The organism is Cupriavidus sp. FW305-46 (assembly GCF_058787075.1).
Window position 1 is genome coordinate 1 of sequence record NZ_JBYSZI010000010.1, and the last position, 56958, is coordinate 56958.

Annotated in this window: 47 protein-coding genes and 2 pseudogenes (1 of these 49 only partly in view); 19 read left to right on the forward strand and 30 right to left on the reverse strand. The window is 65.0% G+C overall.

All coding sequences use genetic code 11. From position 1 onward, the window contains the following. A partial coding sequence (locus AC3WON_RS06895; RefSeq protein ID WP_492351472.1) for a PQQ-dependent sugar dehydrogenase occupies window positions 1-1382 on the forward strand: 1382 nt, incomplete at its 5' end. Window positions 1383-1493: 111 nt separating this feature from the next. On the opposite strand, the gene AC3WON_RS06900 is transcribed toward AC3WON_RS06895, so the two are convergent. Then, on the reverse strand, window positions 1494-2405 hold the full coding sequence (locus tag AC3WON_RS06900; protein WP_492318075.1) for a LysR family transcriptional regulator: 912 nt from the start codon (window positions 2403-2405) through the stop codon (window positions 1494-1496). Between the two features lie 377 nt (window positions 2406-2782). Here AC3WON_RS06900 and AC3WON_RS06905 point away from each other — a divergent pair, with 377 nt between their 5' ends. The 3 genes from AC3WON_RS06905 (at window position 2783) to yddG (ending at window position 5901) form a co-directional block, all read left to right on the forward strand. Further along, the gene (locus tag AC3WON_RS06905; protein ID WP_492318074.1) at window positions 2783-3679 is read left to right on the forward strand and encodes a pyridoxal-phosphate dependent enzyme; all 897 of its coding nucleotides are present in this window, start codon (window positions 2783-2785) and stop codon (window positions 3677-3679) included. A 26-nt stretch (window positions 3680-3705) separates the two neighbouring features. After that, window positions 3706-4674, forward strand: a complete 969-nt coding sequence (locus AC3WON_RS06910; RefSeq protein WP_492351473.1) for a tripartite tricarboxylate transporter substrate binding protein — start codon at window positions 3706-3708, stop codon at window positions 4672-4674. A gap of 282 nt (window positions 4675-4956) precedes the next feature. After that, window positions 4957-5901, forward strand: a complete 945-nt coding sequence (yddG, locus tag AC3WON_RS06915) for an aromatic amino acid DMT transporter YddG (RefSeq protein ID WP_492351474.1) — start codon at window positions 4957-4959, stop codon at window positions 5899-5901. Between the two features lie 70 nt (window positions 5902-5971). Here the strand turns inward: yddG and AC3WON_RS06920 are convergent, their stop codons facing one another. The 4 genes from AC3WON_RS06920 to AC3WON_RS06935 are packed head-to-tail and all read right to left on the reverse strand — an operon-like array spanning window position 5972 to window position 8861. Then, window positions 5972-6979, reverse strand: a complete 1008-nt coding sequence (locus AC3WON_RS06920; RefSeq protein WP_492318071.1) for an NADP-dependent oxidoreductase — start codon at window positions 6977-6979, stop codon at window positions 5972-5974. 16 nt (window positions 6980-6995) lie between these two features. Further along, window positions 6996-7871, reverse strand: a complete 876-nt coding sequence (locus AC3WON_RS06925; protein ID WP_492351475.1) for an SDR family NAD(P)-dependent oxidoreductase — start codon at window positions 7869-7871, stop codon at window positions 6996-6998. Next, entirely contained in the window at window positions 7868-8527 is a 660-nt protein-coding gene (locus AC3WON_RS06930; protein WP_492351476.1) for a Dabb family protein, read from the reverse strand. The genes AC3WON_RS06925 and AC3WON_RS06930 overlap by 4 nt, the downstream gene beginning before the upstream one ends. Further along, window positions 8517-8861, reverse strand: a complete 345-nt coding sequence (locus AC3WON_RS06935) for a hypothetical protein (RefSeq protein ID WP_492318068.1) — start codon at window positions 8859-8861, stop codon at window positions 8517-8519. The genes AC3WON_RS06930 and AC3WON_RS06935 overlap by 11 nt, the downstream gene beginning before the upstream one ends. Before the next feature lie 296 nt (window positions 8862-9157). Here AC3WON_RS06935 and AC3WON_RS06940 point away from each other — a divergent pair, with 296 nt between their 5' ends. Continuing rightward, window positions 9158-10141, forward strand: coding sequence for an AraC family transcriptional regulator ligand-binding domain-containing protein (locus tag AC3WON_RS06940; protein WP_492351532.1), 984 nt, complete (start codon window positions 9158-9160; stop codon window positions 10139-10141). A gap of 48 nt (window positions 10142-10189) precedes the next feature. Here the strand turns inward: AC3WON_RS06940 and AC3WON_RS06945 are convergent, their stop codons facing one another. The 4 genes from AC3WON_RS06945 to AC3WON_RS06960 form a co-directional block, all read right to left on the reverse strand. Beyond that, window positions 10190-11305 (reverse strand): sensor histidine kinase, encoded by a 1116-nt coding sequence (locus AC3WON_RS06945; protein ID WP_492351477.1) that lies wholly within the window; start codon window positions 11303-11305, stop codon window positions 10190-10192. Between the two features lie 179 nt (window positions 11306-11484). Beyond that, complete coding sequence (locus AC3WON_RS06950) at window positions 11485-12177, reverse strand: TVP38/TMEM64 family protein (RefSeq protein ID WP_492351478.1); 693 nt, start codon at window positions 12175-12177, stop codon at window positions 11485-11487. A 92-nt stretch (window positions 12178-12269) separates the two neighbouring features. Next, complete coding sequence (locus AC3WON_RS06955) at window positions 12270-13271, reverse strand: tripartite tricarboxylate transporter substrate binding protein (protein WP_492351479.1); 1002 nt, start codon at window positions 13269-13271, stop codon at window positions 12270-12272. Between the two features lie 65 nt (window positions 13272-13336). Then, on the reverse strand, window positions 13337-15031 hold the full coding sequence (locus AC3WON_RS06960) for a thiamine pyrophosphate-binding protein (protein ID WP_492318064.1): 1695 nt from the start codon (window positions 15029-15031) through the stop codon (window positions 13337-13339). Between the two features lie 145 nt (window positions 15032-15176). Here AC3WON_RS06960 and AC3WON_RS06965 point away from each other — a divergent pair, with 145 nt between their 5' ends. Continuing rightward, window positions 15177-15881 carry a GntR family transcriptional regulator gene (locus AC3WON_RS06965; RefSeq protein WP_010812617.1) on the forward strand — a complete coding sequence of 235 codons (705 nt, stop codon included), beginning with the start codon at window positions 15177-15179 and terminating at the stop codon, window positions 15879-15881. A gap of 53 nt (window positions 15882-15934) precedes the next feature. Here the strand turns inward: AC3WON_RS06965 and AC3WON_RS06970 are convergent, their stop codons facing one another. The 4 genes from AC3WON_RS06970 to AC3WON_RS06985 form a co-directional block, all read right to left on the reverse strand. Beyond that, window positions 15935-17737 (reverse strand): sulfatase family protein, encoded by a 1803-nt coding sequence (locus AC3WON_RS06970; RefSeq protein ID WP_492351480.1) that lies wholly within the window; start codon window positions 17735-17737, stop codon window positions 15935-15937. A gap of 256 nt (window positions 17738-17993) precedes the next feature. Beyond that, window positions 17994-21056: an autotransporter family protein gene (locus tag AC3WON_RS06975; RefSeq protein WP_492351481.1), complete on the reverse strand. Its 3063-nt coding sequence runs from the start codon at window positions 21054-21056 to the stop codon at window positions 17994-17996. Window positions 21057-21275: 219 nt separating this feature from the next. Then, a complete protein-coding gene (locus AC3WON_RS06980; RefSeq protein ID WP_492318061.1) occupies window positions 21276-21860 on the reverse strand; it encodes a hypothetical protein in 585 nt (194 codons plus the stop codon). 283 nt (window positions 21861-22143) lie between these two features. Next, window positions 22144-23538 (reverse strand): hypothetical protein, encoded by a 1395-nt coding sequence (locus tag AC3WON_RS06985; protein ID WP_492351482.1) that lies wholly within the window; start codon window positions 23536-23538, stop codon window positions 22144-22146. Between the two features lie 367 nt (window positions 23539-23905). Between AC3WON_RS06985 and AC3WON_RS06990 the strand changes: the two are divergent. After that, window positions 23906-24087, forward strand: a pseudogene (locus tag AC3WON_RS06990) (2,4-dienoyl-CoA reductase); the annotation flags it as partial. A gap of 28 nt (window positions 24088-24115) precedes the next feature. On the opposite strand, the pseudogene AC3WON_RS06995 reads toward AC3WON_RS06990, so the two are convergent. Beyond that, a pseudogene (locus AC3WON_RS06995) lies at window positions 24116-24253 on the reverse strand (GNAT family N-acetyltransferase); the annotation flags it as partial. 271 nt (window positions 24254-24524) lie between these two features. Between AC3WON_RS06995 and AC3WON_RS07000 the strand changes: the two are divergent. From AC3WON_RS07000 to AC3WON_RS07015, 4 genes are all read left to right on the forward strand, one after another. Continuing rightward, window positions 24525-25508 (forward strand): 2-keto-3-deoxygluconate permease, encoded by a 984-nt coding sequence (locus tag AC3WON_RS07000; protein ID WP_010812613.1) that lies wholly within the window; start codon window positions 24525-24527, stop codon window positions 25506-25508. Next, the gene (gene dtnK, locus AC3WON_RS07005) at window positions 25505-26752 is read left to right on the forward strand and encodes a D-threonate kinase (RefSeq protein WP_492351483.1); all 1248 of its coding nucleotides are present in this window, start codon (window positions 25505-25507) and stop codon (window positions 26750-26752) included. Before AC3WON_RS07000 ends, dtnK begins: the two co-directional genes overlap by 4 nt. A gap of 36 nt (window positions 26753-26788) precedes the next feature. Next, window positions 26789-27790 carry a 4-hydroxythreonine-4-phosphate dehydrogenase PdxA gene (pdxA, locus tag AC3WON_RS07010; RefSeq protein WP_492351484.1) on the forward strand — a complete coding sequence of 334 codons (1002 nt, stop codon included), beginning with the start codon at window positions 26789-26791 and terminating at the stop codon, window positions 27788-27790. A gap of 79 nt (window positions 27791-27869) precedes the next feature. Further along, complete coding sequence (locus AC3WON_RS07015; protein ID WP_492351485.1) at window positions 27870-28649, forward strand: DeoR/GlpR family DNA-binding transcription regulator; 780 nt, start codon at window positions 27870-27872, stop codon at window positions 28647-28649. 53 nt (window positions 28650-28702) lie between these two features. On the opposite strand, the gene AC3WON_RS07020 is transcribed toward AC3WON_RS07015, so the two are convergent. From AC3WON_RS07020 to AC3WON_RS07035, 4 genes are all read right to left on the reverse strand, one after another. Next, window positions 28703-30259: a UxaA family hydrolase gene (locus tag AC3WON_RS07020; RefSeq protein ID WP_492351486.1), complete on the reverse strand. Its 1557-nt coding sequence runs from the start codon at window positions 30257-30259 to the stop codon at window positions 28703-28705. Further along, a complete protein-coding gene (locus AC3WON_RS07025) occupies window positions 30256-31860 on the reverse strand; it encodes an aldehyde dehydrogenase (NADP(+)) (protein WP_492351487.1) in 1605 nt (534 codons plus the stop codon). The genes AC3WON_RS07020 and AC3WON_RS07025 overlap by 4 nt, the downstream gene beginning before the upstream one ends. Window positions 31861-31895: 35 nt before the next feature. Beyond that, entirely contained in the window at window positions 31896-33086 is a 1191-nt protein-coding gene (locus tag AC3WON_RS07030; RefSeq protein WP_492351488.1) for an MFS transporter, read from the reverse strand. A gap of 131 nt (window positions 33087-33217) precedes the next feature. Then, window positions 33218-34417 carry a fumarylacetoacetate hydrolase family protein gene (locus AC3WON_RS07035; protein ID WP_492351489.1) on the reverse strand — a complete coding sequence of 400 codons (1200 nt, stop codon included), beginning with the start codon at window positions 34415-34417 and terminating at the stop codon, window positions 33218-33220. Between the two features lie 150 nt (window positions 34418-34567). On the opposite strand from AC3WON_RS07035, the gene AC3WON_RS07040 reads away from it, so the two are divergent. Further along, window positions 34568-35506 carry a LysR substrate-binding domain-containing protein gene (locus AC3WON_RS07040; RefSeq protein ID WP_010812605.1) on the forward strand — a complete coding sequence of 313 codons (939 nt, stop codon included), beginning with the start codon at window positions 34568-34570 and terminating at the stop codon, window positions 35504-35506. 220 nt (window positions 35507-35726) lie between these two features. On the opposite strand, the gene AC3WON_RS07045 is transcribed toward AC3WON_RS07040, so the two are convergent. The 4 genes from AC3WON_RS07045 to AC3WON_RS07060 form a co-directional block, all read right to left on the reverse strand. Further along, on the reverse strand, window positions 35727-36857 hold the full coding sequence (locus AC3WON_RS07045; RefSeq protein ID WP_492351490.1) for a helix-turn-helix transcriptional regulator: 1131 nt from the start codon (window positions 36855-36857) through the stop codon (window positions 35727-35729). A 192-nt stretch (window positions 36858-37049) separates the two neighbouring features. Continuing rightward, a complete protein-coding gene (locus AC3WON_RS07050) occupies window positions 37050-37826 on the reverse strand; it encodes a helix-turn-helix transcriptional regulator (protein ID WP_492351491.1) in 777 nt (258 codons plus the stop codon). A gap of 451 nt (window positions 37827-38277) precedes the next feature. After that, window positions 38278-39591, reverse strand: a complete 1314-nt coding sequence (locus AC3WON_RS07055; RefSeq protein WP_492351492.1) for a hypothetical protein — start codon at window positions 39589-39591, stop codon at window positions 38278-38280. Then, window positions 39591-40556, reverse strand: a complete 966-nt coding sequence (locus AC3WON_RS07060; RefSeq protein ID WP_492351493.1) for a LysR family transcriptional regulator — start codon at window positions 40554-40556, stop codon at window positions 39591-39593. The genes AC3WON_RS07055 and AC3WON_RS07060 overlap by 1 nt, the downstream gene beginning before the upstream one ends. A 106-nt stretch (window positions 40557-40662) precedes the next feature. Here AC3WON_RS07060 and AC3WON_RS07065 point away from each other — a divergent pair, with 106 nt between their 5' ends. The 3 genes from AC3WON_RS07065 (at window position 40663) to AC3WON_RS07075 (ending at window position 44094) form a co-directional block, all read left to right on the forward strand. Beyond that, complete coding sequence (locus AC3WON_RS07065; RefSeq protein ID WP_492351494.1) at window positions 40663-41643, forward strand: amidohydrolase family protein; 981 nt, start codon at window positions 40663-40665, stop codon at window positions 41641-41643. Window positions 41644-41674: 31 nt separating this feature from the next. Then, window positions 41675-42643, forward strand: coding sequence for a Bug family tripartite tricarboxylate transporter substrate binding protein (locus AC3WON_RS07070; RefSeq protein ID WP_492351495.1), 969 nt, complete (start codon window positions 41675-41677; stop codon window positions 42641-42643). A 314-nt stretch (window positions 42644-42957) separates the two neighbouring features. Continuing rightward, the gene (locus AC3WON_RS07075; protein ID WP_492351496.1) at window positions 42958-44094 is read left to right on the forward strand and encodes a zinc-binding dehydrogenase; all 1137 of its coding nucleotides are present in this window, start codon (window positions 42958-42960) and stop codon (window positions 44092-44094) included. A gap of 1 nt (window position 44095) precedes the next feature. Here AC3WON_RS07075 and AC3WON_RS07080 read toward each other — a convergent pair whose 3' ends face one another. Genes AC3WON_RS07080 through AC3WON_RS07095 form a run of 4 tightly spaced genes read right to left on the reverse strand, consistent with a single transcriptional unit; the run spans window position 44096 to window position 47209 of the window. Beyond that, entirely contained in the window at window positions 44096-44359 is a 264-nt protein-coding gene (locus AC3WON_RS07080; protein ID WP_492318213.1) for a DUF302 domain-containing protein, read from the reverse strand. An 18-nt stretch (window positions 44360-44377) separates the two neighbouring features. Further along, complete coding sequence (locus AC3WON_RS07085; protein ID WP_492318021.1) at window positions 44378-45115, reverse strand: ABC transporter substrate-binding protein; 738 nt, start codon at window positions 45113-45115, stop codon at window positions 44378-44380. A 22-nt stretch (window positions 45116-45137) separates the two neighbouring features. Beyond that, window positions 45138-46181 carry an Ldh family oxidoreductase gene (locus tag AC3WON_RS07090; RefSeq protein WP_492318020.1) on the reverse strand — a complete coding sequence of 348 codons (1044 nt, stop codon included), beginning with the start codon at window positions 46179-46181 and terminating at the stop codon, window positions 45138-45140. 20 nt (window positions 46182-46201) lie between these two features. Next, window positions 46202-47209 carry a Bug family tripartite tricarboxylate transporter substrate binding protein gene (locus AC3WON_RS07095; protein ID WP_492351497.1) on the reverse strand — a complete coding sequence of 336 codons (1008 nt, stop codon included), beginning with the start codon at window positions 47207-47209 and terminating at the stop codon, window positions 46202-46204. Window positions 47210-47322: 113 nt separating this feature from the next. On the opposite strand from AC3WON_RS07095, the gene AC3WON_RS07100 reads away from it, so the two are divergent. Next, entirely contained in the window at window positions 47323-48219 is an 897-nt protein-coding gene (locus tag AC3WON_RS07100) for a LysR family transcriptional regulator (RefSeq protein ID WP_492351498.1), read from the forward strand. A gap of 239 nt (window positions 48220-48458) precedes the next feature. Here the strand turns inward: AC3WON_RS07100 and argC are convergent, their stop codons facing one another. Next, entirely contained in the window at window positions 48459-49412 is a 954-nt protein-coding gene (gene argC / locus AC3WON_RS07105) for an N-acetyl-gamma-glutamyl-phosphate reductase (protein ID WP_492318017.1), read from the reverse strand. A 201-nt stretch (window positions 49413-49613) separates the two neighbouring features. Here argC and AC3WON_RS07110 point away from each other — a divergent pair, with 201 nt between their 5' ends. Together AC3WON_RS07110 and AC3WON_RS07115 are read left to right on the forward strand one after the other, a co-directional pair. Then, window positions 49614-50498 (forward strand): LysR family transcriptional regulator, encoded by an 885-nt coding sequence (locus AC3WON_RS07110; protein ID WP_492318016.1) that lies wholly within the window; start codon window positions 49614-49616, stop codon window positions 50496-50498. Window positions 50499-50721: 223 nt separating this feature from the next. After that, complete coding sequence (locus tag AC3WON_RS07115) at window positions 50722-50898, forward strand: hypothetical protein (RefSeq protein ID WP_492351499.1); 177 nt, start codon at window positions 50722-50724, stop codon at window positions 50896-50898. 760 nt (window positions 50899-51658) lie between these two features. On the opposite strand, the gene phaZ is transcribed toward AC3WON_RS07115, so the two are convergent. Together phaZ and AC3WON_RS07125 are read right to left on the reverse strand one after the other, a co-directional pair. Next, window positions 51659-52897, reverse strand: coding sequence for a polyhydroxyalkanoate depolymerase (phaZ, locus tag AC3WON_RS07120; protein WP_492351500.1), 1239 nt, complete (start codon window positions 52895-52897; stop codon window positions 51659-51661). Between the two features lie 333 nt (window positions 52898-53230). Beyond that, complete coding sequence (locus AC3WON_RS07125) at window positions 53231-54118, reverse strand: LysR substrate-binding domain-containing protein (RefSeq protein ID WP_492318013.1); 888 nt, start codon at window positions 54116-54118, stop codon at window positions 53231-53233. A 108-nt stretch (window positions 54119-54226) separates the two neighbouring features. On the opposite strand from AC3WON_RS07125, the gene AC3WON_RS07130 reads away from it, so the two are divergent. Next, window positions 54227-55495 carry an MFS transporter gene (locus tag AC3WON_RS07130; protein ID WP_492351501.1) on the forward strand — a complete coding sequence of 423 codons (1269 nt, stop codon included), beginning with the start codon at window positions 54227-54229 and terminating at the stop codon, window positions 55493-55495. Window positions 55496-55689: 194 nt separating this feature from the next. Here the strand turns inward: AC3WON_RS07130 and AC3WON_RS07135 are convergent, their stop codons facing one another. Further along, on the reverse strand, window positions 55690-56958 hold the 3' portion of the coding sequence (locus AC3WON_RS07135) for an ABC-F family ATP-binding cassette domain-containing protein (protein WP_492318011.1). Its footprint extends 396 nt past the window's final position; only the last 1269 of its 1665 coding nucleotides appear in the window; its start codon lies beyond the right edge, outside the window — the gene reads right to left on this strand; the stop codon is at window positions 55690-55692.

Sequence of the window (56958 nt, forward strand, 5' to 3'; positions counted from 1 at the left end):
GGGGAGACGGGGGCGGTGACGGCAGCACCGGCGCGGGCACCGGCACCCTGACGCTCTCCATCTCCGGCCTGCCATCCGGGACGTCGGCGGCCATCACGGTATTGGGGCCCGGCCAGTTCCGCCAGACCGTGACCCAGTCGACCACGCTGTCCAACCTGGCTGCTGGCAGCTATACCGTCAGTGCCGCCAGCGTGCTGACTGGCACCACGCTCCTCAAGCCGCAGCCGCCTTCGCAGACCGTGGCGGTGACCGCGGGCGGCCGTGCTTTGGCAAGCGTGGAATACGGCTCACCGGAAACAGTGCAGTTGTCGCTGACGCAGGTTGCCGGCGGGTTATCCGAGCCCATCTTCCTGACCGCGCCCCCCGGCGATCCGCGCCTGTTCGTGGTCGAGCGGGCCGGCCGCATCCGGATCGTGCGCAACGGCGCATTGGTCGCTACGCCGTTCCTCAATATCGCCGCGCTGACGACGACCGATGGCGAGCGCGGGCTGCTGTCGATGGCGTTCGATCCCAACTATGGGACCAACGGCCGCTTCTACGTCTATTACACCGACACCAATGGGGCCATCACCATCGCCCGCTACAAGGTATCGGCCGCGAATCCGGATATCGCCGAGGCATCCGGCACCGTGCTGCTGTCGATCCCGCACGGCACCTTCTCCAACCATAATGGCGGCCAGCTCGCGTTCGGCCCGGACGGCATGCTCTATATCGGCACGGGCGACGGCGGTGGCGGTGGCGATCCGTCGGGCAACGCCCAGAACCCGGGAACGCTGCTCGGCAAGATGCTGCGCATCGACGTCAGCGGCGCATCCGGCTACGGCTTGCCTGCCGGCAATCCCTTCGTCGGCCAGTCCGGCAGCCGCGGCGAAATCTGGGCTCTCGGCCTGCGCAATCCGTGGCGGTTCACGTTCGACGCCGGCTTGCTGTATATCGCCGATGTCGGCGAGGACCAGCGCGAGGAAGTCGACGTGGCGCCGGCCACCAGCGCTGGCCTGAACTACGGCTGGAACCGGACCGAGGGCACCGCCTGCGTGGGTGCGGCCACTTGCGACAAGACCGGGCTGACCATGCCGGTGTTCGAATACGGCCACGAAGCGGGCGCTTGTGCCATCGTCGGCGGCTATGTGTACCGGGGCAGTGCCAACCCGGTGCTGCATGGGCGGTACTTCTATTCCGACCTTTGCACGGGCAAGCTGCTGAGCTTCATGTATCGCGACGGGGTTGTCGCAGAACAGGTCGACTGGAACGTCACGATCCCGGGCAGTGTGTTCTCCTTTGGCGTGGATGACGCGCAGGCGCTGTACGTGCTGGCCGATCCGGGCACGTCGGCGACGAGCGGGCGGGTGTATCGGATCGATGTGTCGGGCGGCACGCCTTAACGGCGGGGCGCAGGAGCACTGCGCTTCGGGCAGGGACTCCTGGCCGTTGAACCGCCGCGGACGTGCTGCTATGGCACTTTCCTGCACGCGCCCCTCATTGCTGCACGTGCATCACAGCAAATCGGCCAACCGCTGCCGGCATAGGCTCACGAACTGCTGTGCCGCCGTCGACTGGCCTTGTGCCGGATGGAATGCCAGGATTGCGCGGAATCGAACGGGAGCGGTGAGCGGTACGCTGCGCAGCCCGAGCGCTACGTAGCTACGGGCCACCAATGGATTGGTGATCGCAAGGCCAGCACCGGCCAGGGTCAGTGAGCACTGCGTGTGGCTGTACGGTGTTGTCGCCACGAAACGCGGCTCGATGCCGGACTCGGAAAAGCACGCTTCCAGCCGGCGTTGCGCAGGATCCGAAGCGTCCAGGCCGATCAACGGAACCTCGATCAGATCCTCGATGCCGACTTTCGCGCGCGCCGCGAAAGGATGCGTCGCGGGAGCGACGCAAACCGCCTGCACTGCGTAGAACTCGGACGCGGTCAGGCCGCTGGTGTCCGCCTCGTCGCCCATGAACGCGATGTCGAGTTCGCGCTGAAGCAGGCGCTCGCGCAAGCCCCTGGAGCTGTCGACCTCCAGCTGGCAACGAACGCGGGGGTGGTTGTGGATGAAGTCCGCCACCGATGACGGCATCACGCTGGAGGCCATGGCGTGCAAGGCGCCGACGCGCAGGACCGTATCTTCATAGGAACGCAGCTGATCAATTTTGCGCTGCACGGCGTCGAGGCCGACATAGACGCGCTCGACCTCGTCGATCAAGGACGCCGCCTCGGGCGTGGGCACCATACGCCCTTTGCTCCGGTCGAACAGCCTTAACCGCGCTGCCTGTTCAAGCTGCAGCACGATCTGCGTCACGGCGGGCTGGCTGATGTGCAGGGCTTCGGCGGCCCGGCGTGCCGATCCCAGGCGCATGACCATGCGAAACACCTCGATTTGCCGGGCGCTGATCACGATGTCGGTGGCTGTCCCCATACCCAATCCTATAAGTTTTGCTTAATTCGATAATCGGAATACCGGCGCTGCCCGGGCGTGACATCACATAGACTCGGGTCATGACCACTTGGGCTTTTATCATGCGCGCCAGCCGCTATCCGCATCCGACCGAAGCGCTTGTCAATCCGGCGATGCATGCCCTGCAATGCATTACCTGCCACGCTCAATATCCAGTCAGCGACATGCCGGAAGGGTGCCCGAACTGCGCAAGCGCCGGCCGGCCCAGCAGTCTCGAAGTTGCCTACCAGCCCCACGCACTGGATTTTGCACCAAGAAGCGGAAGTTATACATGGGGGCATTGGCAGCCGTACCTGGAAGGTGTGTCTTTGGGGGAGGGCACCACGCCATGCGTACCGGTGCCAACCCTGGCGTCGCTGGCGGACGTGGCGTCCGTCTGGATCAAGAATGAAGGCGCAAATCCGACCGGCTCGCACAAGGATCGCATGTCGGCGCAGGCCGTAAGCCGGGCGCTGGATATCGGCGCGAGCGAAGTGGTGCTGGCGTCAAGCGGCAACGCCGCAGTCTCGGCCGCGGCCTATTGCGCCGCCGCGGGACTGGACTGCGAAGTCGCGACCTACCAGGCGCTTCCGTCCGTTTTCGATGCCGCGTTGCGTTACTACGGTGCGCGGCGTGTCATCTGCGACAACGGTCACGCGCGATGGGCGCATGTCCGCCGCCGCGTCAGGGAAGAGGGAGCCTTTGCGCTGACCAACTACAGCGTGCCCGCGGTGGGTAGCCCGGTATTTGGTGTGGAAGGCTACCGTGCTGTCGCACTGGAGTGGGTGGCGCAAGGATGCCGCCCCGACCATGTCATGGTGCCGACGGCGCGGGGGGATCTGTTGTGGGGCATCTATAGCGCGCTACGGGACCTGGTCGCGCTGGGGCACCTTTCGAAGCTGCCCCGCCTCTGGGCGATCGAGCCGTTCCCGCGGCTGTCGCGCGTGCTGGCGGGCGCGCCGCAGCAGTCGGACTTCCCGGGCACGACCCAGCAATTCTCCACGGCCGGCTCGACCGTGACCGCGCAGCAGGTCCACGCCGTCAGGCAATCGGGCGGCGGCGCGGTTGTCATCGACGACGCGGCAGCACGCGATGGCACCCGCGGTCTCGCTGCGGCCGGATTCTGGGTCGAGCTGTGCGCGGGCGCGGGGTTTGCCGCGACGCAAGCACTGCGCGCCGACGGGCGCATCGCCAGAACGGAAGCAGTCATGCTGATGCTGACTGCACGCGGCGATCGCGATCCGGGACAAGCTTGATTTACAGACAATTTTCGGAGCCACCCATGAACTTGCGTTCTCTGTTGACTGCCGTCACATTCGGCCTCGCGGCTCAGGTACCGTCGGCCCTGGCCGCCTACCCTGAAAAGCCGATCCGATTGATCGTGCCCTGGGCTGCCGGCGGCAGTACCGATGCGCTGGCCCGTGCGGTCGCGCAGCGAATGAGCGAATCGATGGGCCAGCCCGTGGTCGTCGACAATCGTGCCGGCGCCTCCGGCCGCATCGGCGCCGACATCCTGGCAAAGTCGGCTCCCGACGGCTACACGCTGGGCGTCATCGAGCTGGCTCATACCGTGGCGCCGTCAGTGTTCCGCCAGATGCCATACGACGTGTTGCGCGATTTCACGCCGGTTTCACTGCTCGGCGAGGCGCCGCTCATCCTGTTCGCGGACAGCACGCACTATCGCGCTGGCGACGTCCAGCGCTTCCTTGCGGACTCACGCAAGGCAGGAACGCCGCTGCAGCTTGCCACCAGCGGGAACGGCACGATCAGCCATCTGGCCGCCAAGATGCTTGAAGCACAGGCGGGCATCCCGGTCGATGCCGTACCGTACCGGGGCTCGGCGCCCGCGCTGACCGATGTGTCCGCGCAACTGGTCAAAGGCCATTTCGCCACGCTGGCAAGCGGCAGCAGCCTGCTTGGCGGTGGCAAGATCGCGGCCTTGATGGTGACGGGCCCGGTGCGCGTGCCTTCGCTTCCCGGCGTGCCGACCGCAGCCGAAGCCAGGCTGCCGGGAATGCAGGTCAGCCAATGGTGGGCCCTGGTGGCTCCCGCGCGGGCACCGTCTGCCGTTGTGAGCAGGCTTGCGGACGAAGTCCGCGCGGCATTGGCGAATCCGCAGACCAAGGCACGGCTCGACAGCCAGGGTATCGACCTCAAGGCGTCTTCGCCTGCTCAACTCGGAGACCGGCTGCGCGCAGAGACGGATCGCTGGGCGAATCTGGCTAAGCAGGCTGGCATTCAACCCGAATGACTAGACCTGGACAAGCGCCTGGATCCTGGCATGGGGAGTCTATATCGGCCCGCGTCGTGACCGCCACAACATGACGGCTGGCCCAGTTGCTGAAAATGCCTGCTCTGGGAGCGGTGAAAACCCCGGCATCTTCTCGACTTCGTTCCCAACTGGATCGACGTATCCGACCGGTAATACGCCAGGCAGGTGAAATGACGGGCCATACCCGCGTTGGCTGCGGCTGAGCATGGTGCCCTTACAATGCCGATGGTTCAGATCGACTGGTAAGTGCAAACAGGTGTCATGCAAAGCAAGAGCAAAGCAACTCTCATCGGGCTCATCGCGATTCTGTTATGGAGCTCGATTGTCGGCCTGATTCGCGGTGTCAGCGAAAACCTTGGGGCAACCGGTGGGGCGGCAATGATCTATACCGTCGCCTCGGCCCTGCTCTTGCTGACAGTCGGTTTCGTCAGAATGCAGGATTTTCCCCGGCGCTATCTGGTTTGGGGAAGCATTCTGTTCGTTTCCTACGAGCTGTGTCTTTCCTTGTCCATTGGCTACGCGAACAGCAGCAGGCAAGCCATTGAGGTGGGGATGGTCAACTACTTGTGGCCGAGCTTCACCATGCTGTGTGCCATCGCATTCAACAAGCAGAAGACCAACTTGCTGATCATTCCCGGCTTCCTGATCGCCATTCTCGGGATCTGCTGGGTGCTTGGCGGGGATCAGGGCTTGGACTTGGCAGGGATGGCGGGGAACATCCAGGACAATCCGCTCAGCTATGGGCTGGCCTTCCTTGGTGCCCTGATCTGGGCGGCATATTGCACTGTGACCAACCGGATTGCCGAAGGCAGGAATGGCATCACGCTGTTCTTCATGCTGACAGCGCTGGCGCTGTGGATCAAGTATTCCGCCACAGAGAGCGGGTCGATGGAATTCAGCTATCAGGCAGTGATTTATCTTGCGTTGGCCGCCTCCGCGATGGGGTTCGGCTATGCGGCCTGGAATGTTGGCATCCTGCATGGCAATGTCACGGTCCTTGCTGGCGCTTCCTACTTCATTCCGGTGCTTTCCGCCGCCCTGGCGGCCATGCTCTTGCGTACAAGCCTGTCAATCGCCTTCTGGAAGGGCGCATCCATGGTATGTGCCGGGTCGATCCTCTGTTGGCTGGCAACACGTGGGCAACGTTCCAAGGCACCTCCGTCGCCAGAATTACCGCGGTCGCGCCAACGTGTCCAGGAACCGTGAGTGCGCGCGACCGCGCTGTTTGATCAAGCAAGCAGCATCCAACTTATGATTCAGTCGGCCTGATGCCTGACTAGAAGCCAGCGACCAGGTCGTGAGCATTGGCTGGCTCGTCGATACGCAGCACCAGCTTGCTTGCCGCCTTGCCCGACTGCACCAGATCGAGCGCGCGCCCGGCCTGCTCCAGCGGCAGGCATTCGATGCGGGGCGGGCGCAGGCGCCCGCTGCCGAGCAGCGCCGCGATCTCGCGCAGCTGCGCGCCGCTGGGCATCTTGCTGAACGCCACCGCGGTGCGGACGCCGCGCTGCGTGGCTGCGGCAGGATCCGGGCCGTTGTCGCCGCTGACCAGTGTCAGGATGGCGACAAGGATGCCGCCGGGCCTGAGCAGGTCCATGCCGTTCGGCAGGGTGCCGCAGCCAACGGCGTCCAGTACCAGGTCGACGCCAGCCGGCGCCCATGCCTGCATCGCGGCAGCGATGTCGCCGCCACGGTAGTCGATTGCCAGGTCGCACCCGAGCGCCATCAGTTCGTCGCGTCGTGCCGTGCTGCAGGTGGCAGCGACGGTTGCGCCGGCCGCCTTTGCCAGTTGCACCGCAAACGTGCCGACCGCGCCGCCACCGCCATGAACCAGCACCGTCTGGCCTGGCTTGAGTCCGCCTTCGTCGAAGAGTCCGGTCCAGGCGGCCAGCGCCGGGGTCGGGACTGCCGCGGCCTCGGCAAATCCCAGGTTGTCGGGAATCGGCACCACGCAATCCTGGCTGACCGCGACGTACTCGGCATAGGAACCCCATTTGCCTGCGCCGACCGCGGTTTGCGCGAACACGCGCTGTCCCGGGACGAAGTCCTTGACGCCGCTTCCCACCGCTGCCACGACGCCGCTGGCATCGAATCCGATCACGAACGGAAAGCTATATTGCATGAAGTGGCTCAGATAGCCTTCACGGCATTTCCAGTCAGCGGGATTCACGCCGGCACAGGCCACGCGGATCAGGACTTCGCCGGCAGCGGGTTCCGGCGTCGGGAGGTCTCCAAGCCTGAGTACGTCGGGTCCGCCGGTACGGTCAATGACGACAGCGCGCATGCTCTTCTCCATGGGCCTACTTTGCGGACAGTTCGTGGTTCAAACCGGGATGTGCCCAGGACGGGATCACGGGCGGCGGCAGCATGCCCTGACCATCAAGCGTACGGACGCTCAGTCCGTGCGCCAGCGGGAAGTGCAGGCTATGGGCGATGTGGCCGGTGCGCAGCCGGGCCGGCACGCTGCAGAGTGCAAGCGCCGTTTCCACCAGGTACTCCACTGGCTCGGTCGGATAGCCGTCCGGGATATAGCGCTCGCTGCCTGGCGTGCGGATCGCCGTGCTCGGCGCTACCGAATTGACCGCGATATTGTCGGCCTCCAGTTCTGCCGCCAGGCCCTCGGTGAACCGGTTGATGGCGGCCTTGACCGCGGCGTAGGCCGTGACCCCGCCAGCCCGGTCAAAATCCTGATACGGGCGAGCAGGCGACAGGGCGGTGACGGAGCCCAGGTTCAGGATCCATCCCGCGCCGCGCGTGCGCAGCAGCGGGATCGCTGCGCGGCTGAGCACGAAGGGGATGCGCAGGTAGTGCTCGACCGTCCGGTCGAAGATTTCCAGCGGCATCGATTCGATGCCGCTGTATTCCGCCATGCCGGCATTGTTGACCAGGATGTCGAGACCGCCCGCGGCGCTTGCCGCCTGCGCCACCAGGTCGTCGCGCTGCGCCGGGTCTTCGAGATCCGCCGCCAGCGCGATGGCACTGCCCCCTTGCCGCCGGATCTGGCTCACTGTCTCGGCCAGCGTGCCAGGCTCGTCGTCGGACTCGCCTGCGCGCCGTGCCGTGGCAACCACCAGCGCGCCCTCCGCCGCGAAGCGCTGCGCGATGGCGCGGCCGATGCCGCGGCTGGCGCCGGTCACGAGCGCAATCTTCCCTGTCAGTTTTCCGTGTGCGGTCATGGCGCGTATTCCTCTGTGCGGTTGTGGTTGGCAATCAGGCTTGTCGCGAGCGGGCAGAAGGCATGGGAGATCGCCTGGACTGTCCATTCGGGAAACTCGGGGTCGAACCATCGGTCGACATGGCCCCAATGAAAGGGGTGCATCAGGTATTCGCCCAGCAGGTCGTCCGCGCTGGCGAACTCCTGCTGCCAGACATGGGTCCAGGCGCCGGGCGACAGGGCGCGGGCAAGGCGCCAGTTGCGGATGCCGGGCATGTACTCGGGCATCCGCAGCAGGTCCTGCTCAAGTGCGCGGACCTGCCGGTCCGGCGCTTCAGGCCGGACCCGGAACATCAGCGTGCGCCAGATCCCGTGGCGCAGCTGAGGGGCGCGCAGACCGCCCGAGATCGGGTGATAGGCGACGCTATCCACCTCCGCCATGCCGGCCAGCGCGGTGGCCAGGCCGGTGTCGTGACCGGGCGAGCCGGATGAAGTCGCGTCGAATTGCAGGTCGAGCGTGTAGTCGCCCGCGCCCCAGCTTCCCGCCAGGTTCCGGCCAATCGCCACATGGCGCAGGCCCGGCAGCGTTTCAATCCGCGCAAGCAGGGCTTGCTCCTGTGTGCACGTCCCGGCGCTGAAGCCGGCGTGCAATCGCACCTGTGCTGTCTCAAGCCGCATCGCTATGCTCCTTGCGCCGGGTCAGCGCAGCTGTCGCATCGGCCATCACATGGCGGCGGCGGGCTTCACACAGCGTGCCGACTGTCGACCAGAAGGCTAGGGCCGGAGCATCGATGCTTGCGCGCATGGCGTAGTAAGCCGGCGCATCCGCCACTTGCCACAGCAGCCACAGCGTATTGGGTGCATCTTCCAGCGCCACGGGCGGCGATACCCAGCGCTGCAGCAGTGCCAGGCCCCTGGCGGCGCTGCCGGGCAGGTACTGGCTTTCCAGCAGGCTCAGCACAGTGGGCAGGTGCCCGGGCGCGAGCACGATTTCATCGAGTATGTGGATCACGGTGTGTCTCGCGCGACGCAGGCGTGGCAGCAAAGCTGCGATGCCGGAGCCGGGGGTTTGCGGGAGGGAAGCGCGGTCATGGGTTGTCCCGTATAGCCATGGTGTTTGTGGCATGGCAACCTCCATCGCCCAGGCCGTGCGCAAGCTGCCGCGCGGGTGGAAGTGCCGGGATGATTATGGGAGGCCAGGCCGCACCGGATCCCCACCCGAACGATCAACCATCGCTACCGAAGCAATCACGACCAGCGACCATGAATGCCCACATACCGGGGAATCCCGTACCTGTTCCGCACGGCATGGTGCAGCGCCTGCTGGACGAACTGAAGCGGCAGGGCGTCGAGGTACCACCTGCCGCCGGCGCATCCGGGCATGCGCCGCCCGCCAGGTTCACCGCGCTCTATCGCGCCGCGATCGAGCGGCTGGAAGCCCTGGTCGCCAAAGGCAACGGCCACCCCCCGATGCGCAAGCAGGAAGTGGACTTGCTGTGCCGTTGCGTCTTGAGCAGCCAGACACTGAGGGAGGCGATCCGCTGCGCGGCCGACTTCTGCGCGATGCTGTATCCGCGCGCCGGTGCACTCAGCCTCGGGCAAAGCGCAGGCCAGGCGGTGTTCCGCATGGATTCGCTGCGGCGTGCGAACTCCTCCGCGGCTTGCCTGGTGGATCTGACCGGGCTCTTCTTCTATATGCTGCTGTTCGGCTGGCTGGTCGGCCAGCCGCTACGCCCGACCCACGTCTACCTGGCGCATCCCCGGCGCGAGGACGCCATGCCTTTCCTGGGCTTGTTTCATGCCGCGGTGACGTCCGGGACCCAGACCTACGGATTCGAATTCGATGAGGCCTTGCTCGACCGCCCGGTCGTGCGCCAGGCGGCGGAGCTCGATGCCTTCCTGGAAGACTTTCCTTACCGGCTGATCGGTGCGCCGGTCGAGGTCGTATCACTGAGCCAGCAGGTGCACGGCATCCTGCATGCAGCGCTGGTGCATGGCGCGCGGCTGCCGACGCTGGCTGAGCTGGCCATGCGCTTTGATGTGAGCGAACCGACCCTGCGCCGCCGTCTCGCTGCCGACGGCAGCAGCTACCGGGTGCTGCGCGAACACAGCCTGCAGGAATACGCCGAACAATGCCTGTGCACGACCAACTGGCCGGTAGGAAGAATCGCGGAGCAGCTTGGCTTTGCCAGCGAGGAAGCGTTTCGCCGGGCGTTCCAGCGCTGGACCGGGCATGCGCCGACGCGCTTCAGGCGGGAAAGCAGGGGTGAGGTGGTGAACGGGAGTTGGTGAAGCGGTAATTCCAGCTGTCGGCGATAGAGAACAGGCTGCGCGCGCCCGTTACCTGCGACGCGGCAGACGCACGTCAAACGTGATCCCTGTCTGGTCGGAGCGCGCCTCGATCGATCCCTGATGGGCCTTGGTAATCTCGCTCACTATATACAGCCCGAGTCCGAGGCCGTCCGCGTTTTTTTGCTCCTGATCCGGGCCTCTCCTCAGCGGGTCAAAAAGGCGCTGCAGCGACAGCGGGTCAATGGCGGGACCACTGTTCCTGACCTCGAGAAGGACTTCCGCGTCATGGCCGGTGACTACAACGCGGACCGGCTCGTCCGGCGCGCCGTACCTTATCGCATTGAGCACCAGATTAGAAAGCAGTTGCTGCAGGCGCGGACCGTCCCAAATACCCTGCACGTTGTCCTTCACCTCAAGATCGATGCGGCGGGCCGGATGAGCTGTACGCAACTGGTCCACGGTATCGGCAATCAAGTCAGCCAGATCGACGTCGTCAGGCGTGATGTTGATACCCAAGCCGAGTTTCGTTCGGTTGAAATCGCACAGATCATTCAGAAGAGAATTCATGCGGGAACCGCTTCGAATCAGCCGGGCTGCAGCTTCCGATACCTTCTCCCCCGCGTTCAGCGCCGCCAGATATGAGGCGGTCGTCTGGATGGACTGCAGTGGGCTGCGCATATCGTGCCCAACCATGCCGAGCAACAGGTCGCGAGCCTGCTCTACCTCCGAATGGAAAAAATCCACGGACTCCGCGACTGCCTGGTCGATAGCCTCGTTGAACCGCATTACTTCGTCCAGATCCGGGGCGGCCGGCTGACATTCGTCAATCCACAAGCGCAGCACGCTGGCGCGCAGCGCCCGGTACTCAGCGACCAGTTGATTGATGTTGAAGCCACCGCGCGCGCGCATGAGGGCGTGTGTTTGTGCAGCGGTTTCCGGCGCACCGAGTAGCCTGGGGGCCTGCCCCATTGATTTTTCGCGTTGAGCTTCCCTCGTTTGCGGGGTCAACAAATCCTTCGCTACGGCTTGCAGGATCTGCGGTGCGTGGTCACGCAGCGCGAAGGAGTCCATGCCTCTTGCGGCCGGCAGCAGGGTGGTCGCAAATTCCTCCCATGCCGCCACAATGCGCGCAGTGTCCCGCATGATGAAGTCAGCTAGCCGCATGTCTCCTCCTGAAGCGACCGAGCGAGCCCCCGGAAATGCACTCTTGGGAATTTATCTTAGGATAGTTGTCGGCGGTTCCAGTAGCGTCGGATACGGCCTTGAATGACCGATCCGGCACAAACGCCGGTTGACCGGCCATGGGGCGAAAGTGGTCTCCCGCAGGCCCCTGGCAGCCCCGTTCAGCGCCGTTGCAGGCCGCCTGACCTATGCTTCCTGACCGCACGCAGCACCAGGCCCGCAAGCACCGCGACGACCGCCAGGATGCCGACGGCGATGAGAAACGGTAAGGGCCGATCGATTGCCAGGCTTTCCCCGGCCACGACGATACCCAACGCATAGCCCGCTTCGGCGATGGCCATCGCGGCCAGGAATTTGCGGAAGGGGTAATGCATGGAGCCGAACAGATAACCGGGAATTTCCGACGGAACCGCGATACAGAACAGCAGCACCGCCCAGAACTTCATGCGCTGCGACACGTAGTCCTGGTATTTCGCCAGCTTGTCCTCGTAACCACTGCGGGCGAGCAATGGATAGGCCAGGCGGCCGATGCCGAAGGCGGCCACAGCGCCCAGCAGCCAGCCGCCCCAGAGCAGAACAATGGTGAGCGGCTTGCCCCACACCTCGGTGGCCGGCGGCACCAGGACCACGCTCGAGGCGAAGGCGAGCATGGCAGACACGGCCGAGAACAGGAAGAAGACCAGCGCGCCTGCCGCGGGGTGCTGTTCCATCGTCGCCCGCGCCCAATCAATGGCCTGGTCGACGAAGGCCTTGAACGGAGGCGACAGGACGACCAGGCCAATCAGCACCGCCGCGGCGCCGACTGCAAGCCAGAACCAGACGGGGCGCCGATTGGCAGACAATTTGCTCACCATACGAAATTAGAACCGCGGGCCGGGCCAAAGTTTCGAGGCGACTCTTCAGCCCGGTCCGCGGCACCCCCGAATGCGATGCGTTCGGCCCCGCCTCAGTCTTCCAGCTTCAGCCCGGTCTTCTTGACGAAGCTGTGCCAGCGCTCGTATTGCTCGCGCGCATAGCGGTCTACGGTGGGACCATCGGTGGCCATGACCTCGAAGCCGGCCGCGGTCAGCTTTCGTTTGGTTTCCGGGTCCGACAATGCGGTCTGGAAATCTTCCGTCAGTTTCCTGACGACCGCAGGTGGGGTGCCTGCCGGTGCGAAGATGCCGATCCACGAGTAGGCCTCGAAGTCCGGGAACCCGGACTCGATGACGGTTGGAACATCGGGCAGGTCGGGCAGGCGGCGCGCGCCCGTCACGGCCAGCGGCTTGATCTTGTTGGCAGAGATCTGGCCCTTCAGGGCCGCATAGCTCAGCAGCGTGATACTGGACACATTGCCCAGCACTGCCTGGACCGCGGGACCGCCGCCGGCGTAGGGCACGTGCATCAACTCGACCCGAGCCTGCCGCTTCAGGTCCTCGGCCACGAGATGGTTCATCGAGCCAAGCCCGGTGGAGGCGTAGCTGTATTTGGACGGCTCACGCCGCGCAGCGTCGAGGAAGCTGCGCAGGTCCTTGCCAGGAACGGTGGGCGATGCGCCGATCACGAGCGGGAAGCGCACGGCAAACGTGACGCCAGTGAAGTCCTTGAACGTGTCATAGGGGAGCCTGGACTTCGCCACGGGGTTGATCGCATGCGTATCGAAGGCGACCAGCAGGGTATTGCCATCCGGCGCGGAGCGAGCCACGTACTGGGTGGCGACCTGGCTGGCAGCGCCGGGCCGGTTTTCGATGACCACGGGCCGCCCGGCCGCCTCCGCCAGTTTCGGCTGGATGATGCGTGCGGCAATGTCGGTGCTGCCGCCGGGCGGGAAGGTGACCACCAGCTTCAGTGGCGTGGCATTGTCAGGCCCTGCTGCTGCCGTTGTCAGCGGCAGCAGCAGGCAGGCAAGGGCCACCACGCCGGCACCAAGCGCTTTCTGGCGGCCTGGTGCCGCAAGTCGGCTAGACATAGATACCTCTCCCATCGTTGAGCTTTGGTTCGGATCAGATAAGCGTTCTGGACATGGCCTGGATGTCAGCCCATCCACTGGCTCACGGGTGCGGCGGTGTCCTGCAGTTCCTGTGAAATCACGTCGACCAGCGCCGGGCCATCATGCTCCAGCGCCGCGCGGATCGCGGCATCGAGCTGTCCCGGGTCTTCCACGCGCCAGGCCTTGATGCCGAACGCCTCGGCAACGCGCGCGTGGTCCGTGCGGCTGAAATCGACCGAGAAGTAGCGTTGCTCGTAGCCGGCCTTCTGGCTTGCCTTGATCCATCCATATACAGCGTTCGAGAACACGATCATCTTCAGCGGAATCCTGCGTCGCGTCAGCGTTTCCATCTCGCCGCAGGTAAAGCCGAAGCTGCCGTCGCCCATGACCGATACCACGGTCGCACGCGGGCGCCCAACGGCCGCGCCGATCCCGGCCGACATCGAGAAGCCAAGGGCGCCGTGGGCCCGGTTGGTGATGAAATGGCGCCCAGGCTTGCTGGCGTTGTAATACGCGGAGAAATACGGGCAGGGCGTGCCGGGGTCGGCCACCACGATGGCGTCATCCGGCAGCAGCCGGTTGAGCGCATCCACCACGCGCTCCGGCTTGATCGGCACATCGAGCGAGGCCGCCAGCGGTGCGAAGGCGGCAAGCTTGGCGGCACGCGCGGCACCGGCCAGCGCGGCGCCGTCGGCAGCGTCGGACGGGCGGTGGGCCAGGCGGTCGCTCACGGCGGTGTTGAGCGCCTTCAGGGCGAGCAGGGCATCGCCAACCATGGCGACGTCAGTGCGGTAGTTCGCGGCAATCACCATCGGATCCGCATCGAGATGCAGGATTGCGATGTCCCGCGACGGGAAGCGCCAATGCTCGGTGGTGGTCGAGCCGGCGCGGCAACCGATGAACAGCACGGCGTCGGCCTTGGCGACAATCTCGCGCGTGGCCATGATGCCGCCATTGGCACCGACCACGCCGGCATTCAGCGGATGGGTGTCGGCCAGGCTGCCTTGCCCGCTGACGGTGGTGCAGACTGGGGCATTCAGCATGCCGGCCAGCGCTTCCAGTTCTGCGCAGGCGCCAGAGATGACCACGCCACCACCGCAGATGATGACCGGCATGCGCGCTGCGACCAGCCGCTGCGCTGCCCGTTCGATCTCGGCCGGGTCCGGCGCATAGCGCATGGCAGGGAAGCGGTCGTGGCCAGGCTGCGCCCATACGTCGGCAACATCCACCTCATGCTTCTGCACGTCGTATGGCAAACACAGGTGCGCGGATCCGGGCTTGCCGGTGGTCATGGCGCGGAAGGCGCCGCGCACCGCGCCCGGGATCTGGTCGGCACGGTCGATCGTGGTGTTCCACTTGGTGAGGGGGCGGTACAGCGCTTCCTGGTCGAGTTCGGTCAGGGGGTACTTGCCGCGCGAGCCGACCGACACGTCCGAGGTAATCCCAAGCACAGCCACTGAAGATTCATTGGCCTCGACCAGACCCGGCAGCAAGTAGGTGGCTCCGCCGCCACTGGGCCCCTCGCATACGCCAACCTTGCCGGTTACGCGGGCATAGGCGTCGGCCATGTAGCCGGCGCTGCGCTCATCGCGCGTCAGGATGTGGTCAATGCCATGGTCGAGGCGGGCCATGGCGTCATAGAAGGGCAGGCTGGTATCGCCGCACAGCCCGAAGACGTGCTTTACACCATTCAGTTGAAGCATTCGGACCATGGCTTCAGCGCCGTTCATCTTCGTCATTCCAGGAGTCTCCAAGTCAGTGTCGGGCAGGCAAGATAAGAATACACTGCAGGATACAATTAAGTATACTTAAACTTGAAGGCATGGATGCGTCACCTGGCGGCTCGGCAGCGTCGGGTATGATCGCGGCCAACGAGGAATATCTATGCAAGCAACCAACGGCATGAAGCCGCTGATTTCCGCTGTCAGGCGCAAACGGGGATCCGATGTCATCAGTCGATTGCGCGAGATGGCGATTTCCTACGAGCTCAAGCCCGGCGAACGACTCAATGAGATCGAGCTGGCGGAACGCCTCGGCGTGAGCAGGACGCCAGTGCGCGAAGCGCTGACCCGCCTTGCCACCGAGGGCTTCCTGGTGGAGTCCAGCCGCGGCTATGTGCGCCGGCCGCTCGATATCCAGGAAATGCTGGACCTATACGAAGCACGCGTAACGATCGAGCGCGATTGCCTGCGCCTGGCGTTCGAGCGGGCCTCGGCTGAGAGCATCGAGGAGCTTGCGCGATACCTCGAGCACAGCAAGTCGGTGCCCGCAAATACCCCGATCCCGCAACTGGTGGAACTGGACGAAGGCTTTCACCTGCGCATTGCCGCCATGGCGGGCAACGCCGAACTCAAGCGGATGCTGGTCAGCCTGAACGAACGCATCCGGTTTATCCGCTGGATCGACATGGAGAATATCGGGCGCGATTCCACCCAGAGCGAACACGCTGAAATCGTTCACGCCTTGCAGGCGCACGACTGGGAGAAGGGAGAAAAATGCCTGACTTCGCATATTGCCTTGCGGCGCGAGCAGATTGTCGAGGCCATTGCGAAAGGCCTCACCAGGATCTACCTGGCGGAACAGCGCTAGCGGCCAGCCAATGCCGCCCCATCGGGCAGCCTAAGCTGTCTGGGCCGGTGCGGTCAGGCTCCCGCCATCGTTTCCGCACTGACTTCCCATCCTGCGTCTATGCCACCGGGCAGCATCTGGCCGCGGTCCTCGCCAACCTCGGCATCAGTCAGCTGATTCAGCTTTTCGTTCATGGCGACCAGTAGTTCCCGTTGCTTTTCGCCTGCCGCCAGGTTGTTCATCTCGAAGGGATCGGCCTGCAGATCGTACAGCTCCACGTCGTTGAACCGGTAGAGCTCCTCCAGGGTCTTCGGCTTGTTATGCTGCCTGGGAGAAAAGTACCGTGCAAAGCTATAGCGTCCATCGTAGACCGCACGCACCGCGCCGCGCTTCATCAGGTCCGGGCGGATACCGGCCTGCTTGAGCTGGTCGGGCTTGCCACCGCCCTGCAGATGGGCAACAGCCTTGAAAAGATAATCGCCATCCAGGTAGGCCAGCATGTTGTAGCAGAACAGCGCGCCATCGCGAATGGCGTTCGCTTCGGCTGCGTCAGGCTTTGCAAGCAAGCGGGAAAAATCCTTTCCCGGTAATCCCTTGACGATGGCTGCGCGCTTGTCAGTCGCGACGCCAGTCAATGCAACCAAGGTGGGCGCGATGTCCAGATGCGAGGTGACGGCGCGACACTGCTTTCCACCTTGATAGGCGGGATGGGCAATGACCAACGGCACGTTGTTCTGCTCCCGATAGGAGACGGCGCCTTTTGCATGGAGCTGGTGGGCACCGTCCATGTCACCGTGATCCGATGTCAGGATTACGATGGTCTTGTCGGAGAGCCCTGCAGCTTCAAGCTCGGCCAACAGGGCAGCGATATTCCGGTCGACATCCCGCATGCAGTTCAGGTAATAGTTGTGCCGGCGGCGCCAGCGCGCATCTTCATTTGGAATGGCTCCGACCAGGGCGTCATGCGAGCGCAGGAAATCGCGGTGTGCCGCAGGGCGCCCAGGCGCGTCAAGTGCCTGTTTCCGGCTTGCCGGCAGCGTGAATTGCCACTGCTTGCCGTATAGCGGGTCGGCCGGGTCGCGCGCGACATGTGCGAGGCCGCGCATTGCCTGAACCTCGGTGCCGGGCGCGTCGGTGTCGTAGAACATCACGTCGTGCGGGTTGACGAGGTTGACGGCCAGGAACCATGGCCTTCCCTGCGCCGCCAGCTCACGCCCTTTTCCGCGCAGCCAGCTCACACCCATTGCAGCAATCACCCCGTCGTGCAGGTACCCACCGCTGGTGTGGGCAATAATGTCGCCGATTCCGATGTAGTCGGAAAAGCCATAGGCTTCCATTTCCTGAGTGAAGATCTTGGTTGGCGTGCCAAGCTTGTTGACGGTCTCGAATTCCTTGGTGAGGTGCCACTTGCCCTTGTACGCCGTGTAATAGCCGGCGTCACGAAGCATGTCACCGAGCGTCCGTATCTCCGTTGACATGCTGCTAATCCACGGGAAGTTCGTGTTGTCGAACATCCGGGTGTGCTGGATGTGCTGGCCCGTGTAAAGAACTGAGCGGGACGGGGTGCAAACACATGAATTTATGCGGTGATTGACAAAGGTCGTACCGCGCTTCATCAAGCGATCATGTGCAGGCAGGCCATAGCCCTTGGGCAACTCGCCAGGTCGGAAGTAGCGCTCCTGGTCAACGAGGATAAACAGGATGTTGTACGGTCCCGAAGGCAGGCTCCCAGCGGCCTGGGCCGCGTCGCTTGCCCCCGCTGGCGCATCCTTGGCATCCGCGCCTGCGCCAAGACCCAGGGCGATGGCCCCAACCCCGGTAGTCAGGAGGAAATCGCGCCGCGTCAATGTGCCGCCAGGCTTGTTGTCGTTGCTCATTGGCTTCTCCCTGCCTGTTCGCGCGGCCCATGGCGAGTGGACGCTGTGCTGCCGCAGGCCCGCCCAGGCATGCGTAAGACAGTCTAGCAAGCACATTTTCTGCCGCCAAGGCAGGGCGCGGCGCCGGCAGGAGGCGATGGTTGGCAACCACACACATTCGCAGTTTCGCGGGTCGGCCGAAAGGCGGAGAATTTCGAGGATGCGCGGCTGCGCTTCCGGCAGATGCAATATGCCCGAGCGTGGCATCCGGGATTGGTTACCAACTATATTTGACGCCCAGTCGGCCGATAAAGGCGTGATAGGACTGCGAGCCCCATTGCCAGCCGAGGTTGCTCCACCCCGTCCAGCCCTTGCGACCTTGCACGTCCAGGCCCAGCTTGACCTCATACCGATTGCTCGGGTAGAGGTCGCTCATGGTGATGCCGTTTAGCGCGATGTTGTTGTCAACCGAATCGTGCCACCAGTTCAACGTGATGTACGGCTGATAACGGTGACCCTTACCGTCGATCCACGTACGGTGCATGCGCACACCCAGCCGCGTAATGACGCCGTCCGAATCGGCACCGCCCACTTGCGTCCCGTTGGGCTCGGAGAATGTCCCCTGATATGAGCGAACGTAGATGACCTGCGCCTGCGGCTCAATCACCCAATCATGCGTAAAGCCCGGCAGCCATGCGTATCCGGTCTCCGCGGAAAGGGCTAACATCCTGGAGTTGTAACTGGCGGATGGCAGCAGCTCGCCGTTCACGTGATTGCTGAACCAGCCAAACTGGGCCCACAGGTCCGTGTACCAGCCGAGTCGCGACTTATCATTCTGAAACCAGGTGCCGTAGATTCCGACGTTCACGCCCTGCACATCGCTGTCGGCCGCGAAAGGGTTGCCCTTGGCGCGTCCGGTGCTCGAGCCCCAGTTGTAGCCGATCATGCCACCGAGGTGCGCGCGGTCGTCGCCGCGGAAGACCGACCACTGCGCAACGTCGCCGCCGAGCTGGAGCATCCACGCCGTGCTTTGGACGTCGAAGGTGCCATTGCTTGTGCGCGAGCCAATATCCTTGCCGACCAGGCGCACCCACCCCGAACCACGCTTTGCGTCGTCGTTCTCGAATGTCTGCTGTTCGGCCCACTGCGGCTCGCCCAGGCGATCATGCAGGCTGTGGACGAGGAAACCGGCGGCGAGGCGCTGGTTAGCCAGATAGGCGCCGATCTCAGGGCGGAATAACGGGACAACGATATCAGGGTTCGGCGGCACGGGCGGGGGAGGCGGCTCCGGTTGCTGCTCACTGCGCAGATACCAGGCATTCGGGTTCGTGCCGTCGGCGCCGCCTCGGAAGAGCCGGTACTCGTAGACGCCTGCAACAGCGCGGCCGCTTTGCGTGAAGGAAGAAGTCCCGGTTGTGCCACCGTTCAAGACATCCACCACCAAAATCCCGTTCTGCGTCGTCAACGCACCTGGGCCACCAGCGTTGGTCACGCGAATCCCGGACGTGCCGGAGGCCGTGCCGCCGTTGATGATTAGCTTGTCCGACGCAGAGCCGTCCGTTCCAAGGAAGGTATTGATACCGAGCACGCCGCCATTGCCGGCGTAGTTCTGGGTGGTCAGGGTCTTGAAGGCGCCCGCCGCCGGCGCGGTGAACGCAACCGTCCCTGCATTGGAGACTTGCCGGGTCACCGTCGAGTTACCCGTCACGGACCATGTACTGGTCGGATCCACGTTCACGTTGGTAACGTTGAGCGCTGCGCCATTCCAATGTGAGGCTGCTTGCAGTGTGATATTCGCCGTTGCCGTGGCGTCGGCGAACGCGTCGCCGGTCAGCACACTCTGATTGCGAGCGACCACGTCAGCGACAGTCGCCTGTGGTGCGAGTGCACTGCCAATTGCCGTAAGCAAGCTGCCGCCACTGATCGTCGTGTTATCAGCCACGATGCTCGTGGGTCCTCCGGACGCGTAGATGCCTACCGCATCCGGAGCCTTCACGCTTCCACCGGTCACCATAACGCTGTTGGTCAAGGTGTTCGAAAAGTTCTGGGAAAAAATGCCGATTGTCGCGGAGCCGCTCGTCGTAACGTTACTGTTGGTCAGTGCGATGGCAGGCCCGACACCGCCGGTCACGTTTGCGCCGGTGATCAGATAGAGCCCGCCCCCACCCCCAGACACGTTTACGGTGGACCCTGTTGCGTTTACCGCACCGTTCTGATCAGCCGCTAGTCCGTAGCTGGCCGCACCTGTGCCGTTCACCATGCTGTTGGTGAGGTTGATTGTGTTGAGGCCAGAGATTGCGCGCGCGCCGGCATAGACGCCGAAGCCATTCGCGGCGTTCATGTTGATTGTCGTGTTGATCGCATCGATCCTGCTCGTGGAGAGAAGGGACGACTGGGATCCTGGCGTCGCCCTCAGCCCCGCAGGGGCGCTGGTGTTCACCGTGTTCAGGGCAGGCGTGGTAATGCCCGCAGCATTGACGAGTTGCGAAGCCGCTGACGACGTCACCGCGAAGGTGGAGGTGCCGGCGCGGTTGATCGTGATCGTTGCGTTCGAAAGGTCTACCCGCGAACTGGTGCCAGCGTTGCCAGCTCCCCCAGCCCGGGGATCGCCGGAGAAGGCAACGACCCCTGTCCCCGCGTTCGCGCCGTCCACGACAAGACCACGGAACGTCGCCGTCGATCCGCCAAATGCCGCCACGCCAACGCTGCCGTTGATATAGGACTGGCCCGTTCCGGTGAGGTGAATCGTCAGTCCGTCGCCAATGGCCGCGTCAGCTTGCGGTGCCGCCTCAAGGACTATCCCCGTATTTCCCTGTCCATTGAGCGTCAACGTGGTTCCGGCAGGAAGCGAAAACGTTCCGCCGTTCTTCGCATAGACACCAACGCTTTGTGCGCCGTTGCTTATGATGGTGTTGTTCCCCTGCATGCTCAACGTGCTGCCCGTGCCGGCGGTGCCAAGCAGGATTGCGCCCAGCCGCGAGGTCGTGATCGCGGTATCGGTCAGCGAAACCCGCCCTCCGTCCTGGGCGACGGCACCGTAGCCCCCACCCGTTCCGGTTCCGGAATTATTGATAGTTAGCCCGCTTGCCGTGACGCTTGCAGCGCCCCCAAGGGCGACGACGGCCGTACCGAACGTCGATGTTGAAACGGTTACCCCTGGCAGTGCCAGGACCGCAGCAGGAGTCGTGGTCGAATTGACGAATAATCCATGGTCGCTAGTTGTCTGGATCTCGATCGGCCCCGCCGGAAAGCCCGCTGCGTTCGGGTCTAAGGTCAGTGTCCCGGCTGTCACGAGGGTGCCAGAACCAGCGCCAGATATCGTCACCTGCGTGTTCCCCACGATGGTCTGGTCGCCAGTGGATCCATTGTTGCTTACAGTTGCGGTGATCGTACCCGGGCCAACGGTTTGTGCCCACGTTGTCGCTTCACTCAAGGCAGTAAGCACACACACGAAAAGGCTGCGTGCCGCGCGTGGGCTCCGGCTACGCTGCATAGGAGTCCTCGATGGCGATTGCGGGGTGCCAGAGCAGGGGAATGAAGGGATGGATGTAGACCCAGCTCATTGGCTCGTGACTGGAATGGGCAGAGCCACATCCGGGCGCGCCAGCGACTTGGCGAACGCAGATTCCGCGTTGAGATAATCGTGTATCACTTTGCGCAAGATCTCGGCGGTGTCGCCGAGTAATGCAGCATTCCCGTCTTTGTTGACGTAGTGAACAGTCGCGAATCCACGCTGAGTGTCGTACAGCGCGACGATCAGGTGCCCAGAGTTCTCCGGGTCGGTCATCCGCCCCAGTATATATGGGCGATCATCGATCCGCAGCGGTAGCATTGCTGAAGCTGTCGTCGGTGGTGGCACGTCACCATGCGTCTGTCCGTTAGGGAGCTTATCTTTGACCCAGTCAGGGACTACTTCATTGCCATGGCGCAGGCTCAGGGAAAGCGCGTGGCGAAACGCTGGAGTTGTCGCGTAGACCTCGTCGAACAGCGGGCACTGAGAGGCTTCGCTGCACTGAATTGCCGTGTATGCGCCCCGGGGTGGGATCTGATTTTTGTCAGCCTGCTCGGCAGCAAGCAAAGGACTGACTAGCAGCAATGCCATGCACAAGGTGCCAATGCTTCCATGTAATGGCTCGAGCAGCATGTCGATGGTACTTGCCGGTTGGGTTAATCGATGTCCGCGGTGTTATTAAACAGTGCACCGCCAAAATCTTCGACTGTGAACCATTAAAACAGAAAGCAGGAGCGAAGCGTATTTAGTATTGTGATAAGCCGCAGTTAGAAGTTTCGACCCGCCACACCCCACCTGTCGCGCACGGCAGGACGTTACATTGAATGTGGTTGTTTTTTTGCTGCCGCGAATCAGGGAAAACTCAATATTGTCGTGGCGCATCCGTCAAGTGCGCTGCTTGACTGGGTTTGCCGGTTCACGACATATCCTCGATGGGATCTCGTTGCGAGCGAATCTCCTCGGGGCTCAGGACGATATAGCCCAGCGCCTTCAGCAACTGCACCGCCTCCAGCTCTGCGTCCAGATACACCGGCCGTTCCGGGCGGCGCGGGCGCGGCGCGGGGGGCAGCCACGCGGCGCTGGCTTGCACGGCGGGCGCTGCCTGGCCGTCAGACCATCGCGCGGTCAGGATGCGGCAATGCTCCAGGTTCGGCTTCCAGGCAACGTCCACGGCGGCATTGAACCTGGCGGTGCAAAGCCGCAAGCGCTTCAGCGCCTTCAGCCAGTTGATGAAGGCATCGCGCTCCGGCGGCTGGTAGCCCTTCAGCAAGGTAGCCAGGCTGTCCTGCGCAGTGGCGCTGTCGGCCGCCTGGTCGTCTTCGAGCAGGGCAAGCTCAAGCGCCACGTGCTGGCGGCCGTCCTGGTCATAGATTGCGCAGTCGGCGTCCAGCACGCCTTCGCGCAGCAGCTCGCACAGCAGTACCCAGGCCCTTGGATTCTTGTCGAACCGGCCTTCGAGGGTCGGGTCGATCTGGCTGAGGATCTCCGGGATGGTGCGCGCCTCGCCTGACTGGATGGCCAGGGCGAATGCCATCGCGTTGTCGGACGGCCTGGCACCGCTTGCCAGCATCTGCAATGACGTTTCCCAGAGTTCGCGGATTTCTGCCGCGGTATCCACGGCATGCATCCATGCATAGTCCTCCAGCGCCGCGCACAGCCTGCGCGCGGGCCTGGCCAGCTGGCCTGCCAGCGTCCTGATAAAACCCGTGCAATTTGCGCAGCGGCATTCCAGGCGGCCCGCATGCAGGAAGCCGGCGTACAGCCGTTCCTGGTGTCCGCAGTGTGTGCATTCGAGTGAAAAGCCGCCTTGCCGTGCCGGCCGCTGCGAGGCCAGCAGCCCGTCGACCTGATAGTGCGCCAGTCCGTCGCAGCACGGGCAGATCCATTGCAGCTTGTGTGCGCCGTCCCGAGGCCGCGCGGCCCGGTCGAACTGGCGCTCGATGGCGCTGCGCGGAATCCCCTGCGCGCGCCCGACCACGTCTGCGCTGTAGCGCCAATAGCAGTATGAGTGGGCGGCAGCGGCCACCTCCGGAGAGAGGCGCTGCAGATCCGGCAGCAGGCGGGGGCTGCGCCGGATCTCGTCGGCCATCGCATCGATCAGCGCTGGCCCGTCCGACATCACCGCCTCAAGGGCGGCGCGGCTCTGTTCCAGGAAATCGGGCACGAAGACCCGTCGGATGTAGTCCTCGTTCTCGAGCCAGAACAAGTGGCCGGGGAGGGCTTCCAGTACATCAACCCCTTCCCTGACTTCCGACATGCCGGCGCAGGCGAGAAACGTGAACGGCTTACTGAACAGGAAGGCGTCTGTCATGTTGTCGTCAACGGAGAATCTCGCCCACGAGCTGGCAATATGCCTCGTGTGCGATGGTTCACCACCCCGTGACTCGGCCAAGCAAGCGCACGGAAAGCGCAATCCTGATGGCGCTTTCCGTTCCGGGGACTTCCCCCTTCTTGTTTTCAGATCCGTCGGACCTGTGCGGATTTTGCATCTGCCGCATTGGACAGCATAGGCGAACCTGACGGCTCGTTACAGAGGAATTCCTTTACTTGACGTCCTCGTCCTACGGCCAGGGAGACCCGCCGGGGCGCTGTTGCCATCCTGATTCAATTGCTTTAGGGCCCGCCTGGCCTTGTCCTCGCAATCTTCACCCTCCCTGTTGCCGTTGATCTCGTCGATCAGTGCGCCCGCGCTGCGGTCTTTCACCTGGAAGAACAAGATGCCGGGCTTCCTGGCCAATGGCCGTCGTCAAGTTCCAGCTCAAACGGCTCAGCGAGGGACGTGTCACGGATCCACGCATCTCGCCCCTCACGGCGCTAGTGTTGCAGCACCTCGTGCCAGACGCGGCGCTATCGCGGATAGACGACGCAGAGGGGCGGTGCTCGTTAGTGTGTGACAACAGTTGCCGTCCGACACCGGAACCTCGCAAAGAGTCATCCACATTGAACCAGCACAGACAGGCGATGCCCGTTTCATCATCTCTGTCGATTGCGAGTGAGGCGGGTGACCGGCCATCTTCGACGTAGAGCCTGCTCGTCGCCCGGCGAGCCCGTGGGTGATCGTGCCCATGCAGTGAGATGTCCGCCCGGCATGTCGCAGGACACAAGGGAGTGACCTGCGGTGCCTTTCTGAACCCGCTACCTGCCAGTATTCTGTCTCGGTGTGATCCTTTCGATCAAATAAATGATTGAACTAGTCAAATTCAGTCAGCTGCACTACACTCTGATGACATTTGATCGATTCGATCAAATGTTTGCTCGAAACATACAAGGCCGCATCCTCAGCGGCAGGAGACAACCATGCAGATTTCCATCAAACGCGCCATCGAGCGCGTGCCCGGCGGCATGATGATCGTGCCGCTGCTGATCGGTTCGCTCGTTGCCACGTTCGCGCCGGATGGGCCGAAGTTTTTTGGATCGTTTACCGGCGCGCTTTTTACCGGTGCCCTGCCCATCCTCGCGGTGTTCTATGTCTGCATGGGCGCAAGCATCAACATCAAAGCCACGCCTTACATTCTCAAGAAGGGCGGCGTGTTGTTCGGCACCAAGGTCGGCACGGCAATGGTGTTGGGCGTGATCATGGGGCACTTCCTGGGCGAGGCGCCGATCAGTGCCGGAATGTTTGCCGGCTTGTCGACGCTTGCCGTGGTGGCCGCGATGAACGACACCAACGGCGGCCTGTACATGGCGCTGATGGGCCAGTACGGCAAGCCTGAAGACGTGGGCGCCTACAGCATCATGTCGCTCGAGTCCGGCCCGTTCCTGACGATGGTGACGCTGGGCGTGGCGGGCTTGTCCGCGTTCCCATGGCCGACGATGGTCGGCAGCATCCTTCCGCTCATGCTCGGCATGTTGCTGGGCAACCTGGATCGGGAGATGCGCGATTTCCTGGGTAAGGCCGTGCCGGTCATGATCCCCTTTTTCGCGCTGGCGCTGGGCGCTGGCCTGGACCTGCACAAGGTCTGGCAGGCGGGCATGCTGGGTCTCGGCCTTGGTGTTGCCGTGGTGGCCGTCACCGGCTGCGCGCTGTACTTCGCTGACCGCCTTACCGGCGGCACGGGTGTGGCAGGTGTCGCGGCCGCCAGCACCGCCGGCAATGCCGCCGCCGTGCCGACGCTGGTAGCGGCGGCTAATCCGGTCTACGCGGAATCGGCCAAGAGCGCCACGATCCTGGTGGCCGCCTGCGTGGTGGTCACCGCCGTACTGACGCCATTGGTGACCGCCTGGATCGCCCGCCGCGTGGCGGGCAAGGAGGCCGAGGCGTTGGTGAGGACCGCCGCATGAGCTGGCTTATCATCGCCGACGACCTGTCAGGCGCTGCCGACTGCGCGATCGGCTACGCCATGTCTGGCGCCCGGACCGTCGTAACGCTGGAGGCGGCGCCTGCGGGCGTGGACCTGTCGCAGGCCGACGTAGTGGCTTGCGACGTCGACAGCCGCCGCATGGCGCCCCAGGAGGCGGCGGCGCGCAATCTCGAAGCCTGGCATCGCGGCCAGGGCGCCAGCCGGCGGCTGTACAAGAAGATCGATTCCACGTTGCGAGGCAACTGGGCTGCCGAAACCGCGGCGCTGGCGCCGCTGGCCGGCCTTGCCATCGTCGCGCCGGCCTTTCCGGCCACTGGCCGCACCACGGCCGGCGGCTGCATGTTCGTGAACGGCCAGCCGCTGGAAGACTCCGACATCTGGCGCCTGGAAGCGCTTACCGGACGTGCCGACCTTGTCGCGCTGCTGGCCGCGCAGGGGCTGCGGGCGACCCTGTTGCCGCTGGACGCGGTGCGCGCGGGTGACGCGGCCCTGCGGCCAGCCATCGCCGGACTGGCGCGCGAAGGTGTGCAGGCCGTAGTCTGCGATGCGCAGACGGAGCAAGACCTGGCGGCGCTCGCCGCGGCCACGGCGCAGCTCGACGTCCCCGCATTCTGGGTCGGCTCGGGCGGCCTGGCTCGTGCGCTGGCTGCACCATGCCTGTTCGAGGGCGGTGCGCCGCAGCCGCTGCCTGCCCCTGAGGGCGGCCCGGTCTTGACGCTGGTCGGCAGCCTCTCGGGCATCTCCGGGCGACAGGCCGCTTGCCTGCGCGAACGCACCGGGATGCAGTCGCTGGTGGTTCCGCCGCGGATCTTGCGTGAAGGCGCGGGCCACGCTGACTGGGACGCCGCGCAGCAATCGATCACCGAATGCCTGCGGGCAGGCAGCGACCTGCTGGTCAGCATTGGTCGCGACGACGCGTTCGACCCGGGCGAAGGGCCGCGCCTGAGCGCCGCGCTGGCGCAATTGTCCCTGCCCGGCTTCCGGCATACGCGCGGCCTGATCGCCACCGGCGGCGAGACGGCTCGGGCCATGCTCTCGGCGGCCGGCATCGGCGCCCTGACACTGCGGCGCGAAGTCGAGCCCGGTGTGCCGTTGTCCGACACGCCTGCGCTGCCTGGCGTGCCCGCGCGCCGCGTTGCTACCAAGGCCGGTGCATTCGGCTCCGAGGCCGCCCTGTGGCTTGCGTGGCAGGCTATGACTGAATCCCGCGCGCCGTCAGCCTGACGGCGCGCCGCGCCACACTCGACAAGAGACACATCAATGAGCGACTACCTCCCCGTCATCGGTATCACCATGGGCGATGCCACGGGCATCGGCCCCGAAGTCATCGTCAAGAGCCTCGCGCATGACAGCGTTCGTGCGCAATGCCGCCCGCTCGTCATCGGCGACGCGCGCCGGTTGGAGCTGGCCGGCCGGCTCGTCGGCTCTCCGCTCAAGGTGCGCGCCATCCAGGCCCCGGAGGAAGCGCGCTTCCAGTCCGGCACCATCGACTGCATCGACTTGGGCCTGATCCCGGAAGACCTGCCCTTCGGCAAGCTGTCCGCCGTCGCGGGCGATGCCGCCTTCCGCTACATCGAGCGCGCGGTGGCGCTGACCCGCGATGAGAAGATCGATGCGATCTGCACAGCGCCGCTGAACAAGGAAGCCCTGCACGCGGGTGGTCACAAGTTCCCCGGCCACACCGAGATGCTGGCGCACCTGACCGGCACCCCGGAGGTGTCGATGATGCTGGTGGCGCCGAAGCTGCGCGTGATCCACGTCACCACGCATATCGGCCTGCTCGACGCCATCCGCAAGATCGAGCCGGGCCTGGTCCAGCGCACGATCGAGCGTGGCCATCAGACGCTGCAGCGCGCTGGCATCGCATCGCCGCGCATCGGCGTGTGCGGCATCAATCCGCACGCCGGCGAGAACGGCCTGTTCGGCCACGGCGAGGAGGAGGAAAAGATCATCCCGGCGGTCGAGGCCTTGCGCGCGCGCGGCTGGGACGTGGAAGGTCCACTGCCCGCCGACACGCTGTTCTATCGCGCCGGCCGCGGTGATTTCGATCTGGTGGTGGCGATGTACCACGACCAGGGCCACGGGCCGGTCAAGGTGCTCGGCCTGGAGGCCGGCGTCAACATCACGGTGGGCCTGCCGGTCATCCGCACGTCGGTTGATCACGGCACCGCCTTCGACATCGCCGGCAAGGGGATCGCCGACGAACGCAGCCTGCTGGAGGCGCTGCGCCAGGGCGCTGAGCTGGCCACGCGCCGCGCCTGAGCCATCGGCGCACGCCGGGGCTGCCGGCTCCTGTAAGATCGGGGATCGTTGAGGATCCCCCATTTTCATTTCGCCTGCCATGAAAGCCGCCGACCGCCGCCGCGCCATTCTCGAACTCGTGCTCTCGGGCGAGGTCGCCAATGTCGAGCAGTTGACCGGCAGCCTCGGGGTTTCCGTGGCCACGGTGCGCCGCGATCTGACCGCGCTGGCTCGCGAGGGTCGCATTGTGCGGACCTATGGCGGCGCCGCCGCGCTGATGCAGGTGGGCGGCCACGAGCCAGAGGCTTCGCTTGAGGAGCGCAAGTCGCTGCAGCGTGAGCAGAAGGAAGCCATTGCCCGACTGGCGGCGAGCTTCGTGCAGGACGGCGACGCCGTGCTGCTCGATAGCGGCACCACGGCCGCTGCGCTGGCTCGGCAGCTGGGCGCACGCGAGGACCTCCATGTCTACACCACCAACCTGCTGGCCGTCACTGCGCTTACCGGCCTGCCCGGCATCCGCGTGACGCTGATCGGCGGCGACGTGCGCCCCTCCAGCATGGGCACCTTCGGTCCGCTGGCCCAGGTAACGCTGTCGCGCATCAGCGTGGACAAGGCGTTCCTTGGCGCGGACGGCGTGGTCGCAGGCGTGGGGCTGTGCGAAGCCAGCGCGGAGCAGGCCTACCTGAAGGAGTGCATCGTCCGCCAGGCGGCCGATATCTTTGTGCTGGCCGACGCTACGAAGCTGGGCCGGGCACAGCAGCAGCACTGGACGCCGCTCGACCGCGCATGGACGTTGATTACCGATGCGGCGGCCACGGCCGAGCAGTTGGAACCGTTCCGGGCATTAAAGCAGGTACGTGTGGCGGTCGCCCCCGACTGATTCCCCGCGCGCAGCTGCTGCTGAGAAGCGCTAATTCTGCGAGCGACGCCCCGTCAGGTGATCGCTCCAATCTGCCAGGGAACGAACTCGTTCTGGCCGTAACCGTGCAGTTCGCTCTTTGAGCGCTGTCCCGAAGCCGTCGCCAGCATCAGGCGGAAGATTTCTTCCCCAAGCTCGTCGATCGTCTGCGAGCCATCGATCACGGTGCCGCAGTTGATGTCGATATCCTCCTGCTGGCGCTGCCACAAGGCAGTATTGGTGCCGAGCTTCAGGGACGGGGACGGTGCACAGCCATAGGCGGAGCCGCGCCCGGTGGTAAAGCAGATCAGGTTGGCGCCGCCGGCCACCTGCCCGGTCGCCGAGACCGGATCGTAGCCAGGGGTGTCCATGAAGACCAGGCCAGCCGCCTCCACCGGCTCTGCGTAGCGGTATACGTCGACCAGGTTGGTGGTGCCGCCCTTTGCCACGGCACCGAGCGATTTCTCCAGGATGGTGGTGAGCCCGCCCGCCTTGTTGCCGGCGGACGGGTTGTTGTCCAGGCTGGCGTTCATGCGCGTGCAGTAGGCTTCCCACCAGCGGATCCGGTCGAGCAGCTTGTGCCCGACTTCCGGCGAGACGGCACGGCGCGTCAGCAAATGCTCGGCGCCATAAATCTCCGGCGTCTCCGACAGGATGGCGGTACCCCCGTGCGCCACCAGCCGGTCGACGGCTGCGCCAAGCGCGGGATTGGCGCTGATGCCGGAATAGCCGTCGGAGCCGCCGCATTGCAGTCCGACCACCAGGTGGCTGGCATCGACGGGCTCGCGTCGCACCCGGTTGGCGTCGGGCAGCATCGCCTTGATCTGCTCGATGCCTGCCGCCACCGTACGGGCCGTGCCGCCGGTGGCCTGGATGGTCATGGTTTTCAGCGCGGCGCCGCGCGCTAGTCCCTCGCTGTCGAGCAGGCCGTCGATCTGGTTGGTTTCGCAGCCCAGCCCGACGATCAGCACGGCTGCAAAGTTGGGGTGGCGCGCATAGCCCGACAACGTGAGCCGCAGCAGCGCCAGGCCTTCGCCTTCGCCATCCACCGCGCAGCCTTGCCCGTGCGTCAGGGCCACTACGCCATCCACGTTCGGGTAGTCTGCCAGCGCATGCGGATTGAGCTCGCGCCGGAAATGCTCGGCGATGGCGCGTGCCGCGGTGGCTGAGCAATTGACGGACGTAAGGATGCCGATGTAGTTGCGCGAGCCGACCCGCCCATCGGCGCGAACGATGCCCATGAATTGCGCGCGCTGCGCCGCGACCGGGGCAGCGCGCTTACCGGTGCCAAACGCGTAGTCGCGCTCGAACTCGCCGATGGCCAGGTTGTGGGTGTGGACGTGCTCGCCAGGCGCGACCGGGCGAGTGGTGAAGCCGATGACCTGTCCGTAGCGGCGCACTGGCGCGCCAGCCTCGAGTGCGCGCACTGCCAGCTTGTGCCCTGCGGGCACCAGGCCGCATACCACCAGGCCGGCGCCGAGGCGCGCGCCTGCCACCAGTTGCGCACGCGCGATGACGACATCGTCATCCGGATGCAGCCGTATGACGGGTTCGGCGGCGGTTGCTGCTTCCTGTTCCAGGACGACGCTCATGCTGCGGCCTCCAGATCGTGCGCGCCTTGCAGCGCGGCGCGTGTCGGCACGCCGTCGACCAGGTGCGGCAGCTGCCACGGGTTACGGTCGCGCAAGGCCGGTGGGAGCACGGAATCGGGATAGTTCTGGTAGCACACCGGGCGCAGGAAGCGCTCGATGGCAGCGCTGCCGACGGAGGTGCCGCGCGCATCGGTGGTGGCCGGATAGGGGCCGCCATGGACGATGGCGTCGCTGACTTCCACGCCGGTCGGGTAACCGTTGAAGACCAAACGGCCGACCTTGCTTTCCAATAGCTCGATCAGCGCGGCGTGGTGATGGAGGTCACCGTCGTCGGCCATCAGCGTGGCCGTAAGCTGGCCGCGCATCCGTTCGGCAAAGGCCAGGAAGTCATCTTCGGAATCCAGCGCGACGATCACCGTCGACGGGCCGAATACCTCCTCCTCCAGCGGACGATTTTCCGCAAACAGCACGCTGCGATCTGCCTTCAGCAGATGTCCGCCAATGCGGCCGTCAGCTTGCTTTGACACCAGGACTTCCACGCCGGGGACTTCGCGCAAGCCGGCCAGCCCGCGCTGGAAATTCTCCCGGATGCCGGCGCCCAGCATGGGCTGCGGTTCGGCCAGCGCCAGTGCCGTGCCAAGTTCGGCGACGAACGCATCGAATGCCGGTGAGCGGATGCCAAGCACCACCCCCGGGTTGGTGCAGAGCTGGCCGCAGCCGAAGGTGACCGAGGCCGCCAGTTCGCGCGCAATCTGCGCGCCGCGCGCGGACAGTGCCAAGGGCATCAGGAACACCGGGTTCACGCTCGACATCTCCGCAAACACCGGAATCGGATCCGGCCTCGAGTGCGCCAGATCGAACAAAGCCCGGCCCGCAGCCAGTGATCCGGTAAAGCCTACTGCCTTGATGTGCGGCGCCCGTACCAGTGCCGCCCCGGCGGCTGCGGTGCCGAACACCATGTTGAAGACGCCCGCCTGCGCACCGCAGCGCGCGATCGCGCGTTCGATCGCATTGGCAACGTATTCAGACGTGACCATGTGGCCCGGATGCGCCTTCACCACCACCGGGCAGCCCGCTGCCAGCGCCGAAGCCGTGTCGCCGCCGGCCACCGAGAATGCGAGCGGGAAATTGCCTGCGCCGAAGACCGCCACCGGACCCACGCCGACGCGGTACTGCCGCAGGTCGGGTCGCGGCAGCGGCTGGCGCGCAGGCTGCGCGCGGTCGATGCGGACATCGAGGAAGTCGCCGCGCCGTACCGTGGCCGCGAACATGCGCAGCTGATTGCTGGTGCGCTTGCGCTCGCCTTCCAGCCGCGCCGGCGGCAGGGCGGTCTCGCGGCTGGCCGCCGCGATGAACGCCTGGTCCAGCGCGTCGATTTCATCGGCGATGGTCTCCAGCAGAGCGACGCGTTCGGCCGGGCTGGTGGCGTGCAATGCCGGGAAGGCCTGGTGCGCAGCCAGCGCGGCTGCTGCAACTTCGGCTTCGGTGGCTTCGTGGAAGCTCACTGGGTACCGTTCGCCTGTCACGGCGTCGCTGCTGTACAGCAGGGTGCCGGCAGCACGGCGTTCACCGCCGATGTAGTGAAGTCCGAGGATGGTCATGTCAGGTGTTTGGATGCAGGGAATACGGGACGCCGTCAGGCCGCCTCGGAGGAGCCAAGCCGCAACGTCGAAGCGCGGCGGGCGCGTGCGCCAACGCTCATCAGCAGCAGCACGCCGACTACGCCTGCGATGGCCAGGGCCAGCATGCCCGCTTGCTGGCTATGGAATGCGGATTCAACCGCGGTCTTCAGCGTCGGCGCGATAAAGCCACCGAGATTGCCCAGCGCACCGATCAGGGCGATGCCGCTGGCCGCCATGGCGAGCATGGCCATGGCGAACTCCCGTTGCTTGCCCTTGGCATCCGCGATGCCGGTGATCAGGCGCAGGGAAACCAGCGCGCACAGCCACGGGATCGCGGTGAGCAGGCCGACCTTGGCGCCAATCGCCGTGCCGGTCAGCTCGGAAATACGCGTCGGCAGGTAGAAGATGACGCCGTAGACGCTGACCTGGATGGCGAAGTAGATGGCGACGAAACGCAGCACTTGCCAGTTGCCGAGCTCGCTCAGCGCGGTTGCCGGGCCATGCGCGGTCTTCTGGTTGTCTTCCGCGGCGATCGCGGCCTCGAGCGCAGTCTTCTCGTCGGCGTCCAGCCACTTGGCATCGCGCGGCTTGCTGACTAGGTAGAAGAAGGCGATCACGCCCACCACCGACGCCGCCAGGCCTTCGATGATGAACATCCATTGCCAGTTGCGCAGGCCCATCTGGCCACCCATCACATCGAGCAGCAGCCCCGAGACCGGCCCGCCCAGCACCAGTGCCACCGGCAAGCCGAAGTAGTAGACGCCGAGCGCCTTGCCGCGCTGGCTGGCAGGGAACCAGTAGGTCGAGTACAGGATCACGCCCGGCGAGAAGCCCGCCTCGGCGACGCCAAGGATAAAGCGCAGCACGTAGAACGAGGTCTCGTCATGCGCGAACATCATGGCGGCCGACGCCAGCCCCCAGGTGACCATGATGCGGCTGAGCCAGACCCTGGCGCCGACCCGGTGCAGGATCAGGTTGCTGGGGATTTCGAAGACGGCATAGCCGATGAAGAAGATGCCGGCGCCAAGCGCATAGGCCGCGTTGCCGATATTGGAATCGACCATCAGGGCTTGCTTGACGAAGCCGACGTTGGAGCGGTCGAGCATCGACAGCGCGAACATCAGTGCAAGGAAAGGCGCGAGGCGCAGGCGGGCCTTGCCTACCGCGCTTGCGAGCGGATCTCGGTTGGCGGCTTGAGTCTGCATGGGTTGTCTCCGGTACGAAGCCGCGTGGCGCGGCCTCATGTCATGGATTGCGGCATCCCCGTCTTTTGCTTGCGCGAGGGTAGCTGCGGTGTTCAGGGCGGGGTCCGTGGCGCCCGTTCAGAAATCGCCGTTCAGAAAGTGGTGTGGCCACGTGCGGCCAGGTTGGCCATCAGGGCGCGTACGCCGAACGTCCACGGAGCGATACGGTCGCTGCGGCCCACGCGGTTGACCAGGCTGCCGAGCTGGCGGCTGGAGATGGTGACAAGATCGCCATCCTTGTGGGTGAAGCCGCCGCCCGCGGTGTCGCGGTCTTCCACCGGCGCGAACAGCGTACCGAGGAACAGCATGGCGCCATCGGGATACTGGTGGGTCGCCCCCATTACCTGCTCGGCCAACTCCAGCGGGTCGCGCGTGATCTGGTCCATCGAGCTGGTGCCGGACAACACGAAGCCGTCCGGGCCATCGACGCGCAGATCCACCGTCGCCCGCCGCACGTCGTCGAGCGAGAAGCTCTGGTCGAACAGGCGCAGGAACGGGCCGATCGCGCAGGAGCCGTTATTGTCCTTGGCCTTGCCCAGCAGCAGCGCACTGCGGCCCTCGAAGTCGCGCAGGTTGACGTCATTGCCCAGCGTGGCGCCGAGCACATCACCGCGGCTGTTGATGGCCAGCACGATCTCGGGTTCCGGATTGTTCCATGCCGAGCCGGGATGCAGGCCGATTTCCGTACCGGTGCCAAGCGCCGCAAGCAGCGGTGCCTTGGTGAAGATCTCGGCGTCCGGGCCGATGCCCACCTCAAGGTATTGCGACCACATGCCATGCTCGATCAGCAAGGCCTTGAGTTCGCCCGCCTCGCGGGAACCCGGCCGGATTCGGGACAGGCGTTCGCCCACCAGCGCCTGGATCCGGTTGCGGACCTCGGCGGCGCCTTGCGGGTCGCCCTTGGTCTGCTCTTCGATGACACGCTCGACCAGGCTGCCGGCAAAGGTCACGCCTGCCGCCTTGATCACCTGCAGGTCGCATGGCGCCAGCAGGCGGGCCACGCTGTCGCTGCCGTGCGGATCGGCCGTGTTGGCCAGCAGGTCGTCGAGCTTGCCGATCCAGCGGCCGGGCGCATTGTGCACGACCGTCACCGGGTCGCCCTGTTCGAGCAGGGTGCTCATGGTCGGAGCGACATCCGATATGTCGAATACCCCATCCGGCCGCAGGACCACGACAGCCGGGCTGGCCGGAGCGCCGTCACTGGCCGGGATCCATGCGCGGCCGACCAGCGTCCCCGCCAGCCCGTCGGCAGGAAGCGTTTGCGTTGCGCTGAGCGTGAGCGGCAATGCCATCGATTGTCTCCACCTGATGTTGTTGTCATGAGCGCCGCGACCATCGCGGCGTCGGGTGGAACTCTACGTGGCAGTCCGATAAACATCCAATCGATTATTGGGTAGAATCGATTCCGTTTAGTTATTGATCCAGCCGGGTTTACCCCCTTCATGGCCAGACAAACTGCTTCCGCCCCTTCCGCCGTGCTCGCCAAGCTGCGCTTCCGGCACCTGCAGCTGTTGGATGTGCTGGGACGCAGCCGCAACCTGCGCATCGCGGCCGAGCAATTGCATATCACCCAGCCGGCTGCCACGAAGATACTGAGCGATATTGAAGACACCCTGCAGGCCAGGCTGTTCGATCGCTTGCCAAGGGATATGCGCCCGACGGAATTGGGCGAGTTCGCGCTGCGCTACGCGTCGACGGCGCTGGCCGAGCTCGGCAAGTTTGTGAGCGAGCTGGAAGCGCTACGGGCCGGCGGGCACGGCCACCTCACCGTTGGCGCGATTTCCGCGTCGGCCGCGCAGGTGGTGACCACGGCGATCCGCGAGATCCTGCAGCAGCGTCCGCGGCTGGTCGTCAAGCTGATCGAGCAGAGCAGTGACCAGCTCGCCGTCTGGCTGGAAGACCGGAAGCTGGACATCATGGTCGGGCGTCTGACCGAGCCACGGCACCAGGCGATCTTCGATTTCGAGGCACTGTCGCCAGAGCCGGTATGGGTCGTCTGCCGGCCGGGACATCCCCTGCTGGACAGGCCCAGGCTGGAAATTGCCGACATCGGCGCATGGCCGTGGATCCTTTACCCGCAGCTCACCGCCATCCGGCAACTGTTCGATGAAACCATTGCGGCGGCAGGCATCCAGGGCCTGGTCGGCATGGTGGAAACACCGTCAATCTTTTCCACCCTGGAACTGCTGCAGGCGACGGATATGCTTTCGCTGCAGCCGCGCGCCGTGGTCGAGCGCTTCGTCGCGGAAGGCATGCTGGCGCACGTGCCGGTGCCGATCCGGCGCGCCATGTCGAGCTACGGCATTGTCACCCGCAAGAATGAGCTGCCGTCGGAGGCCATGCTGCAGTTCATGGCGGCGCTACGGGCGGCGGCGCGGTGAGACGGCACGGCGATCGGAGATAGCAGGCGGGTCCGATGCGCTGGCCGATTCGCCGTCCCCGGCAGATGATCTGTTCGGCAGGTCCATAGGTCATGAATCCAGATGCAACGGCGCAGATCGTGGGCTCTGCAACACGATGCCTGAGCTCGGTGTAGACGTGAATATTGCGCCCTGCGTATTCGACATATCCGTGGCCCTCGAAAGCGGCAACGGACCGTCATCAGCCAGGGCCCATGCACGCACCAAGTTCGCTCAGCAGGTGAGCGAGGCTGGCCTGGCTGCCGGTCTCGGTCTTGTTGAAGATCGCCTTGAGCTGGCTGCGGGCAGTCTCGTGGCGGATGCCGAGCCGCGCGCAGGCTTCGGGCAGCCCGATGCCCGCGGTGAGCACGGTCGCCAGTCGAACCTCGGATGCGGTGAGGCCATACAGTTCGCGTAGCACGCCCGCCAGCAGGGGCGGAGCAGCGCCGACCTCGCGGACTGCAACCAGGGCGGCGGGGCGCTGCCATCGGCTGGCCAGGCGATGGGCCGGCGGCAGCGGCAGCACGATGACGCTTGCGCTGTGCCCGCTGTCGTCGCGGGCATGCGCGGCCTGGGCCGGCATGGCCCCTTCAGGGCTGCAGGCCGCAGCCAGCATATCCCGGAACGGCCGGCTTAGGCACCAGTCGTCATGGCACGCCCGGCCTCCGGGGTCACCCTGCTGGCCCGGTAACAGCCGCCTCACCCAGAGTTCGCCACGGGCATTGCTGAGCAGCACCTTGCAGTCGGGCGCGACGACGATCAGGCCAAAGGGGAGTCGCTCCAGCACTTGCGCAGACAGCTCACCTAGCATGGTGACGTCCAGCGTTCGCTCGCGCAGGCTCAGTGCCTGTCGCAGGTGCGGGATGGCCCAGCCTAGCCGGCGCGCGTCGTCGGCGTGGAAGGGTTGTTGTCCGAGCGGCTTTTGCAGCGAGAAATAGATTTCGCGGTGCGGCTTGCGCTCGACCAGGCAGCCCATGACGGAACTCAGATTGAACCCGTGCATGAACTCGCGGTAGTAGGGCAGCCGGCTCATATTCTCCAGACCCAGGTCGCGCGAATCGATATACCAGTCTCCCACCGCCATTTGGCGCGTGTATGTCCGCGACGGATCCTCGGCCTGGTAGTGGTCGTTGTAAGCGTCGACCAGTTCCTGGTTCAGGGCATGGATCTCGCTGACCCGCAACCGCTGGCTGAGCGCGTCGAACTCCACCAGCGAGGCGTGCATGCTTTCACTGGCATCGCGCAGCAGGGCCAGGCTGGACTGCCAGGCGGTTTCGTCAAGGATGCCCTCGTACAGACCTCGTATGGTCTGATGCATCACTTCTTCTTTCATCGCGCTCCCCCCTGGGCGCCTGCGCCGCGCACCTGCCGGGGGTTTGCCCCGCGCGGCCTGATTGCCCGCCTTGCTCTGTATGGCTTTTCCCCCATTCGGGGGGATACAAGGACAATACGAGATCCGCCACGCCCGTACTTGCGGTTTCTTGCGAATAATTCTGGGGAGCAGGCTTGTGCGTCGGCTGTCAGGTCAGGCTTGCCTGGCCTGCACATGCGCATTGCGGCGGAAATCGCTTGGCGATGCCCCGCTGAACTTGCGGAAGGCAGCGAAGAATTGTGTGTAGGAATCGAACCCGCTTGCCGCCGCCACATCGGACAGGGACATATCGGGGTGGCGCCGTATCAGTTTGCGCGCATACTCGACGCGGCATATCAGCACGTATTGCCAAAGGCTGACCTGGCGCGTCTTGCGGAACATCCGGCACAGGTGGAAGGGGCTGATATGGACCGCGGCGGCGATCGCGTCGATGGTGAGCGGCTGAGACAGGTGGGCGAGGATGAAATCGTCCAGCCGCGCCAGCGTGTGCCTGGACAAAAGGCCCCGTTGCCCTGCCAGAGCGCTTGCGTCCTGCCTCCCGCCGCCATAGAGGAGGCCCACGCGCAGGCTGATGGCCAGCAGCAAGGATTGGTCGAGTAGGCTGCCGCCCACGCTGCCGCCCTGGACATGGGCATCCAGCGCCAGCACCAGTTGCACCAGGCCATTGTCGGCGCCGCCGGCGAAGTCCGAGCGCAGATCGGGCGCGCTGCGTTCGTGCGTCTGTTCATGCGCCAGGACAAGGGCATCGGGTCGCACGGAAAAATAGATGGCATCCAGCGGGGCTGACCAGGCGCTGGAAAGCGCATCGCCTGCGGCGCGAAAATAGACCTGGTTTGGCGCCATCGCCCCGTCCAGGCGCCGCCCGTTGACGTGCCAGCAGATCGCGACGGGATGCCGGCCGATCGGGACGGCCAGGCAGTGCACGGGCATGACCGTGGTGTCCAGGGCGCCGGCGGGCAGCAGGTGGCGCTCCAGTACAAAGCCGTCCCAGTGAGAAGGCGCGCTGCCATAGCGCGGCGTGGTAGGGATCGCTGGCATGGTGCCGCCGGCCGTTGTTGCCAGCAACTGGGTGCGTGGAGGAGTCTGGCTCATGGTTGGCGCGGGTCAACCCGCTCCCAACATCGCGGGCAAGGCGAGATATACGGTATTTTTCATCTTTTTGTACCGTCACCTTTCGCTACCGCCTTGGCGGCAGGTCGTGCGCTATGTGTGGAGCGAGTATATACAGCTTGTGGTCGTTTTAGCGGTTTGGTGGCGTTCCAGCAAACTGCCGCTTCCGACCCTGAGCAGCCTCTCGACTACTGCAGGGGGCGGCTTCGGCAGTCGAGGGGGCCGGGCCATGCAGCAAATTGCCAACAGTCTGGGCGGCCCGGTTTCGAGTTCAACCCCTCCTTTGCCGGATCAACTGCATCAGCTCCTCGCGGTCTGCTTCCAGAATGGACCGGACCGACGTTAAGGGCCGGCGCCTAGCTCGATCCATGAACGCTTCCGGCAGGAAGTAGTCCGACAGCGCGTCCATGCGTTTCGGCCCGAGGCGGTTGCCCAACCACTCGGCCACATCGCTATCGAAGAACGGGAAGTTCTTCTTCGAAGGCCGATGCACGGCGATCGCCCTCAACTTCGTGGTGTTGATGATGTCTGATACGTCGCCGTCGAAGCTGAGCACCTCCGCCACATAGAAGTCCACGTGAGGAGCCTGGTCCGGAGTGACGGAGGTCAAGGCATCCAGGGCGCGAGGAATGTACATGTCCCAAGCGCAATTTCTGATCAGCCCCAGGGGATCGGCATGGTTCTGGATGGAATTGAGCTTCCTGGAAATTCTTGATCGGTTGCTGCGAAGCAGGATGTCACCGCAGACGATCAGCTCCCGTAGCATGATCGTGGACAGTTCTTCGTGCATGTAGTCGACCAACTGCGCCAGCTTGTGCTCCTTGGCCTTCTTGGAACTCAGCTCGATGATCTGGCTCCGAACCAGGATGGCCTCCATCAGATCGAGCTGGTCCTCCAGGCCGGCGAAAAGCCCAGCCTTCAGGTTCCGTTCGAATTCCGCCATCAGGCCGGTGGCAAAATTCTCTGCACTCTCACGGAACTGCGCGCGGAAGCGCCGACCCCATTCCGCAGTCAGCTTGCTGCCGGAGGACGACAGCGCATGGATCGCGGCTACTGACTCTTTGCATCTGGCGACCGTCCCTTCGTTCCAGGACCGGAGCGACTCCCACAAGTAGAGATAGGGGTTGAGCTGTTGCAGCCTTGGTCCGATCTGGTTGATCAGATCAGCCCGGTTCAACGCTTCCGGAGACGGGTTGTCCTGGTAGGCGATCGTGCGAATATAGGTGGCCGCATTGGAGTCTACGAACATGGCCGAGCCGCCGTGAAAGCCCATTGGCCCGGATTGCGAGACAAATGGCGCGTCCATCAGCCATAGCGATTTCCCGCGGAATACAGACGTCGCAACGCCGGACGGACCTAGTGTCTGATCCAGCAGCTTGATGGATCCGGCGTTGCTCTCCTCCGCAAAGATGATCTGCCATTCTTCCAAGGCGGCCGCGTTCTTCTCGAACCGGCGGTGGGCTTCCAGCGCATTGGGAGCCGAACAGATTTCCTGCACCAGTTGCTGGTCGGAGAGTTGTTGGGACGGTGTTGGTTCGGGAGATGCGGACATTGGGGAGGTCGGGAAGAGGTGACTGGCGGTCATCAGAACCGTTCCTTGCACAAGGTCTTCAGCGTGCGCACAAAGGTCGCCATGGTGGGCGAGTCACCCGCACCCTGGCGCCGGTAAAGCGCCACCGGCGGCAGCGGCCACTCCAGGTCGCAGGGCACGCTGGCCACGTGCGCGCGGGTGGAGAGATCGTGCGCCACGTCGGCGGGCACGATGGCCACCATCGACGGGTTGCGCTCGATCATGCGGCCGACGATCTTGAGCGAATGGGTTTCGATGGCCGGCACCGGTGGCTCTTCGCCCACGTGCAGGAACAGGTCCAGCACCGAGGCGCCCAGCGCCGTGCCCGCGGGCGGCAGGACCCAGTCCATGGTGGCGAGCTGGTGCCAGTCCAGCGCGCGCTTGCCCAGATGCCTGGCAGTCTTGAGGTGGCACACCAGCGCGGGGCGCTGGCGGAACAGGATGTCGCAGCGCAGGTCACGCACCTGTGCCGCGCCGCGCGCGCGTGCCACCACGCCTTCGAGCCTGTGCTCGCGAAGCAGCGCCAGCAGGCGGTCGCTGCTGGCTTCCTCCACCGAGAACACGAACGGCCCGACCTGCTCGCGCGTGTGCGAGAGCGTGTCGCACAGCAACTGGCCGGACAGGTAGTGGATCACGCCGATGCTGAGCCGCTCGGTGAAGCCCAGGCGGGCTGCGGCCATGTCGTTGGCCCAGTCCTGCAGGTCGACCAGCAGGCGCGAAGCGCGCGAGATCGCGATGCGCCCCACCGGCGTGGGCGTGACGCCACCGCGTTGCCGCGTGAACAGGGCCGTGCCCATCATGGATTCGACCTCGGCCAGCATCTGCGTCAGGTAGGGCTGGGTCACCCCCCATTCCTGCGCCACGCGGGAGAGCGAGCCGTACTCGTTCAGCGCGACCAGCAGGTTGAGCTGGCGCGCCTTCAGGCGCGAGCGCATGCGGCCCAGCGTTTCAAGGGCCAGGGCGGTGAGTCGGTCGGGCATAAGTATTTACTTATCCTGGTATCAAGATATCTGCCAATACGTTTATGCCAGATCACTACAGTAGTGTCTAGACATCCGTCACTCACACACCACGGGAGCCCCCTAGATGCCTGTCATCGATGTTCACACCCACATCTTCACAAAGCCCTGGCTGGAGCTGCTCAAGCGCAAGGGCGGGCTCTACAACATCCAGCAGCGCCCCGACGGCCAGCACGAGGTATTCCGTGGCGACACGCCCGTGGTCATCCCACAGAAAGGACACTTCGACTACGACCTGCGCATCCAGCACATGGACGCGGCCGGCATCGACATCTCTGTCATGTCGCTGACTTGCCCCAATGTGTTCTGGGGCGACGAGGAAACCAGCTGCGAAGCGGCCCGCGAATCCAACGATTCGCTGGCGCAGGCGCAGGCCGATCACCCGAGCCGGCTGCGCTGGTTCACCTCGCTGCCGTGGGAATACCCGCAGCGCGCGCTCGACGAGCTCAAGCGCACCTGCGACAACGGTGCGAGCGGCGTCATGGTGCTGGCCAACATCGCCGGCCGCAGCCTGACCGACCCGGCCTTCGCGCCCATCTGGGCCGAAATCGACCGCCGCGCGCTGCCGGTGCTGGTGCACCCCACCGACCCGCCGGGCGCCGACCTGATGGACATGACCAAGTTCGACCTGAGCTGGTCCGTGGGCTTCATGTTCGACACCACGCTCGCCATCACGCGCATGATCTTCGAGGGCTTCTTCGACCAATACCCCAACCTCAAGATCATCGCCTCGCATGCGGGTGGTGCGTTGCCCTACCTGGCCGGTCGTTTCGGGAAGGGCCACGAGGTCGAGATCCCCCAGCGGCGCAAGATGCAGCGCACGCCCATCGACTACCTGCGCCACATCCACTACGACTGCATCTCGTACAGCCCGGCTTCGCTGGAGTTCCTGATCTCGGTCGTCGGCGCCGACCGGGTGATGTTCGGCACCGACTGGCCGCACCAGGTTCACGACACGCGCGGGTCCTTCGCCAATACGGAGCGGCTGTCCGCCGCGCAGCGCAACGCCGTGCGTTCGGGCAATGCCATGCGAGTATTCGGTTTCTGATCGACTTCGGCTGACCAAGGAGACTCTCAGCATGATGAAGCGACGCGTTTTCAATCGGGTGGCTGCAACCTTGGCGCTGGCCGCCGCGCTGCCTATGGGCGCCCTTGCCCAGGACAAGCCCCCCCTCAAGCTGCTGGTCGGCTTCGCGCCCGGCGGCTCGGTCGATGTCGTGGCGCGGCTGCTGGCCGAGCGCCTGCGCCTGCCGCTCGGCCAGCAGGTGATCGTCGAGAACAAGCCCGGAGCTGGCGGTCGCCTGGTGCTTGGGGAAGCAAAGCGCGCGCCGGCCGACGGCAACACGCTGGTCATTTCGCCCAGCGGCGCGTTGGTGATCTCGCCATGGCTCTACCACCTCAACTATGACCCGGTGAAGGACTTCACGCCCATCGCGCGCGTGGTGACCTTCGACTTCGCGGTGACGGCGGGTCCGGCGGCGCCGGCCGGCGACATCCGCGCGGTGCTGAACTGGCTCAAGGCCAACCCGGCCCGCGCCAACTACGGTACTTCGGGCGCAGGCACCGTGCCGCACTTTGCGGGCGTGCTGCTGTCGCAGGCCTCAGGCGTGCCGCTCACGCACGTTGCCTACAAGGGCGGCGCGCCGGCAGTGTCCGATCTGCTGGGCGGACAGATTCCCATCATGGTGGACACGATATCGGAGACCATCGAGCATCACCGCGCGGGCCGCCTGCGCATCCTCGCGGTCACGGGTAACGCGCGATCGCCGGCGCTGCCCGACGTGCCAACGCTCAAGGAGTCCGGCATCGACGCCACAGCTGAGGCCTTCGTCGGCCTGTTCGCCCCCGCAGGCCTGCCGGCCGACAAGGTCAAGCGCCTGTCCGACGCGATCGCCGAAGTGCTCAAGGCGACCGATCTCCAGGCGCGCATCCGCGAGATCGGCCTGAATGCAAACTACGCCGGCCCGCAGCAACTCGGCGAGACCCAGGTCGCCGAGCTCAGGCGCTGGGAACGGCCCATCAAGGCATCGGGCTACAAGGCCGAATGATGTTGCCGCCGTGCAGCATGCAGGGGCTGGCCGTGCTCGTGGGCCGGCCGGTCCCGCACAGGCGGGTCAATCGTTTCCTTCAGTCCGAGTCGAGCCGGCGACTGGAACGTAAAGCGCAACAGGGCTGACCGCCAGGTGATTGGCATATCCACCGCTATCAGTGCGATGCATGATGGCCTGTCGGCCGGCGCATGACCTGAATTTCCGGCCCAGTACGGGATTCGCAGGAACTTGCTACATTGCTGACTGCTGGCGAAAACAGCCCCCCGCTGCTGCCGCGCTCACCGCAAACCGACAGACCAAGGAGACATCGAATGCGCACCGCACTTCAACTTCGTTCGCAAATCAAGAGCAGTGGTGAACTCGAGCTGTCGCTAGCCAGCATCGACACGCCGAACCCTGGCCCGGATGAAGTGCTCATCCGCATTGAAGCCTCTCCCCTCAACCCGTCCGATCTCGGACTGCTGTTCGGTGCGGCCGACATGAGCACGGCCAAGGCCAGCGGCACGGCCGAGCACCCCATCGTCACCGCGCGCGTTCCGGAAGGCGCGATGCGCAGCATGGCGGGCCGCCTGGATGCGTCCATGCCGGTTGGCAATGAGGGCGCGGGCGTGGTCGTCGATGCAGGCTCGTCCCCCGCGGCGCAAGCCTTGATGGGCAAGACCGTGGCTGCCATCGGCGGCGCGATGTACTCGCAGTACCGCTGCATTCCCGCGGACCAGTGCCTGGTCCTGCCCGAAGGCGCCACGCCTGCTGACGGCGCGTCGTCATTCGTCAACCCGCTCACCGCACTGGGCATGGTCGAGACCATGCGGCTTGAAGGACATAGCGCCCTGGTGCACACCGCCGCGGCCTCCAACCTGGGCCAGATGCTCAATCAGATCTGTCTCAAGGATGGCATCAAGCTGGTGAACATCGTGCGCAAGCAAGAGCAGGCGGACCTGCTCAAGGCACAAGGTGCGGTCCACGTCTGCAACGCCGCGTCGCCGACGTTCATGCAGGACCTCACCGAGGCACTCGTCGCCACTGGCGCAACGATCGCCTTCGACGCCACGGGCGGCGGCAAGCTCGGCGGCCAGATCCTCACCTGCATGGAAGCGGCCTTGAACAAGACGGCCCGCGAATACAGCCGCTATGGCTCGACCACCCACAAGCAGGTCTATCTCTACGGCGGCCTGGACACAAGCCCGACCGAGTTCAACCGCAACTTCGGCATGGCGTGGGGCATGGGCGGCTGGCTGCTGTTCCCGTTCCTGCAGAAGATCGGGCGCGAGCGGGCCAACGCGCTGAAGCAACGCGTGATGGCGGAGCTGAAGACCACCTTTGCCAGCCACTACTCGAAAGAGATCTCGCTGGCCGAGGTGCTGGACCTGGACGTGATTGCCGTCTACAACAAGCGCGCGACGGGTGAGAAGTACCTGATCAACCCGAACAAGGGCCTGGCCGGATAAATCACCGTGGGGCGCCTTGCGCGCCCACCGTGTCAAGAATCATCCGCTGCGCCACAGCCGGCGGCGCGGCGCTGCCGGCCGGCAATGGGTGGGCGCTTTCCAGTTCCGCGGCGGTGTGGCAGCTCATCCAGGTGCTGCCCTGGCAGTCATCGCGCACCAGCACGCGCAGGGGCAAGTCCAGCACAACGCTGGGTGCGGCGAGCATCAATGGTGTTCCCCGCTTGGCGTTGTCATAGATCAGCACCTGCGTCGCCGGCATTGCCAGCCCGGCGTTGCGTGCAGGCTATGATTTCGCGGGCGCGACGGACGCGCCCTCGATTCCGTGACGCCTGAGAGCGTCCGAAACGAAGCAGGAGGCCTTCATCTGCTCGACGAACCGCCGTAGCAATTCCACGGCTTCAGCGCTGCGGGCTATGGGGAGGCCCATGGCTTGCTGTATGACCATAAACCGGCCCGGCAACAACCTCAGGCCCGCAGTGCGCTTGGCATCTGCTTCCAATTGCTGTCGCACCCCTGCAGCCACGTCCGCGCTTTGCTCCAGGAATGTTTGCACAACGGCAGGGGACGTCGGGGCGCGCACGATGTGTGCATGTTGCAGCGTACGAGTGAGATAAAGATCGTAGGCGCTCCCTTTTCCTACCACGACACGGCGTCCGGCGAGGTCGACCTCTTCGTTGGCCTTGACGGTGGATTCCTCCTTCACCAAATACGCGCCTTCGATCAGCACGTAGGGTTCGGAGAATGCGATGCCGGCCCCCCGGACCGGGTCGACGGCAAAGAATCCGAAGTCCGCCTGTTCGGCCGTGACGGCCTCGACCGACTTCCCTGCTGAGTCAAATACGACAAGCTCAAGCGGAACGCCCAAGCAACTGGCAAGCTCACGGGCGAGGTCTACTGAAACGCCGAATGGATTGCCGCCGGCATCGAGGTTTGCCAGGATAGGGTTGCCTACGTTGATGGATGCGCGAAGGATTCCCGTCGGCGCAAGCTCCGCTGCAAGCCTTGCATATTGACTTGTCATGATGCTTCCGGCGTGTGCCATTTCAGTTCGTCTTTGCGTTGGCATGTCGATCCAGTAGCGCCTTCACCGCTGGATCCATGAGAATGCCCTTTTCGCGCTGACGCGCCAGCTTGTCGAGTTCGATCTCTCCGGGAACAATAACAGGCTTGCCAGGCTCCGCGGGTGCGCTACCGTGGAGGATCGCCGCAAAGTCTTGCATGCGGGCAGCCAGCCATTGGGCCGATCCCAGTCGCCGGGTATCAACCAGGATAAAGAAATGGCCCAGGTTCTGGGGCTGGTCGGGTGCATCGACCCACGACTTGACGTGAGTCAGGTACGCCGCATCCGACAGCAGTCCTGCGAAAAGATCGACCATCAGTGCCAGCCCATAGCCCTTGTGCCCGCCAATCGGCAGCAGGAAGCCATCGAGGGCAGCCTTGGGATCGGTGGTCCGTCGTCCTTGCGCGTCGGTGGCCCATGAATCCGGGATGGATTGTCCTGCCTTGAGCGCATTGCGAATCTTGGCGCGTGCGGCCACGCTCATGGCCATGTCCAGCAGGAAGTGGCGGCCGTCATGCCCCGGTACGCCGAAACCCAGCGGGCTGTTGCCCAGGCGGGCGTCGCTTCCACCCCATGGCGCGATGGTCGTCGTGGCGTTGCTGCCAATCATGCTGGCGAATCCTGCTTCCGCCGCAATGTAGCTGTACGGTGAAACTGGCCCGAAATGATTGCTGCCCCGGACGAAGGCCATGCCGATGCCGAATTCTTCGGCGACTTCCATGGCGGCGCGCAGCGCCTTCATGCCAGCGAGCGGGCCGACTGCGTTGCCACCATCGACCTTCACCAGCGCCGGCGCGGCGCGCTCAACTGTAATGGTGGGGCGTGCCGAGATACCGCCGGACTGGAGCCGTTCGCCATAGGATTCAATGCGAGACAGTCCATGGGTGCTGAGCCCGAAGAGGTCTGCAAGTACCAGGATGTCAATGACATCGATGGCGTCCCCTTCGGTCAGGCCCAGGCCCTGGAACGCGCGCACTCCGAGCTGGCGGAGTTCGGCTTCGGATACAGTGATTCGATCTTGTTGCATGCTGGATATTCTCGGAAGACTTAGTTTGCCTGGATTCCCGCGCTGCGGATGACGGTGCCCCAGCGTTGTTGCTCGGAACGAATGAATGACGCAAATTCGGCGCTGCCCGCGCCGACAGGCGTGCTTGCGTCCTCGGCAAGTCGTTGTCGCACCAGCGGGGTGGCCAGGGCCTTGACTGCCTCGGCATGCAGGCGGCTGACCACCGGCGTGGGCGTGCGCGCTGGCGCCATCAGCCCAAACCATTGCGAGCTTTCAAATCCCGGGTAGCCTTCCTCGGCAATGGTGGGAACGTTGGGAATCGGCGCGAGGCGCTTTGACGATCCAACGGCGAGTATGCGCAGCTTGCCCGCCTTGGCGTGTTGCAGGATCCCCGCCAGGCCCGCCGATGCGGCGTCGATGTTTCCGGCGAGCAAGTCGGAAATCTGGGCGCCGGTGCCCTTATATGGCACGTGCACAAGATCGATATGCGCAGTCTGCTTGAGCATCTCGAAAGCAACGTTGCCAGCGCTTCCGTTGCCCGCCGATCCGTAGGTCATGGCACCAGGCTTCGCCTTGGCCTGGGCGATGAATGCCTTGATGGAATCGCTATGGACGGTAGGCCCCACCGCGAACACCATCGGCACTTTCGCCAGCAAAGTCACCGGCGTGAAGTCCTTCAGAGGATCGTAGGGAAGCTTGCGCATCATGGCGGGATTGACGGCAAGCGTGCCAACGTGGCCGAGAACCAGTGTGTATCCGTCAGGCGCTGCGCGTGCGGTCTCCTGCATGGCGATGACACCCTGGCCGCCGCCCTTGTTGTCCACCACGATCTGTTGGCCCAGATTCTTCGACATCTCTGCCGCGATGACGCGGGCAATGGCGTCCGAGCTTCCGCCGGGCCCATACGGGACAATCAGCCGGATCGGCCTGGCGGGTGTCCAGGTCTGCGCCTGTGCGGGAATCAGTGCAGTGGCTAGCGGGATCGCGAGGGCGGCTAGGGCGTTACGGCGCGACATGCGCCGTAACGGCTCTTGTACTTTGTTGGGCATTGTGTCTCCTGCTTGGTCAGGACAGTGTTTCGTTCCATCCATAGGGCGAATGATCACGCTGACCGGATTCAAGTGTAAAGTGCAAAGATCACAAGTATTCTTGCGTAAGACACATGAATTTCGATTTGGCGGACTTGCGAGCGTTCCTGGCCGTAGCCGATCTGGGCAGCTTCAAGGCGGCATCCGATGCGATGTTCCTGTCGCAGTCGGCACTGTCGCGTCGCGTCGATAAACTGGAAGAAGCGCTTGGCGTCGCGCTGTTCACGCGGACCACCCGGAAAGTCGAATTGACTACCCTGGGCCGCATGTTTGTGCACAAGGCGCGAAACGTCATCAACGAGCTGGAAGAGGCCATGCTCGGCATCCAGACCGTTGCCGATCGGCTGTCGGGCGAGGTGACGCTTGCATGCGTACCGTCTGCGGTCGGGCATTTCCTGCCCTCTGTCGTGGGGCCGTATCACGAGCGCTATCCGGGGATACGGATCCGCATCATTGACGAGTCTTCCGGGGATGTCCTTCTCGCGGTCACGCGCGGCGATGCGGATTTCGGCCTGACCTATATCGGGACGCAGGAGCCTGACATCGATTTCTGCCCCTTGATTGAAGAGGCGTTCGTTGTCGCCTGTCGCAAGGGGCATCCGCTGGCGACGCGAAGAAGCGTCAAATGGAAAGACCTTGAAGGCTGTGACTACATTACGCTCGCGCAGGGCAGCGGCAACCGCTTCCTGATCGACCAGGCCCTTGCGCGGCTGCCGGTAAGACCGCGATGGTACTGCGAGGTAAATCATGTTCCCGCCTTGGTAAGCCTGGTCCAGGCCGACCTGGGAATCGGTGTTGTGCCTCGAATGGCTTTGCCGCCGAAGTCCAGCAGTGGTCTGCTTGCGATCCCGCTGACTGACCCAGTGATAACTCGAACGTTGGGATTGATCTCGCGACGAGGACGCCCGTTGGCGCCGGCCGCTCAGTTTCTCTTTGACATGCTTATCCGACGAGGAACAGCGAAACCCTAGGCGCGTGGCACGAAGTTGCTGCCGTGTCAGTGACCACCGGTGTCAGAGCACCCATGGTCACTCGGGAAGGAAGCGATGATCGACTGAGAATGGCCGACCCCAGGCTGTAGCATCGCGAAGGCCCTCAGTATGTTGACCGAACGGCAACAATTGCTCCTGCGTCAGTGACCCGATCGCATCAGGCGGGCCGGAAGCCGGGAAGCTGCCGGCCCGCTTCATATTTCGACGCTGGGTAGGCCTCAGGCGGCCCGGTGAACCTCCGCCGCCACCCCGGCCAGCATGAGATCGAGGTTCTGCACTGCCGCCCCCGAAGCACCCTTGCCGAGGTTGTCGAACACCGCCGCCAACAGCACCTGCCCGTGCTCGCGGTTGGCGAACACGCCCAGGCGCAGGTCGTTGGTGCCGTTCAGTGCCTGCGGGTCGAGGTGAGTGGTGGCGGCCGATTCGGCTAGCGGCATCACCTCGACATGGCGGGCGCCGGCGTAGTGGTCGAGCAGGCAGGCGTGCAGCCTGCCGACGTCCGTGCCCGATGCCAGCAGGTCCAACTCCAGCGCCACCGTCAGTACGATACCTTGCCGGAAGGCGCCGTAGGCCGGCACGAAGGCGGGACGACGTGCCAGGCCCGCGTGCTGCTGGATTTCAGGCGTGTGCTTGTGCGCCAGGTCCAGGCCATAGACCTGGAAGGGCAGGGCCCGGGTGGCCTGCGGTCCCTCGTAGGTATCGACGGCGGTGCGGCCGCCACCCGAATAGCCCGACACCGCGTGGATGGCGATGGGGTAGTCGTGCGGCAGCAGGCCGGCCTCCGCCAAGGGGCGCAACAGGCCGATCGCCCCGGTGGGATAGCAGCCCGGGTTGCTGACGCGCAGCGCGCCCGCGATGCGCTGCGCCTGGCCGGCAGTCATCTCGGGAAAGCCGTAGGTCCAGCCGGGCTGCGTGCGGTGTGCCGAGCTGGCATCGATCACACGCACCGCAGGGTTGACGATGGACGCCACCGCCTCGCGTGCGGCGGAGTCCGGCAGGCACAGGATGGCGATGTCGCAGCCGTTGATGGCGTCGGCGCGGGCGCGCGCATCCTTGCGCTGGCCGGCGGGCAGTGTCAACAGGCGCAGATCGTCGCGTCCGCGCAGGCGTTCGTGGATCTGCAGGCCGGTGGTGCCCTGGTCGCCGTCGATGAAAACAAGAGGGTAGCGCATGGGATGGATCCTTGGCAGTGGCGTGAAAGTGGCGGCCCCGGCCGGTTCAGCATCAGCTCTGCGTTGGTGCGGCCGGTACAGGAAGCGCCATCTTGCGCCACCGGATAGAATCGAAGAAGTTGAATTTCATGACGATGAAATTCACGTTTCCTGAACGATATTCCTCGTCAGCAGATACGCCCTTAACCGGAATGCCGCCCCATGCGCGAGATCAGCCTGGACCGCCTGCGTACCCTCGTCGCCATCGCCGATCTGGGTTCCTTCGCCGAAGCCGCGCGCGCGTTGCACCTGGCTCCGCCCACCGTCAGCCTTCACATTGCCGAGCTGGAAGCCCGTGTCGGTGCGCAACTGCTGACGCGCAGGCGCGGCGAGGTGCGTCCGTCGTCCATTGGCGAGACCCTGGTCGATCGCGCCCGTCGCCTGCTGGCCGATGCCGACCTTGCGCTGGACGACGTGCAGCGTCAGGTGCAGGGGTTGACCGGCCGCGTGCGCCTCGGCGCCTCGACCGGGGCCATCGCCCACCTGCTGCCGCAGGCGCTGGCCGTGCTGGCGGAGCGGCATCCCGACATCGACGTGCAGGTGGCCGTGCTTACCTCGGAGGAGACGCTGGCGCGGCTGGCCGCCGGCACGCTGGAGATCGGTCTGGTGGCACTGCCACAGGCGCGCGTGGCGGGGCTGACCATCCGCCCTTGGCGGCGCGATCCGGTACGGGCTTTCCTGCCAGCGAGCTGGCCCTGCCCGGCGCGCATCACGCCGGCCTGGCTGGCAACGCGCCCGCTGATCCTCAATGACGGCACCACGCGCCTGTCGCGCCTGACCGCCGAGTGGTTCGCCAGCGGTGGCCACAGGCCGGCACCGCGGATTCAGCTCAACTACAACGACGCCATCAAGAGCCTGGTGGCGGCCGGCTATGGTGCGGCCCTGCTGCCACACGAGGTCACCACGCCGGCGCCGGATGCGCGCATAGTGATGCGGCCGCTGCGGCCGGCGTTGTGGCGGCGACTGGGGTTGGCGCACAGCGGGGAGCGGGTAGAACGCGCCACGGAATACGTACTGGAGGCCCTGTGGGCGCTGCGGGCGGGGTAGTGCCGTTGGCCACACGTCGGCCGGCGGCTGTGCGCGGCGCCGCCACGCGTTGATCGCGTCCTCGATTGCATTGATGGAGACATTTGCCGCGCCTGTCTGCATGTTGCGGTCATGGGCCCCTCACTGGTGAACGCCCCAGGATCAGCGCCCATGGGGCTGCTAGCGACGGGCGGCATAAGCGCCGTGCTGTTTCGGACTAGAATCCTCTGAGGAGGTGTCAGTCATGTCAGCTATCAAGCGCATCGATCCGGGCCATTCCGCCCATCAGGCCGCGCCGCACAGGATCCCCCGCTACCCTGCGGAGCACGTCACGCTGACGGCTGGCTCCAGGAAGAGGCTACGCCCCAGTGTGCCGCATCGAAAGGTCGGGCGCGGCAAGGTCGGCGTCGGCGGCAAGTAGGGACCTGCAGCGGCTGGTCGGCTTCGCGCCCGGCGGCTCGGTCGATGGGCCGGCCGGTCCCGTACAGGCACTCGATCACTTCTTCACGATCGAAGTACGCGCCGGCGCGTGACGTTCAGTTCGTTGCCATAGTCTGTGTCGGCATCAGCGATCACCGGTACCACTACCGACTGCGCGATGACGCGTGAACAAGCTGGGCGCGGGGCAGATCACGCACGATGTGTCGTCGGCGCCGGAGGGTTAGCGTTATTCTTGAACTCGCGTGCACCCTCATCGCACGCCGGCGCGGAGCAGAGTTTGCAGCGACTTGAGCGCTATTGGGTTCGCAGGCTTGTGTTTACAGCGCGAGCGTCTACCGTGAAAGGCGATCCCACAGGAAAGGAGACAGCAATGAAAAAGCTAGCTTTCCTCGCCGCTCTTTCGCTAACCGCCGTTGCGGCGTGGGCGCAGGGCGGTCGCTACGGTTCGCCTCCAACACCGGGGACTGACACTGGCAGGCGCGCGGAGCCAACTGAGCAGGCCGCCAGCAGTGCCTCCGGCGAGAGTGCCAAGAAAGGCAAGAGCGAAGCGCACGGCAAGGTTGACCGCAGTAAGGGGCGTGCCGGCGGCCAAGGCGCTTCCGCCGCGGCAACGCGTGGCCATCCTGCGTCGGCGCCCGAGAGCCAGCCCTGAGCTGGCCACCGCGAGTTCTTGTTCCCCAATTGGGATTGCACAACCCTTGACTGGGTGATCGCTTGCGCCTGCCCGCGGGCAGGCGATGCTAAGTATCGTGCCCGGTCAGATCGCGGATGCGGGGGTAGACGTCGGTGCACCAGCGAGGCCCGCAGAACAGATCATAGTGGCCGCACTGGCGGGCCGTGAGGTGCCGCTTGTCGCATGCGGCGATGCCTTGGCACAGATCGTGCGCGGCCTGCGTCTGGCCCCGGCCGGAAATCTCATCCTGTTCGCCCTCGATGGTCAGCAGTGCGGTGGTACGGATGTCCTGTGGCCGCACTGCCTCGCCCCGCACCTGCCAGCTGCCGCGCGCCAACTGAAATTCCTGGAACACGAGCTGGATGGTGTCCAGGTAAAACTCGGCCGCCATGTCGAGCACCGCGTGGTAGGCATCGCAGGCACGCCGGTGCTCCTTGGCACGCACGGGGTCGCAGCGAACGAGATCCAGGCAATAGTCCCAATAAGCCTCCCCCAGACGTTCTGGCTGTGCCGCCGCCAAGCCGGCAAGTTGCAGAAAGCTTGGGCACACCTTGCGTCCGGCACCCGGGTAGGGCTGCGGTACCGCATAGATCAGGTTACGCTGAAACCACGCGAGAGAGTGGCGCGCGGCCAGACGTCCGAGTGCAGTCGGGCTGCGGCGTGCATCGACCGGGCCGCCCACCAGGATGAGGCTCCTGGGTGTCGGCTCACCCGCGCTCGCCAACAGCGAAACCGCTGCCAGCGCTGGCACGGTGGCCTGACAGATGGCCAGCACGTGTAGCGGTTCCGCCCTGATCCGACGGATAAATGCCTGCAGGTGGGCCACCTGGTCATCGAGATGGAACGGTCCTTCGGCCACCGGCACGCGACGCGCATCGTTCCAATCCGTCACATACACGACATGCTCGGGCACCAAGGCCTGCACGACTTCACGCAGCATGACGGCATGATGGCCCGCCAGCGGCGCACAGACCAGCACCGCTGGCATCGATGCGGTGCAAGGGTCAAGCGCGCCCATGTCGGGTGCGAAGCGCAGCAGCCGGCAAAACGGCCCTTCCACAATGACCTGCTCAGCCACCGCGATGACGTGGCCGTCGCGCCGGATGGCGGTGATGATGCCAAACGACGGCTTCTCGCAGGTCCTGCCGAGCCGGTAGAGCATCTCATAGCCAGCAGCAAAGCCCGATGCGCCCGGGAGATATGCGAAGGGGCTGGCCGGATCGATGAACGCATTTGCTGCGCTCGCCGCCCATGCGGTGAATGGCGTGAGCAGCGCGCGCTGATACTCGACGAGCTGGTACAGCATGAAGACTCCCGTAGGAACGCGCACACGATTCGGCTGGCAATGACATCCGCGCTGTGTTGCTCACGGCGATGGGCATGCTGCCGGGGTCGATGTGCCTCTCCATGGCAACAGGTGTCACCGCGGGGGGAACGTGCAGTCATAAACACGGGCCAGGATTTCACTATATGTCGGACAGGCCTTGCTGCAACGCCAAACATCAAGCGCCGCGCCGCTGGCGGGGCCCGCTTGCTTGCGACCCCATACCGGTCTTCCGCATCCTGTTACGTGAACGGCCGGAATTCGATGGTTCACCGCCGATCCGGTAGGACGTGACCAGCCATCCCACCGCCGCCATCACACCGGACGCAACGCCTCAAGCATGATGTCAGCCAGGCGCTGCGATACCTCGGACGCGGGTCCCGGCGCGCGCAGGAGCATCAGGGGCATCTTGCCGAGCGGCGGCAATCCTTCGGCAGCCCCAAGTTGCCGCAGCGATGCCGGCAAGCCGTAGGGCGTGCGGACCACCAACCCAAGTCCGGCTGCCGCGGCGGCCCACAGGCCACCAAGGTTGGGGCTGGTGAACGAGACGCGCCAGGGGATTCCGGCGCGGTCCAATGCCGCCGTGGCGGCATCGTGGAAATGGCAGGGCCGGTCGAACGCCGCCAGCGGTATCGGCTGGCCGGGCTCGATGTGCCACGGCAGCGCAGCCGGTCCGACCCAGCACATCGGCGGTTCGCCGACCACGGCGATATCGGCGCCGGGCTCTCTTGCCGTCCGAGCGCCATCCGCGCCGCCCCAGACCAGCGCGAGATCCAGCGTCCGCGCCTGGATGCGGGCGAACAAATCGTGATTGCGCGCCACCATGGCTTCGACCCGGACCTTCGGATGCGCTCGCGCAAACCGCCCCAACACCTCCGGCAGCATTGCCTCGCCGAACTCTTCCTGCAGTCCCAATCGCACGCCGCCGGACAGGTCCACCCCTTTCACGGCCGCGGCAGCTTCGTCGTTCAGGGCAACGATTCTGCGCGCGTAGCCAAGCAGCAGACTCCCCGTCTCGGTAAGTTCCAGGGTCCGGCCGGCCTTGCGAAACAGCGGCGTGCCTGCCATGTCCTCGAGCTTGTGAATCTGCGCACTGACGGCCGAAGTGGAGCGCCCGACCTGCTCCGCAGCGCGCGCGAAGCTGCCCAGGTCGATGCCGGCGATCAAGCTGCGCAGCGCGGCAATATCAAGATTCGACGTCATGGCAATCGTGCGGAAAAACGAAACAATTGGTCCCAAACTTTCTGATTTTCAAGACGAATATTGGTTGCAATACTGACGCCCTGTCAACAGCCTTATCGGAGGGCCGTCGTGGCCGAGTCCGTCTGTTTTGCCCGCCCTGGTGGCAATTCCCTCGCGGCTTCCGCTGCTTCGCATCGCTGGAAAGTGTTGGGCGTCGGCGTTGCCGCGAACGCCAGCTTCATCGCTGCCGCCAACGGGTTGCCCGCCACCGCGGTGTGGCTGCGCAGCGCCTATCAGATCGACAACGGGGGGCTTGGCCTGCTGCTTGGTGCGTTGGGCATCGGCGCCGCGTTGTCCGAACTGCCGTGGGGCGCAGCGGCCGACCGGTGGGGCGACCGTCGCGTCCTGCTGTACGGGCTCGGCGCCACCGCTCTCATACTGGCGGTGATGGCACTGTTCCTGGCCCCAAGGCCGGATCGCGTGCCGCCGTTGCCGGTGGCGATGGCCTGCATGGCGCTGCTGGGACTGGCGGGCGGCAGCGTCAACGGGGCCAGCGGGCGGGCGGTGATGCGATGGTTCGCCGACGGCGAGCGCGGCCTGGCGATGAGTATCCGCCAGACCGCGGTGCCCCTCGGCGGCGGGCTAGGGGCGCTCGTGTTGCCGTGGCTGGCCTTTGCCATGGGCTTTCGCTGGGTGTACGCAGTCCTGGCCGCGTTCTGCCTTGCCTCTGCCTGGCTGACCTGGCGATGGCTGCACGAACCCGCGCATCTCGATGCCCCCGCGTCGGCACGGCGCCATGCGCACGACAATGCCAGCCCGTTGCGCAGCCTGCGGGTCTGGCGCATTGCGGTGGCCATCGGTATCCTGTGCGCGCCCCAGTTCGCGGTCTTGAGCTTCGCCTCGGTGTTCCTGCACGATGCGGCCCATGTGGGTGTGTCGGGCATCGCCGCCACCCTTTGCGCTGTGCAGCTCGGCGCGATGGCGATGCGGATCTGGAGCGGCCGCCGTACCGATCGGCGTGGCAACCGCCGTGCATGGCTGCGCCAATGCACGCTGATCGCCGCGCTGATGTTCGTGCCGCTGGCCCTCTGCGCGGCGGTCGGGCAGGGTGTTCCGGCGACGCTGACCATGGCCGCGGTCGTGCTGGCTGGCATCGCGGTTTCGGCCTGGCATGGGGTTGCCTACACCGAACTGGCGACGCAGGCGGGCGCGGAGCGGGCGGGTACGGCCCTCGGACTGGCCAATACGCTGGTCTTCGCCGCGTACTTCGCTGCCCCTGCGGCGATCCCGCCACTGCTCGATCGCGGCGGCTGGGCCGGCGTCTGGCTCCTGGCCGGGGCCTGCGCGGCGACGGCGTGGCCGCTTTTTCCCCGGGCTGGCGATGGTCCCGGCAACTGACCGACGTTTCCGGTCACTGCTTCGACCGGCGAGCAGCTTCCCATTAATAGGCATGCGCAGGGTTCTGAAAAGGAGAACCACTGCGACGGGATTCCGGAACTCGCCGTATCAGGTCACGAGGCGCTCAATGGCGACTTTCGCGCTGAATCCTGTAAAGCTCACGCCTGGGTCCCACCATTTCAGGCGATGACCTTCTACACTGCGGCAGGCTGCTCGCGCAGGCGACGGGCTTCGTCGCGCAGGAACTGCTGGTAATCGTCCAGATCGCCGTCGAAGGGCTCGACGCCGCCCTTGGTGACCAGCCAGAACTCATCGCATACGGCGCGCAGCAGGGCCCGGTCGTGACTGACCAGCATCACTGTGCCTTCGAATTCGTTGAGCGCCATGCCTAGCGCTTCGCGGGTGGCCAGGTCGAGGTGGTTGGTAGGCTCGTCGAGCAGCAGCAGGTTGGGACGCTGCCACACGATCATGCACAACACGAGCCGCGCCTTCTCGCCGCCGCTCATCGTGCTAACCGCCTGATGGACCATGTCGCCACTGAAGTTGAAGGTGCCGAGGAAGGTGCGAAGGGATTGTTCGGTGCCACTCTGGCCGGGAGCGCGCATGTGCGCCGGCGTGTCCTTGGCAAGGCGGATCATGTGTTCCATCGGCGTGTCGAGCGGGCGCAGCACGTCGAGTTCCTGCTGTGCGAAGTAGCCGATATTCAGGCCTTTGCCTTCGCTGATTTCGCCGGCAATCGGTGCCAGCGCGTGCGCCACCGTCTTCACCAGCGTGGACTTTCCTTGGCCGTTGGCACCGAGAATGCCGATGCGCTGCCCGGCCAGCACGGAACGGTTGATGCCCCGCACGATGATCGTGGGCGGCGTGCCCGGCAGTGCGCCGGTCGGCGCCGGGTAGCCGAAGCTCGCGTCCAGCATCGACAACAGCGGGTTCGGGACGTTGAGCGGCTCCTTGAACTCGAAGTTGAACTCTGCGTCGGCAAGTACCGGTGCGATCTTCTCCATGCGTTCGAGCGCCTTGACCCGGCTCTGCGCCTGCTTCGCCTTCGAGGCCTTGGCCTTGAAACGGTCGATGAACTTCTGCAGGTGGGCGATCTTGTCCGCCTGCCTGGCCAGCGCGGCCTGCTGCAATACGAGTTGCTCAGCGCGCATGTCTTCGAATTTGCTGTAGTTGCCGCCATAACGCACGAGCTTGGCGTTGTCGACGTGCACCGTCACCTGCGTCACCGCGTCGAGGAATTCGCGGTCGTGGCTGATCACTACCAGGGTTCCCTGATAGCGCTTGAGCCAGGCTTCCAGCCAGACCAGCGCGTCGAGGTCGAGGTGATTGGTCGGCTCGTCGAGCAGCAGCAGGTCGGACGGGCACATGAGCGCGCGCGCCAGTTGCAGTCGCATGCGCCAGCCGCCGGAGAAACTGTTGACCGGCTGACCAAGCTGCGCAGCACTGAAGCCAAGGCCGAGGAT

What these genes read in the sequence shown, in the direction of transcription:
- AC3WON_RS06900 (WP_492318075.1), bottom strand. Translation starts at nt 2,405, where the DNA reads ATGGGGACAGCCACCGACATCGTGATCAGCGCCCGGCAAATCGAGGTG.
- AC3WON_RS06910 (WP_492351473.1), top strand. Translation starts at nt 3,706, where the DNA reads ATGAACTTGCGTTCTCTGTTGACTGCCGTCACATTCGGCCTCGCGGCT.
- yddG (WP_492351474.1), top strand. Translation starts at nt 4,957, where the DNA reads ATGCAAAGCAAGAGCAAAGCAACTCTCATCGGGCTCATCGCGATTCTG.
- AC3WON_RS06920 (WP_492318071.1), bottom strand. Translation starts at nt 6,979, where the DNA reads ATGCGCGCTGTCGTCATTGACCGTACCGGCGGACCCGACGTACTCAGG.
- AC3WON_RS06925 (WP_492351475.1), bottom strand. Translation starts at nt 7,871, where the DNA reads ATGACCGCACACGGAAAACTGACAGGGAAGATTGCGCTCGTGACCGGC.
- AC3WON_RS06930 (WP_492351476.1), bottom strand. Translation starts at nt 8,527, where the DNA reads ATGCGGCTTGAGACAGCACAGGTGCGATTGCACGCCGGCTTCAGCGCC.
- AC3WON_RS06940 (WP_492351532.1), top strand. Translation starts at nt 9,158, where the DNA reads ATGGTGCAGCGCCTGCTGGACGAACTGAAGCGGCAGGGCGTCGAGGTA.
- AC3WON_RS06945 (WP_492351477.1), bottom strand. Translation starts at nt 11,305, where the DNA reads ATGCGGCTAGCTGACTTCATCATGCGGGACACTGCGCGCATTGTGGCG.
- AC3WON_RS06950 (WP_492351478.1), bottom strand. Translation starts at nt 12,177, where the DNA reads ATGGTGAGCAAATTGTCTGCCAATCGGCGCCCCGTCTGGTTCTGGCTT.
- AC3WON_RS06955 (WP_492351479.1), bottom strand. Translation starts at nt 13,271, where the DNA reads ATGTCTAGCCGACTTGCGGCACCAGGCCGCCAGAAAGCGCTTGGTGCC.
- AC3WON_RS06960 (WP_492318064.1), bottom strand. Translation starts at nt 15,031, where the DNA reads ATGACGAAGATGAACGGCGCTGAAGCCATGGTCCGAATGCTTCAACTG.
- AC3WON_RS06965 (WP_010812617.1), top strand. Translation starts at nt 15,177, where the DNA reads ATGCAAGCAACCAACGGCATGAAGCCGCTGATTTCCGCTGTCAGGCGC.
- AC3WON_RS06970 (WP_492351480.1), bottom strand. Translation starts at nt 17,737, where the DNA reads ATGAGCAACGACAACAAGCCTGGCGGCACATTGACGCGGCGCGATTTC.
- AC3WON_RS06980 (WP_492318061.1), bottom strand. Translation starts at nt 21,860, where the DNA reads ATGCTGCTCGAGCCATTACATGGAAGCATTGGCACCTTGTGCATGGCA.
- AC3WON_RS06985 (WP_492351482.1), bottom strand. Translation starts at nt 23,538, where the DNA reads ATGACAGACGCCTTCCTGTTCAGTAAGCCGTTCACGTTTCTCGCCTGC.
- AC3WON_RS07000 (WP_010812613.1), top strand. Translation starts at nt 24,525, where the DNA reads ATGCAGATTTCCATCAAACGCGCCATCGAGCGCGTGCCCGGCGGCATG.
- dtnK (WP_492351483.1), top strand. Translation starts at nt 25,505, where the DNA reads ATGAGCTGGCTTATCATCGCCGACGACCTGTCAGGCGCTGCCGACTGC.
- pdxA (WP_492351484.1), top strand. Translation starts at nt 26,789, where the DNA reads ATGAGCGACTACCTCCCCGTCATCGGTATCACCATGGGCGATGCCACG.
- AC3WON_RS07015 (WP_492351485.1), top strand. Translation starts at nt 27,870, where the DNA reads ATGAAAGCCGCCGACCGCCGCCGCGCCATTCTCGAACTCGTGCTCTCG.
- AC3WON_RS07020 (WP_492351486.1), bottom strand. Translation starts at nt 30,259, where the DNA reads ATGAGCGTCGTCCTGGAACAGGAAGCAGCAACCGCCGCCGAACCCGTC.
- AC3WON_RS07025 (WP_492351487.1), bottom strand. Translation starts at nt 31,860, where the DNA reads ATGACCATCCTCGGACTTCACTACATCGGCGGTGAACGCCGTGCTGCC.
- AC3WON_RS07030 (WP_492351488.1), bottom strand. Translation starts at nt 33,086, where the DNA reads ATGCAGACTCAAGCCGCCAACCGAGATCCGCTCGCAAGCGCGGTAGGC.
- AC3WON_RS07035 (WP_492351489.1), bottom strand. Translation starts at nt 34,417, where the DNA reads ATGGCATTGCCGCTCACGCTCAGCGCAACGCAAACGCTTCCTGCCGAC.
- AC3WON_RS07040 (WP_010812605.1), top strand. Translation starts at nt 34,568, where the DNA reads ATGGCCAGACAAACTGCTTCCGCCCCTTCCGCCGTGCTCGCCAAGCTG.
- AC3WON_RS07045 (WP_492351490.1), bottom strand. Translation starts at nt 36,857, where the DNA reads ATGAAAGAAGAAGTGATGCATCAGACCATACGAGGTCTGTACGAGGGC.
- AC3WON_RS07050 (WP_492351491.1), bottom strand. Translation starts at nt 37,826, where the DNA reads ATGCCCGTGCACTGCCTGGCCGTCCCGATCGGCCGGCATCCCGTCGCG.
- AC3WON_RS07055 (WP_492351492.1), bottom strand. Translation starts at nt 39,591, where the DNA reads ATGACCGCCAGTCACCTCTTCCCGACCTCCCCAATGTCCGCATCTCCC.
- AC3WON_RS07060 (WP_492351493.1), bottom strand. Translation starts at nt 40,556, where the DNA reads ATGCCCGACCGACTCACCGCCCTGGCCCTTGAAACGCTGGGCCGCATG.
- AC3WON_RS07065 (WP_492351494.1), top strand. Translation starts at nt 40,663, where the DNA reads ATGCCTGTCATCGATGTTCACACCCACATCTTCACAAAGCCCTGGCTG.
- AC3WON_RS07070 (WP_492351495.1), top strand. Translation starts at nt 41,675, where the DNA reads ATGATGAAGCGACGCGTTTTCAATCGGGTGGCTGCAACCTTGGCGCTG.
- AC3WON_RS07075 (WP_492351496.1), top strand. Translation starts at nt 42,958, where the DNA reads ATGCGCACCGCACTTCAACTTCGTTCGCAAATCAAGAGCAGTGGTGAA.
- AC3WON_RS07085 (WP_492318021.1), bottom strand. Translation starts at nt 45,115, where the DNA reads ATGACAAGTCAATATGCAAGGCTTGCAGCGGAGCTTGCGCCGACGGGA.
- AC3WON_RS07090 (WP_492318020.1), bottom strand. Translation starts at nt 46,181, where the DNA reads ATGCAACAAGATCGAATCACTGTATCCGAAGCCGAACTCCGCCAGCTC.
- AC3WON_RS07095 (WP_492351497.1), bottom strand. Translation starts at nt 47,209, where the DNA reads ATGCCCAACAAAGTACAAGAGCCGTTACGGCGCATGTCGCGCCGTAAC.
- AC3WON_RS07100 (WP_492351498.1), top strand. Translation starts at nt 47,323, where the DNA reads ATGAATTTCGATTTGGCGGACTTGCGAGCGTTCCTGGCCGTAGCCGAT.
- argC (WP_492318017.1), bottom strand. Translation starts at nt 49,412, where the DNA reads ATGCGCTACCCTCTTGTTTTCATCGACGGCGACCAGGGCACCACCGGC.
- AC3WON_RS07110 (WP_492318016.1), top strand. Translation starts at nt 49,614, where the DNA reads ATGCGCGAGATCAGCCTGGACCGCCTGCGTACCCTCGTCGCCATCGCC.
- AC3WON_RS07115 (WP_492351499.1), top strand. Translation starts at nt 50,722, where the DNA reads ATGTCAGCTATCAAGCGCATCGATCCGGGCCATTCCGCCCATCAGGCC.
- phaZ (WP_492351500.1), bottom strand. Translation starts at nt 52,897, where the DNA reads ATGCTGTACCAGCTCGTCGAGTATCAGCGCGCGCTGCTCACGCCATTC.
- AC3WON_RS07125 (WP_492318013.1), bottom strand. Translation starts at nt 54,118, where the DNA reads ATGACGTCGAATCTTGATATTGCCGCGCTGCGCAGCTTGATCGCCGGC.